Origin of the sequence: Aliiglaciecola litoralis, assembly GCF_039523355.1 — a bacterium.
Lineage (GTDB): Bacteria > Pseudomonadota > Gammaproteobacteria > Enterobacterales > Alteromonadaceae > Aliiglaciecola > Aliiglaciecola litoralis.
The window spans coordinates 115,344-173,014 of record NZ_BAAAFD010000003.1 but is presented as its reverse complement, the minus strand read 5'-3'; the positions used below and the strand labels follow the sequence as shown (position 1 = coordinate 173,014).

The following is a 57,671-nucleotide window of genomic DNA, read 5'->3' as shown; positions in this document are numbered from 1 at the left end:
AATCAAAGAGATATGCACACCTTTTTGTGTTCATTCGAAATTTAATCTGTCGCCGTTTTGCGTCTTCGAGTCTTTTTATAACCCTATTGTTGGGCCCAACACTAGGTTTGCGTTCATCAAAATGTCAAATGAGTACGTTAAAATCATCTGTATATTATTTGAACATAGATTTAACTTTATGAATTTGTTCGTGTTTTTTTGAACGCAATTTTTTTCGTAATTTCATTACGCAAAATAAAAGGCTGAATGCTATACTTACGCTCCCTTGACAAGGGTCTAACTAATATTTTTAAAGGAATTGAAAATGTTAATACTCTCACTTATTTTTATCAGCCTTGTGGTTCTTTTAATTTTTAGTTTAATAAAAGATACTGGTGAACATACGGTTTATGCGCGAAAAAATGCGTTTCGTGACAATACTGTCAGGCTTTCAGATGCCAAACGCAGTGACATTGATTCATCAGAACCAATAAGCGCAAATTGATAGCGCTTGTGTGACAGGCAATGCCTGTCACACGAGACGTAACATTTCTCATCACCGCTCTGACTATTTCATTTAATCTTGGTCATCAGCATCAGGATTGGTAATATACCGTCAAATTAAATTCTGCCTTTTGGAATGTATGCGAATCCCTCGAATTTATCACCCTGATCTGCTGATTGTAGACCAAACCGTCGATTTAACTGCCGATGCTGCCAATCATTTAGCCAGTGTTTTACGCCTATCAGATGGACACCCAATTGTGTTATTCAACGGTGATGGCAACGAATACACTGCGGAGTTGACGGAAGTTAAAAAGCGTTCAGTTACAGCAATGGTTGATGCAAAACTCGAATTAAGCGTCGAATCGCCCTTACCCATCCACCTCGGTCAAGGCGTTTCTAGAGGCGACCGGATGGATTTTGCCATTCAAAAAGCGGTAGAGTTAGGGGTGACCGAAATTACGCCTTTGCTAACGGATCGATGCGGCGTCAAATTGTCCAAAGAACGTTGGGAAAAGAAACATCATCAGTGGTTTAAACTCATCGTTGCGGCCTGTGAACAATGTGGTCGAAATCGATTGCCCAAGCTCAACCCTTGCCTGCCTATCAACGAATGGGTAGCTCAGTCAACCAAACAAATGCGCCTGACCTTACACCCTCAAGCGGCCAAGAGCATAAAACATTTATCCCTTCCAATGTCGGGCGTACGCTTATTAATAGGGCCTGAAGGCGGTTTTACCGATGCGGAAGTCTATGCTACTGAGGAAGCAGGTTTTCAAACTGTACAGATGGGACCTCGGGTTTTACGAACAGAAACTGCGGCAATGGCGGCGATTGCAGTACTTCAAGCGATACACGGTGATCTTTAGGTAAAAATATTGCCGTTTACTATTTGGGAGATTCTGCTAGATTAGAGACGATAATAATTAGATCAAATTCTCAACTATAATAAGAAGAATATGAGCCTCCTGAACGTTGTAGACATTAACGACTCCCGTCGTTATACGCACCTCAAACGCCATAATGCGATTGAGCATGGTAGAGCGAATGCGCTGGATTTACTGATAAAAGGTAAACCTCTTCACGAAGTATTAAACCAACTGGTTTTTAGTTTGGAAGAATCCACTGATGGGTTGCGATGTTTAATCAGTTTGCTAGACGATTCGGGCACCGTCCTTTCTCCATTTGTTGGTCCCAGTTTACCGCCAGAATTTTTGAAATCACAGGAAAACAATGTTGTTAAACCTGCGGTAGGCACGTCGGCAAAATCGGTTCAGAAAAAAGAACTCATAGTCTGCGAAGATATATTGCAAGATCCCAGCTGGGAAAATCATTATGAGATTATTAAAAGTTGCGGGATTCGATCATGTTGGTCACAACCTATTATTGCTCCAAACGGCGACGTATTCGGTACCTTTAGTATGTTTTTTTCAGTGCCAAGCGTACCTGATCAAGATGATATCGAATCCTTGACTTACGAAGCACAAATTATTTCCATTATTTTAGAGCGCGCAAACAATATAGATCAGCTTAAAAAAGCAAACTCACAGCTAGAGAAACGCGTCAAAGAACGAACTAGAGCACTCACAGAGACCAATATCTTATTGAAAAAAGCATTGGAGCAGCGCAACGAAGTGCAACTTCAATTGGTTGAGTTAGAGAATATGGCTGCGCTAGGCACCATGATGTCTAGTCTTACCCATGAAATTAATACCCCAATTGGCGTGGCAATTACGGCTATCTCACACCTCAGAGCGCTTCAAGAAAAAACCGCTGACTTATTTAGAGAAGGCAAGCTCAAGCGATCGCAATTAACTCAATTCTATGTGGAATCAGAAGAAAGTGCAGAAATTATTGAGCGTAATTTGGTTCGCTCCACGCAACTGATTAAAACGTTCAAACAGCTGTCTCTCGATCAACATAGCCAAGTTGCCCGCAAGATAAATGTATGTAGCTATTTAGGTGAAATATTATTGAGCCTCAAACCTAGGTTAAAACGCACTCAGCATAAATTTTGCCTAGACGTGGATCCTGATTTGGAAGTCTTCAGTAACCCCGGAGCAATCAGTCAATTGATGATCAACCTGATCATGAATTCGGCTCAACATGGTTTCGAGAAGCAAGAAATTGGACACATTCTATTCAAAGTCCGTTTGTTACGAGAAGTCGCTGATCAACCAATGTTACAAATAGTCTACAAAGACAATGGTTGCGGTATGTCTGAGCATACTATCGAAAATTTATACAAGCCTTTCTTTACCAATGCCAGACAAAATGGTGGCAGTGGTTTAGGCATGCACATTTGTTACAACATCGTTGTAAAGGTGTTGGGCGGTCATATTGATTGCCGATCGCGAATCGGCAAGGGAGTGGAATTTACCATCACTATCCCTGTCGGTATGGATAAAAACAACCATAGCTAACCTGAACTCTTGTTATCTAATGCATCGTCATTACAGCTCCGCATTAAGTAACCTGAACTGTTAGATAATAAGTGCCCCTCATTAACGCCCTTTTTACGCTTATCTGCGTTAATTTTTTAGCAATAGACCAGCTTTTCCGTACGAAAACTCGCCTTGATAATCGCAAAAACTGCATCATTGATGACTGTTTTTGAAGTTGTATTTTTACTTATCATCTTTAACACTCTGAAATCGTTATGAAATATTTCATTGCTCAACACACCTTATCCAGAGTTCAGGTTTGGTAGTGAGAGTTAAATAATCCCCATATCAATAGCTTTCAACACGGCTCGAGTGCGATCTCGTACACCTAATTTAGCCAAAATAGTAGACACTTGGTTTTTAACTGTACCTTCTGATTTAAACATCGCTTGGGCGATTTCACGGTTACTGCACCCTGATGCCATCAAACGTAAAATTTCCGCTTCTTTTATGGTCAAGGGTTCTGGTTGATGCTCACTTTCAAATTCGTTTGAATGGCTTTGTATTTTTTGCAGCACTCGCTCTGTGACGCAAGGTTGGATTAACGTCTGTCCGGAATAAACGGTTTTAATAGCATCCACTAGAGTTTCTAATGACACATCTTTAAGCAAATACCCTTTGGCTCCGACTTTTAGTGCCTCTAGTACCATTTGATGATCATCAAAAGTCGTCAGCATAATGACCGGTGGGCACGCATCATTCGCAGATGCATTTAATTCACGTACCGCCTCGATCCCATTTTTCACCGGCATTCTGATATCCATGAGAACGACATCGGGTTGATGTTTGCGGATCTCTTGAAGCGCTATCTCTCCATCCATAGCTTCTGCAACTATGCTAAGTTCAGGAGACAACATAAGTAAACTTTTTATGCCCTCTCTGACCAGTGTTTGGTCATCTACTACCATTACTTTAATCATGCGCTCCTCTCTGGGATGCTAATTTTGGTCACAAAACCGGTGGTGGATATCGCAGTTTCCATCACTCCGTCAAACTCTTTGATACGTTCAAGCATGCCAGTTAATCCGTTTCCTTTTTTCAGTTCGGTTGGTTGACTATGTTGCCCATCATCGCGCATTTCTAAACTAAGCCAACGATCATGTTGGGTGAGTTGAATATCAAAGTTTTTCGCTTTGCTGTGCTTAAGCGTATTGGTGATGGCTTCTTGGATACAACGCAAAATAGTCTCTGCCAGATCCACATCCGTGATATTCATATCGTCTTGAACTTGCATTGTCACATGCAAATTGGGAACGTTGTCGCGCAAGGCACTTAGGGCTTGGACAAGATCAATTGTCGACTTTTCACGGATTTCTGACACCGCTTCACGTACATCACTAAGAAGTAACTTGGCGAGATCATGACATTGTTGCACCCGTTGTTGAGCTTCCCCCTGGGTGATGCGAGATGCGACTTGTAAGTTAATCGTTAAGGCAGTGAGATGGTGCCCCAGTAAATCGTGAATATTACGGGCGATCCGTACCCGTTCAGCTTGTTTCGATGCTTCGGAAAGTAAGCTTTGGGTTGCGATCAGTTTGCGATTCAACTCATTAGTTGCCTCTCGCGCTCTTTGCTCCTTAATCGTGGCGTTAACCATAACCAGCGAAAACAAATTAAAGGTCCAAAATAACAACGCAGATAATAAGACATTGGACATCTGCCAGTGAAAAGCGAAAATAATCCACAAAGGCGCAGACCAAAAAGGCGAGGTCAAGATTGCCGCTCTCATGCTAACGAAATAGGGAAGTTGCGCACTCCAGATAGTGATTAGAATGGCAATAAAACTATAAGGTAGCAGCCAAGCCGCTGCTAATACAACGCAGTACTGTAATGCCATTAATGCTAAGCGTTTTTGCACATTAACACGTAAATCATTGGCACTCACTGCCACCACAAAACTGATAATAAAAATCACAAAACACGCAGCTGCGAGCACTATGTCGGCTGATGGGAAGCGTTGCGCGGTGATCATCAATGAAAGAGCTGAAACACTGACCACTAACCAAGCCAAAATTGCTGTGGCAACTTCAATACTGAGTATCTGTTTTAGCTTATCCATCTTTGCCTCTTTTCATTCTTATCATTAGCGCATGGAGCTATGGCCAAGTGGACATCAGTATGCGTTAGTCATCAGCGTCAATGCCATAGGCCAAAAGTCACGATTTAAATGATGACTTTTGGCACTCTTGAAGCAAGCAGGATTTGACTATGCTATGACCATATTGACTAGGAGAGAGTATATGTTAACACTACACACCGGTTTATTTACAAGTCACATATTCCTAGGCAGTTTAGCGTTGATCTTGTTTTGGATCCCAATATTCAGCCGAAAAGGGGGCTTAGATCATATTAAATTTGGTAGATACTATGGATTTACCATGTATGCGGTGGCACTTTCCGGTGCTTTAATGGCACTTATGGTGATCTATGATCCCATCGCGCTCAAAGGTCATTTGCTTAACGAAAATTCTGACCAGCAAAATTTTATCGTTCAAATTCGCATTTTTTGGGGCTTTTTACTGTTTTTAAGCTTGCTCACTTATACCAGTGTTCGCCAAGGTTTCGCAGCTCTAGTCTATAAACAAAATACCCAACCTTTGCGCCGAATTTCACATTTAGCACCATTGTTACTACTACTCATTGGCGGGCTGGTAATGTTTGGGTTTGGCATCATGCAGGGCAAAACGCTGCATACGGTATTTGGCATTTTGGGCGTTGTTATTAGCAGCGGCATGCTGCGATACTGCTTTAACAAAGCGCCTAAACCCAAGCAATGGTTACTAGAGCACTTTGGTGGCATGATTGGTTCAGGAATTGGCGCTTATACCGCGTTTATCGCTTTTGGTGGCCGTAGATTGTTTGCCGATTTGGGCAGCATGCAACTTGTATTTTGGATTGCGCCAGGGGTAATCGGTAGCATCGCGATTTATTATTTATCAAGAAAATACCAAACCAAATAAACAAACATCAAACTATCGGTGGCACTCTTTTTGTAATCAATAAGCTGAGTTTGTAGTACCAAGCAGATTTGATTTTTCACGCTAGCTTAGTTGCAAACCAGACAGATAACGATAACCTAGCAATTAACATAGTGATAACATGCTAGGATCGAGCTTTATTACTATGCAGTCGTAATCCAAAGACAATAATAAAAAGAAGGAGCAGGCCTTGAGTCAAGAAAACGAAAATATGTTATTCATCGTGTTGGTGAGCTGTGTGGCGACTATTGGCGGATTTTTATTTGGCTTCGACAGTGGCGTAATAAACGGTACTGTGGATGGATTAAAGATTGCATTTAATTCTGATAATTTTGGCACCGGTTTTAACGTTGCCAGTATGTTATTGGGTTGCGCTGCCGGGGCGTTGTTTGCAGGGCGTTTGGCTGATAAGTTTGGCCGAAGAACTATACTCATTGCTGCTTCTATTCTTTTTATCGTCAGCGCATGGGGCTCTGGGATTGCATCATCTTCCATGCAATTTATCGTTTTTCGCATATTAGGCGGGCTTGCGGTTGGTGCTGCATCGGTCATGGCTCCAGCGTATATTAGTGAAATAGCGCCCGCCCGCATTCGTGGCCGTCTAACGACCATCCAACAAATAGCAATTATAGGAGGCTTATTTAGCGCCTTTGTGAGTAATTACTTACTTGCAAATTATGCTGGTATGTCTACAGCAATATTGTGGATGGATTATGAAGCATGGCGGTGGATGTTCTGGATTGAACTGATCCCCGCCGTATTATTTTTTGTGTTATTGCTGTTTATTCCTGAAAGCCCGCGTTATCTCGTGATCACTAAACACTTGGATAGCGCAAAAGCAGTTTTGGTTAAACTATACGGCCAAGCTGTTGGGGAAACAAAGCTCAAAGAAATTGAAGCCTCATTGGCAGCAGATCATCAACCTACATTTTCCGATTTAATCAGTAAAACAACCGGTAAAGTGCGTAAAATTGTCTGGGTTGGAATTGGGTTAGCGACTTTCCAACAATTAGTGGGTATTAATGTGGTGTTCTATTACGGCGCCGTGTTATGGCAAGCTGTAGGCTTCTCAGAATCAGATGCGCTGTTAATAAACATTATCAGCGGCGCCGTCAGTATCGCGGCTTGCATCATTACCATGGCACTTATCGATAGAGTCGGTCGCAAGCCCTTCTTGATGCTAGGCTCTATTGGTATGACAGTAACCTTGGGGTTAATGGTTTATGCCTTTGCAAGCGCAGATTTTGACGCAAACGGTAACCTTGATCTGGGCAGTTTAGGCACCTTAGCACTGGTTTCAGCCAATGCTTACGTGTTCTTCTTTAATATGTCTTGGGGGCCGGTAATGTGGGTTATGTTGGGCGAAATGTTTCCCAATCAGATCCGGGGCTCAGGCTTGGCAGTGGCGGGGTTGTCTCAATGGTTGGCGAATTTTGCCATTACCATGACCTTCCCTATCATGCTTGCGAGTATTGGTTTAGCCGGTGCTTACGGGTTTTATGCTGCTTGTGCCCTAATTTCAATATTCTTTGTGCTGTATTTCGTCCACGAAACCAAAGGAACTGAATTAGAGGACATGATAGGTTAATCGTTCCAAGCAATCAAAAAGCAAACGAAAGCGCTAACTGACAACGTTAGCGCTTTTTTTCACTTCTAACGTGGACACCCACCTTAATTTAATGTGGACACCCACTCTAAAAAATAAAATATTTGAATACTTAAAAGATTTACAAACCGCATTAACAAAAACTCTGATCATTGATTATTCATGTTCAATAACGGTGGGTGTCCATGCTAAATAACGGTGGGTGTCCATGCTAAACAACAGTGGGTGTCCATGCTAAATAACGGTGGGTGTCCATGCTAAATAACGGTGGGTGTCCATGCTAAATAACGGTGGGTGTCCATGCAAAGGAATAGTGGGTGTCCATGCAAAGGAATATGCGGTTGGGCTAGCGTACGGGTAGTACGGTCGTGTATTTGATTTGCTCCATTGCGAAGCTTGATGTGACGTCGGACAGATCAATGCCCGTTACAAGTCGCTTGTAGAATTTATCGAATGCCTTTAGGTCGGCCACTACGACTTTTAGCATGTAGTCGTATTCGCCGCTCATACGATAAAACTCAACGACTTCTTCTAACAATCCTGCATGTTTTGCGAAGTGATTCAGCCATTTATCATCATGTTTGCCTGCTTTTACTTGTACAAATACGGTCATTCCCAACCCAACTAATTCTGGATCAACTAACGCCACTCTTTGTTTAATCACGCCCTTTTTTTCTAGCTGTTGAATACGACGCCAACATGGCGTAGTGCTCAAGCCAACTTGCTCTGCTATATGATTAACGGAAAGGGTCAGATCATGCTGTAACAGTCGTAAAATCGCCTTATCTATAGCATCAATTGCCACAAAACCACCATTCAATAGTATTTTTTTCTAAAATAGCACGAATATTAATTCTATTTTAGAAATTTTTTACTGTCTAAAGAGGCACAATTAAGGGTATTGAGAACAAACCTTGCAGAGCCCTATGTTAACTCGAAATGAAATTTTAGCTGTCACCGCCAAAGCCGATGAAAATATATATAGCAGCATCATTCACACTATTGGTAATACGCCTATGGTGCGGCTATCAAATGTGATGAAAGAACAAGCACTTGATGCTGAGATTATTGCCAAAGTGGAATACTTTAACCCCGCAGGCTCTGTTAAGGATAGACCCGCATTGGCAATGATAGATGCGCTGATGGCGTCGGATGTGTTTAATTCACAAACTGAAATAATAGAACCTACATCCGGTAACAATGGCGTTGCCTGTGCTTGGATATGCGCGATTCGCAAGATCCCCTTAACAGTAGTGATTCCTGAGCACATGTCTATTGAGCGGCGTAAGCTAATGCATTTGTATGGCGCTAAGGTGGTCACCACTGCAAAAGAGCTAGGCACCAAAGGGGCAATAGATCATGCAGCAGAGTTGGTTCGTCAACGTCCAAATGCCGTGTCGCTTAATCAGTTTTCTAATCAAGCTAACGTGGACACCCACTACAACACCACGGCACAGGAGATATGGCGCGATTGTGGCGGTAAAATCGATGCCTTTGTGGCCGGGATAGGTACTGGTGGCACTATTACTGGCATTGGTAAAGCGCTTAAGGAATTAGCGCCTCAGATAAAAATCATCGGTGTTGAACCAAGTGCCTGCCCGGTGTTAAGTGAGGGCAAGTCAGGGCTGCATAAGATTCAAGGACTGAGTTCTGGGCACATTCCCGATATTTTAGATGTGTCTTTATTAGATTATGTCTGTGCAATCGATGATCAAGTCGCAATTGAACATGCGCGCATGTTGGCCAAAACTGAAGGCTTACCTGTGGGCATTTCGTCCGGCGCAGCCATAGCAGCTTGCATTCAAATGTCTCAACAAGACGACATGCGCGGAAAACGCATTGTGACCATACTCGCAGACACTGCAGAACGATATTTCAGTACTGAACTCTTTGCTCACTGCTAATTGCACAGCCCTGAGTTACAAAGAACAATTAGCCTGACCTAAGTCTGATACAACTTTGACTTCACGCAGTTGCATCACTAAACCCGCTGTAGATTGAATTGAGAACGGGGTTTGAACTGAACTCATATTGGCTCCGGATGAAGCAAAGCACTTCAGCTTAACTAATGCGGTTTGCCAACCCTGCCCTGCGACAGACTTCAAGGATTCACTGATGTCCATGCTAACGGAACAACCTTCACCGCATCCAAGTATTAAACTCGCTTGCGGATCCGTGGCTGATATAACGCGATAATCTATTTGAAATGTCATGTTACCGCGAGTTTGTTTGCTTAGATCAACCGGATTTCCCTCAATGGATACCGCGGCATCTCCACGCCAAGTAAAAATAATCGTATCTTCCTGAGCTTTGTCATCTGCAGCAACGGCGAGTAAATTGCCTGCCGAACTTGTTTCAAGGTTACTCGTCACTGGGGTAAGCCCACTTGGATCCACCAGAACCATACTCCATGGAAAGACAGGATCTCCGGCATAGATATAACGGGTGGTATATTCATGAGAATCACTATCGCTCTTTTCATTCAAAGGCCCCAGAGCAGTATTGTCATTAACTGACAAACCGTAACCCAAAGGGAAAAGCGGCGCATAATCTAATTCTCCAGCATTCAATTCAGCATCACTTGGCAAATCAGGCCACGAAAATGAAAGGCGTCCGGTAAAGTCATAGCGTAAATTGCCACGAACATCGGTAAACAATAGATCGGCAATACCGCCACCTTCAGTACCAGGCAGCCAAGCAGCAATAAACGCATCCGATTGATTCATCTCAGGATGTACCCACATGGGCCGACCAGATAAGAAAATCGATACCGTAGGGATTCCCTGCGACTTGAGTTTTTGCAGTACTTTGAGTCCATTATCATGCATCAAGTCGATATGTGGACGATCTCCTTGGAACTCCGCATAAGGTTGCTCACCGAACACCACAATCGCCACATCTGGTTTGACTTCAAAGCTCCCCTGCTCACTTAGTTCAACCGTTCCTCCAGCTTGACTGACAACTTCTGCAATACCTTCATAGATAGATTGACCATTGGGAAAGTCGGCGCGAGCATTACCCGTACCTTGCCAAGAAAGTGTCCAGCCTCCAGTCTGTTGACCTATATTATGGGCTCCCTCCCCCGCTACCAACACATTCATACTTGGCTTCAACGGCAATAATTGATTATTATTTTTTAATAATACCAGAGACTTTCTCACGGCTTCTCTAGCCAGTGCTCGATGCTCCTTTGAGGCCAACAATTGCCACTGCCCAGCAAAAGGTCGATTGGATGGTAATCCAGCGTCAAACAGTCCAGCGCGCATTTTTACCCGTAATATACGTGCAACCGCTTGATTGAGTCGGCGTTCACTGATCTCGCCGCTTTTCACTTGTTTGAGCGTGTTGTTATAAAGTTCTTTCCAACTATCCGGCGCCATGAACATATCAAGACCGGCATTAAATGCTTGTGGACATGATACATTTGAACAATCAGTCACTTGTCCATGGCCGTTCCAGTCGCCCACCACAAAACCGTCGAATCCTAACCTATCAACGAGAACATCGGTGAGCATAACTTTAGAACCGTGCATTTTAGCGCCTTGCCAGCTGCTATATGAAGCCATAACAGTTTGCACACCGGACTGAATTGCCGGTATATAACCAGCCGCATGCACGTCTCTTAGTTCAGCTTCAGACACAACAACTTCGCCTTGATCAATGCCGTCAGTGGTGCCGCCATCGCCAACAAAATGCTTAGCCGTAGTAAGGACATGTGATTGACCTAAAAAGTCTGACGAATTTAACTGGCCTTGGATCCCAGAAATCAATTTACCTGCCAGACTAGCTACCCGCTGTGGACTTTCTGAAAAGCTTTCGTAAGTGCGCCCCCATCGGTCATTTCTTGCTACCGCCAGCGTTGGTGAAAAGGTCCAATCCTGACCAGTAACTAAAATTTCCTTGGCCGTCACCTGACCTATTTTGAACATCATTTCAGGATCGTTGGCTGCACCTAATCCAATGTTATGCGGAAAAACGGTGGCACCCACGACATTGCTATTGCCATGGATCGCATCTGTTCCCCACAAGATAGGTATACCGACACCTCCGTCAGATACGTCCGTTGATGCTTGCCATAACTGATCCGCTAATGTTAACCAATGAATTGCGTCAGTACGGTTGTTATTTTTTGGTGCAGAGTTGCCACCGTTTAGTACTGCTCCTAAGTTGTATTGCGCGACGTCTTTGGGTGTAACAGAAGCGATATCGGCCTGAATAACCTGTCCAACTTTCTCTTCTAAGGTCATACGCGAAAGTAAATCGGTGATCTGTTGTTCAATGACAGGATTGCGCTTAATCGGAGGATCATAAAGCGGCCAGTTTTGCGGATTGATAGTAGGCTTAAATTGTTGTGCATCGCTACGGATCACTTCGCTGTTATTGCTGCACGCAGACAAAAACAAACAACACAGGGTAACTGGCAGCAAATAACGCATCGTTCTTTTTTATCCTTATTTAGTGGAGTTATCGAGTAGCTAGAAGTGCTTGGGACCTTACATCAGTATTCATGCTGATGCTCCAACTTAGCCATCATATTGCCATGCTAGTAGTAAAATTAATCAAGGTTCTGGTTATCAGCTTAAACACAAACGTAATGAAATCATAGAGTAAGATTGATGGTATGTTCAAACCTTGGGTAAATTAAACAATTTCAAAACGCACCAGCGGTAAATGCCTGCCTTGAATGGAACCAGATTCTTTACTGCCGATTAATCGGCCCCCTTGCTTGAGGTAAAATGGCAATGCATTGGGATCACTTTGTATCAGCAAAACGGCCATTCCCTGACAACGAAGCGCTTCACACGCATGTGCAAATAGCACCTGTCCCAAGCCCTTGCCAATATACTTTGGAGCGACAAAAAGCCCCTCTAATTCGGCTGTTTTACCCGGCAAAAAGCGTCGTTTATCAGGCTCAGCAGGCGGATGTTCAAGTTGATAACTGGGGAACTCTGACAATTCAGGTAATAATGACAGGGCATAGAACGCGACTAGATGTTGCCCGTTTAACCACAGACATTGATAGTTAAAATCCGAGTCGCGCAGGCGAGCCTCACTGACTTCGAGCTCTGCCTTTGTAGCTAACATAAATTCGTTGCTATACCCCCAATATGCCTTAGAACTTATGGCAATGCGACTTAACCTTACTGAATCATTAGGTTGTGCTGGTCGAATTGAGTAGTGCATATCAGCTCCATAAAGAATCATAATAAATCACTTGAAATTTTTAGTCGCAACACAAGATCTTAGGTATGATGAAGAAAATGTCATATAAGGAATAGATTTGACCATTAAACTTGGCATCGTGATGGATCCTATCCAATCGATAAACATTAAGAAAGATACTAGCTTCGCAATGTTGCTTCAGGCTCAGCGTCGGGACTATCAGCTCGTTTATATGGAGATGTCCGATTTATATATAGACAATGGACAACCCATGGCGCGAATGCGCTCACTTGAAGTATTTAACGATCCCGACAAATGGTTTGTTCTGGGCGAATCTAGCCACGTTAATTTGGCCGAACTCGATGTGATTTTAATGCGCAAAGATCCCCCTTTTGATAGCGAATATCTTTACGCGACTCACATCTTTTCACTTGCCGAACAGGCCGGTACGCTCGTAGTTAATCGCGCCCAAAGTCTGAGAGATTTCAACGAAAAATTATTTACCTCCTGGTTTCCAGACTTGATCCCTGAAACATTAGTAACCAGTGATAGCAAGCTTATTCGGCATTTTCATCAAACACATCAAGATATCATCTGCAAACCGCTAGATGGTATGGGCGGTACCTCAATATTTCGAGTTGGCCCTGACGGTAACAATCTTGGCGTTATCATCGAAACATTGACTGAATTAGGGTCACGCTATGCGATGTTTCAGCGTTATATGCCACAAATTAAAGACGGCGATAAGCGTATATTGATCGTTGATGGTCAGGTTGTGCCCTACTGTTTGGCGCGCTTACCCAGTAAAGGCGAAACTCGCGGCAACTTAGCCGCTGGCGGCACTGGCAGACCGCAACCATTGTCAGAATCTGATAAAGCTATCGCAGAAACTATAGCGCCGTTATTGGTCGAAAAAGGATTAATATTTGTGGGCTTAGATGTGATTGGCGATAAAATCACAGAAATAAATGTAACCAGCCCAACCTGTGTACAAGAAATTGAGGCAGCTTATGACATCGATATTACCGGCATGTTGTTCAATGCCATCGAAACCAGATTAGGTGGACAGCATGGATAGTTTTGAAAATCACTTGTTAGTAGCAATGCCAAGCTTAGATGATCCTTACTTTGCACGTTCACTTACTTATATCTGTGAACACAATGATAAAGGCGCCATGGGCTTGGTAATAAATCAACCTGTGGGCATGACGCTCAAAGAACTAATCTCACAAGCTGATAAAGACGCCATTGTGTTGGAAGAGAAAGCCGACACTATCGTTCTTGCAGGTGGCCCTGTTAATCAAGATCGAGGCTTTATCTTACATACTAGTCAGCCAGGTTGGAGCTCCAGTTTACAACTCACGTCTGAGATCATGATCACCACATCAAAAGATATTTTATCGGTATTGGGCAATGAACATGGACCTGATAAATCGTTGGTTACGTTAGGATATGCAGGTTGGACTGCGGGACAGCTGGAGCAAGAGGTACAGGATAATTCATGGCTCATTGTTGAAGCTGATAAAGAATTATTGTTTGATGTTCCAATTCATAAAAAATGGGAAGAAGCAGTGCGAAAGCTGGGAATTGACCCATGGCAATTAGGCCCTGACGCAGGTCATGCCTGATGACATCATCACACACCTTGTTAGGCTTCGACTTTGGCACTAAGAGTATTGGAGTGGCAATTGGTCAGCAAATCACCGGAACTGCTTCGCCACTGGATGCTCTACCCGCTAAAGATGGGATCCCTGATTGGGACAAAATCGCGACCATCTATGACCAATGGCGTCCGCAAATTGTGGTGGTGGGCTTACCTCTGAATATGGACGGCACTAAACAACAGGTAACCTTTGCAGCGCAAAAATTTGCTAATCGATTGCATGCTAAATTTAAGATCCCCGTACACACTTTTGACGAGCGACTAACCACAGTTGATGCCAAAGCGACACTTTTTGAAATGGGCGGCTACAAAAAGCTCAGCAAAGGAAAAATTGACAGTGCCTCGGCTTGTCTGATCCTTGAAAGTTACATGAGTCAATCTTACTAATCTGAACTTTGCAGAGTTCAGGTTAGTTCGCCGTTATTGTGACTACCACATTGCCAACAAAGCCCAAAGTTAGCCTCGTTAGTTTCGCCACATTTAACGCATTTCCATGGACTCGCAATAATCGCTCGCCGCTGATCAAATTCAGCAATTAATTTTTTTGCTTTGGGCCGCCATTCGGAATCGGTAAGCCACACCTCAGGCATAATATCCATTGGCGATAACTCACCGGTGGCACCAATGGCAAATTCATTTTTTATAAAGTTGGGGATCTGGTGATCGTCCAGCAATTGCTTGACCTGATAAATCATGAATCTGTCATTGTGCCAATAGATCTTTTCCACCGTTAGTCCATATCAATGGATACATTGGAAAGCGAGCCCAAACTGGTACCCTCTTCGGTGTCTAGTTTAATCATCAATCGTAAATCATTCGGCGAATCGGCATGATGCACAGCCTGTTCAAGAGTAATTCGCTGTTCTTTGTAAAGATCGTAAAGCGCCATATCAAAACTTTGCATGCCCATTTCACGACCTTTTTTCATCGCTTCCTTAAGCGAGCCAATCTCGTTGCGTTGAATAAGATCAGCGACCAAAGGTGAATTTAGTAATATCTCTATGGCCGCTACACGGCCTTTTCCATCAGGCGTGGGCACTAATTGTTGGGCGACAATTGCGCGCAGATTCAAACTTAAATCAAAACGCAGTTTTTCATGTTGCTCTTGTGGCGCTAAGTGCATGATCCGTTCAATCGCCTGATTGGCATTATTGGCGTGCAACGTGGCCACACATAAGTGCCCAGTATCAGCAAATGACATGGCATATTCCATGGTTTCCATTGAGCGTATTTCACCGATCAATATGACATCTGGCGCCTGACGTAACGAGCTTTTTAACGCATCATCAAAGGAGTGAGTGTCTATTCCGACTTCACGCTGAGTGACAACGCATCCGGCATGTTCATGAACGAATTCAATCGGATCTTCAATGGTTAAAATGTGACCACGAGAATTCTGATTTCGATGTCCCATCAAAGCTGCCAATGAAGTCGATTTACCTGTGCCGGTTGCCCCCACAAACAACAACAAACCGCGTTTAGACATAATCACATCTTTGAGGATCTCAGGTAAGCCTAGTTCATCCGCTTTCGGAATTTGCGTCACAATACGACGCACTACCATGCCGGCCATATCTCTTTGCCAAAATGCGCTACAACGAAAACGGCCTATGCCATCGCGTGCAATAGCAAAGTTACATTCTTTGCTATTTTCAAACTCGATTCGCTGCTTATCGCTCATCACGTTTTGAACTAGCGCAAGGGCCGCTTCTTCGGTAAGACGATCTTCGCTGATTGGTGTCATCTGGCCATTAATTTTAGCGCTGATGGGAAAGCCAACAGTGATAAATAAATCAGAGGCACCTTGTTCGGCCATTTTACGTAGATAAGGACTGAGATCCATAAAGTACTCCTAGAAGCCGATTTTGGGTTGTTTATCAATAGATTTACCGGCTGCGTCCTGCGCAGTGATGACGCCTTGAGCAACTAATTTTTGTAAACACTGATCCATCGTCTGCATTCCATGACCTTGTCCAGTTTGGATAACTGAGTACATCTGCGGCACTTTATCTTCGCGGATCAAGTTACGTATTGCGGGAATCCCAAGCATGATTTCATGTGCAGCGACACGACCGCCGCCCACTTTTTTCAACAAAGTCTGAGATATAACCGCACGCAACGACTCGGATAACATCGAGCGCACCATGGATTTTTCCTCAGCAGGGAATACATCTATAATCCTGTCGATGGTTTTAGGTGCTGAGTTAGTGTGCAAGGTGGCAAATACTAAGTGCCCGGTTTCTGCCGCAGAGATCGCCAGACGAATAGTCTCTAAATCACGAAGCTCACCGACCAGAATAACATCAGGATCTTCACGTAAAGCAGAGCGCAAAGCGTTATTGAAGCTATGCGTATCACGATGCACTTCACGCTGATTGATTACGCAGAGTTTGTTTTGGTGAACAAATTCAATCGGATCTTCGATGGTCAAAATGTGTTCGCGCTTATGGGTATTAATATGGTCAATCATGGCCGCAAGGGTGGTACTTTTCCCTGAACCTGTGGCGCCTGTAACCAGTACAATACCGGTTGGTTGATTAATAATATCTTTAAAGATCGCCGGTGCACCGAGATCATCTAAGGTTAGCACTTCACTTGGGATCGTGCGCAACACGGCCGCCGCGCCGCGATTTTGCACAAAGGCATTAACCCTAAAGCGAGAGAGATCTTTAACCTCAAAGGAAAAATCCACTTCCAAGTTTTCTTCATATTCTTTGCGTTGACCGTCATTCATTATTTCATAAACCAAAGCATGCACTTGTTTATGGTCCAACTCAGGCACATTAAGCCGGCGCATTTCGCCGTCAACCCGTATAATTGGCGGCAAGCCTGCCGACAAATGCAAATCGGATGCATTATTCTTCACACTAAAAGCTAAAAGTTCGGTAATATCCACAACTAAATTCTCCGTCTAAATACTGGCTTTATGGAAACAATAGCAGAACGTCTCAAAAGCGCACATGAAAGCTTGGCTAAGGCCACTGATAAAGTTCATCGTGCGACAAATTCAGTACAATTGCTAGCAGTAAGTAAAACTAAACCGGTATCAGATATCGTTCAAGCGTATGAAGCTGGACACCGATTATTTGGTGAAAACTATGTGCAGGAAGGCGTTGAAAAAATTCAAGCACTGAACGAACTTAGCGATATCGAGTGGCATTTTATTGGCCCATTACAATCGAACAAAGCCAAATTGGTCGCTGAACATTTTGATTGGGTGCAAAGTATTGATCGCGCCAAGATCGCAAATCGATTAAACACTTTACGCTCACCACACAAAAAATTGAATGTATTGATCCAAGTTAACATTAATAACGAATCCACAAAGGCGGGGGTGTTGCCAGAGGAAGTACTGGAAATGGCTGCTCAGGTTGCATCTCTTGCGAATTTGCAATTACGCGGATTAATGACCATTCCTAAGGCCGAACAAACTGATGAGCAGTTAAAAGACAGCTTTTTGCGGATGCAGGACCTGTTCTTTCAGTTAAAACACCTTTACCCTAATATAGATACACTTTCGATGGGTATGACTGGCGACATGCAATTAGCCATTGAAAATGGTAGTACCATGGTAAGACTGGGCACCGCTATTTTTGGTGCTCGAACATAACAGGAGAAACATTATTAGTATGCAACAACGACGAATCGCTTTTATTGGCGCGGGCAATATGACGGCAGCAATCATTTCTGGATTAGTTAACAGTGGCTACCCAAGCAACCTGATCACCGCCAGTAACCCTTCTCCACAAAAATTGGATAAATTGGCTGAACGACATGGCATCAACACCACACAAGACAACCACCATGCGGTAGCCGAGTCTGATGTGATTGTATTAGCGGTAAAACCGCAATTGATGGAGCAAGTATGTCAAGACTTAGCGAAACAGTCGTTAGCAGGTAAAGTGTTTGTATCTATTGCCGCAGGGATTAACAGCGAACGCTTATTGGACATGCTTGGCGGTCATTATCCACTGATTAGAACCATGCCCAACACACCAAGCTTATTGAGTAAAGGAATGACCGGCTTGTTTGCTCAAGACAGTGTCGACGAAAGCGACAAAACCTTTGTGTTTGATATGATGAGCAGTGTCGGAGAAGCCATTTGGGTTAAAAAAGAATCTGACATTGACATTGTTATTGCCACCGCAGGCAGCAGCCCAGCGTATTTTTTCCTCTTCCTAGAAGCTATGCAAAATCATGCAATGGCGTTGGGTATGGATAAAAACACCAGCCGCAAACTGGTGCAACAGGCGATGTTAGGGGCTGCGGAAATGGTTTGTCACAATGAAGACCTTGAATTAAGTGAGTTGCGGGCCCAAGTTACTTCTAAAGGCGGCACAACGGCCAAAGCAATTGAGAGCTTTCAATCTGACCAACTAACAGATTTGGTTGCTAAAGCAATGGATGCAGCGATCAAACGAGCTCAACAAATGACGCAACAGTTTTAAGGTTAGTATTTTCTATGACAGCTATCGATTTTCTAATTACCACGCTATTTACGCTTTACTTAATGGTTATTTTACTGCGCATGTGGCTGCAATTAGCCCAAGCGGATTTCTATAACCCGTTAAGTCAATTTGTAGTCAAAGTCACTCATCCAGTCGTAGGGCCGCTGCGCCGTATCGTGCCCTCTATCGGCAGATTTGATACTGCCACTTTCCTGTTTGCTTTCGCGATCGCGGTATTGCATATATGGATTAAGCTGATGCTGCTTGGAGTTGGACAGATTCACATAGTTGGATTGTTGCTCAATGCCTTTTTCTTCTTGATTGGAGAGGCAGTACAGCTGGTTATCTATGTGTTGGTCATTCGCGCCATATTGAGTTGGGTGAGTCAGGGGAACAATCCGATGGAGCATTTGTTCCACCAGCTAACTGAGCCTCTTATCGCTCCCATCAGGCGCATATTGCCACCGATTGGTGGTTTGGACTTATCCCCAATGGTTTTAATCATCCTTTTGATTTTTATCATGAAACTCATTGGTTTGAGTTAAGCATAAGATGAGGTCAGCTAAATTGATATTAAATAAAGTGAAGTGGTTGTGGCTGCTATTGTTGGTATTGTCCTTTCAATCGCACGCTGAACAGAAGAAGACGCTGGGCAATTGGGACGTGCATTATATCGCTTTTAACACCACGTTTTTAACCCCTGAAATAGCGCGGGCAAACAACATTCAGCGCAGCTCTAACAATACCTTGGTAAATATCTCAGTACTTGATAGGACGTCCAAGCAAGCGCAAGAAGTGGTGATAACTGGTACTGCAAGAAACTTGTTGGGTAACACCATCGAACTTGATTTTAAACAGGTTAATGAAGGTGATGCGATTTATTATCTTGCCGTTATGCCGTTTGATGACGAAGAACATTATCGCTTCAAAATTGACTTGTCTCAGCAGCAAATATCACAAACACTCACTTTTGAACAAAAATTGTATAAAGAACAATAGTTTAAGTTTATTTTTCAAGCAATACCAAGACTATCTTTAGACCAACGGTTTATGGCAAAAAAATCAATTTTGTTCTACCGTATTAGTCTATTCAAAAAAATTACCGTGGGACATAGAAGTGCAAAGCAAACCCGGTTCATGCGATGATCATAAACGAAAGACCTTGAAAAAACTGGCGCTGGCCGGCGTCTCCACGCTGGCTGTCACCAAAGCGCCTTATGTATTTGCTCGTAAAAAAATGACGCTAAAAGTGCTGGGTACTCACGTTACTCTGCAAGAGGAATTGCGCCAAAGAGCCATGCAAGATTTAGGTATTGAATTAATATTCGAGGCCAAAGGCAGCGCGGCTGTGGTGCAAAAAGCATCAATACAACCTGCATCCTTTGATCTTTTTGAGCAATGGTCAAACAGTATTAACGTACTGTGGCGCGCAGGGTCAATTCAGGCGATTGATAAAAAACGTATACGGTACTGGGATGAAATAAATTCACTGACAAAAACCGGCAAGGTTACAGAGTCAGCTAAGATTGGCGCTGGCGACGCCCCTTACAAAATTTTGCATGTTCAAGACGATAACTCATTAGGTACTCAACACACTGACAAAATCAGTTTCCTACCCTACGTGCATAATGTTGATTCATTTGGTTATAACACTAACTTTATTAAAAAAGGAGAGCCTTTTGAAACCGAAAGCTGGGGATGGTTATTAGATCCAAAGCACAAAGGAAAAGTAGCGATTGTGAATGCACCAACCATAGGTTTATTTGACTTAGCATTGGCCGCACAAGCTCAAGGTGTAGTAACTTTCAATGATATTGGCGCAATGAGTAAGGCTGAGTTGGATGTTTTATTTAATTACCTCATCGACTTAAAGCAACAAGATCACTTCAGTGGTTTTTGGACTTCGGTACCTGAATCGGTAAATTTCATGAAAACTAACCGCGTTCATATTCAAAGTATGTTCTCTCCAGCGGTATCCGCACTTAATGGACAAAATGTCCCTGTTACTTTTGCAGCGCCTAAAGAGGGTTATCGCGGCTGGCATGGTGTTATGTGTTTATCGTCCGCCATAACAGAGTCAAAAAAAGACGCCGCATATGATTATATGAATTGGTGGCTATCAGGTTGGCCGGGCGCCTTCATCGCCAGACAGGGATATTACATTTCCAACCCGCAACGTTCAGCCAAATACCTCAGCGAAGCGGAATGGAAATATTGGTATCAAGGCCTGCCGGCCAGAGAAGATCTTAGAGGCACTGACGGCAATGTGTCGGTCAAAAAAGGGAGTACTCGCACTGGCGGAAGTTATACTAATCGATTTAGTAATGTAGCAGTATGGAATACGGTGATGCCAAACTACGATTACAGTTTACAAAAGTGGTATGAGTTTATAAGCTCTTAGCATTAACTCACATAACATAAAAAATTAACTGCAAAATCAATCACTTTGCAAAATAGCTTAGGCGGCAAAAACGAATTGTTTAGATCACTTAAATTTCAGATATTCTTTGCGCTTTTCATTTTCATCCTGTTGTTGGTGGTGCAAACTTATTTGTCTCGACAAAACCAAGCTCGCTTTTTAGACGGCATTTCGCTTTCCCAACAAACGGTCAACAAAGTTAACCTGGTTGGGAAATTGGAAAAAGATGTATTAGATTTGCAGCGGTATGTGTTGATTTTCAAACAAACTGCCAGCAATTCGATCCTCAAACGATTTGAAGATCTTTATGTTCAAATTAACAATAATCTGAATAAGTTAGAATCCTTAGTGCAAGATGAAGATAACGTGGAGTCTTATCTAGATTTAATCTCTCGCATGCATTCGCACTTGCATGACTACAAAAATAATTTTGAAACTGTTGTTGCTGGACGCTCTCGGCGCGACGCTATCATTAGACAAGATATCAATCAGATGTTTTCACGCTTAGAACAGGCGTTTTCTTCCCAGCAGACAATTCAATCACTAACCTCTGAACAACGAAAATCTCTTATTGATTTAGGCTTTAACTTTTCCCAAGCTCGGATAAGTTTATTAAATTATTTGCTTGAGCCTGAACCCTTGCTAATTGCAGAGTTCCAGCAGCGCCTAGACGGCACACGTCAACATTTGCAAGGGCTACAAGGTATCCCTGCGTTTAAGGATTCAATAGAAAGAGAATTGAACTTACTTTCAAATGGTTTTGTTCAGTTAACTCAAGTTACCCGCGGTTACTTATTTTTAGCCAATGTGGTGATGGCAGGATCAGCCAATGAATTTTTGTATTTAGCACAAGAGCTAAACCAACTTGTCGATGACCGGCAACAGGCTGTTGACAAACAAATCGTAGAAGAGTCGACAAAAGATCAAGTGCGTTTAGATTTTTTTGCCGGTATTACACTGTTGTTATTCCTCGGCGTGGCAATATTTTTCATTTATCGCGTTGCTTTGCCGATCAATACCATGACCGACTTGTTCAAAATGTTAGCGAATCAGGATGACATAGAGCGTATCCCCCTAACCCATCGCAAAGATGAAATTGGTCAATTAGCAAAAGCCGCTGAAGTTTTCCATGATAAAAACCTACAAACTAACCACTTATTACTCGAAGCTAAAAAGCATAATGCGCAGCAAACCAGACTCAATCAAGAGTTAGCGACTTCCACGCTACGTGCAAAACAAGCAGCAAATTCCAAGAGCATATTCCTGGCAAATATGAGCCATGAAATCAGGACGCCAATGAATGGTATCAGTGGACTTGTAGAGTTAGTGTTAAAGACCGAGCTTACAAAAGAGCAGCGTGAGTATTTACAAAAAGTATCTTACTCAACTCAGATATTGATGACTTTAATCAATGATATTTTAGATTTTTCCAAAATTGAAGCTGGCAAGTTAGATCTAGAAAACATTCGATTCTCGCCGGAGTCAATGTTTGAAAATTTATTGGGCAACATTTCGATTAAAGCCAAAGAGAAAAATCTAAATATTCAATTTATTGCCAACCCCAAACTGCCCGCAACTATTATCGGAGATCCGCTGCGTATCAGCCAAGTGCTACTCAATTTATGCACAAATGCAGTAAAATTTACCCGCAATGGCACTGTGCGTATCGAAGTTGACTTTAAACCTATTAGTCCCTCAAAAATTGCATTAAAGATAGCGGTCATAGATACGGGCATAGGCATGGAGCCTGAACAGCTCGATAAAGTATTTGCCCCCTTCACTCAGGCCGATGGCTCAACCAGTCGCGAATTCGGAGGAACGGGTCTTGGGTTATCCATTGTTAAACAATTAGTCGAATTAATGAATGGCACTATCAGTGTGGATTCGACCCGATTCGAAGGTACCCGCTTTGATGTAAAATTAGAATTAGATATTGAACGGATGTCAGAGTCTTTGTTAACCTTTGATTACCCCGTTGAGCTATTTTTGCTTTCAACCTCAAAGAACCATTTAGTCCCCCAAAGCTATGCAATGGCGCTACATGAAAAATATCGCTATCTGAATAGCGACAGCTTAGAACTGTGCCGAAAACCTGCAAAGGAACAAGCTATACTGTTGATTGAAGTGGACGATATTAAGGCCCACAAAGCACTACAAGCGGATATTCAAAGAGCTATTGAGTGGAAGGTAAACATAGGATTAGTTACTAATACTCAACCTAATACCTTGCCTTCGTTGCTAGCACAAAAATGGCAAGTACCGGTGCTTTCCCATCCATTTTCAGGCGTCCAATTTAGACGATTCATTGAAGACGTTTTAGATATTGAGCACGAATCAGATGAAGAGCTAATTGAGAAAGAGAAGCAAAACAATATAATGTTAAAAGGGCATGTATTGCTTGTTGAAGATAATCACATCAATCAGATAGTTGCCGGTCAAATGCTCAAAAATATGAATATTACCTATGATATCGCTGAAGATGGAATTCAGGCGGTAACTAAAATTAAAAATTCACCGCATTATGACTTGGTGTTGATGGATATTCAAATGCCGAAAATGGACGGTTATGAGGCGACTAAAATGATCCGAGATCAAGGATTTAATGATGTCGTTATTTGTGGGTTATCAGCCAACGCCATGCAATCGGATTATACCAAAGCATTTGACGTTGGCATGAATGATTATATCACTAAGCCCATTAAGCATATCGAATTGTTGAACATGCTGGCTAAATACCTACCCGAAAAGACGCCCGCTTAAAACGATTATCTGGTGTCCCTTCAAAACCTTGTTTAATCAAACATGGGACATCAGCAAAAAACCGAACCAAACTGAGCGAAGCCCATAAAAGCCTTTTAGTTACTTTATGTCTGACTCATTCTGTGGCACCTCAATGGCTTTTTGCACTGCGGCAAACACCTCTGGTGATGGATAACCATCGGCAGTCAAATCAACTGATTTTTGAAATGCCAAACATGGGACATCAGCAAAAAACCGAACCAAACTGAGCGAAGCCCATAAAAGCCTTTTAGTTACTTTATGTCTGACTCATTCTGTGGCACCTCAATGGCTTTTTGCACTGCGGCAAACACCTCTGGTGATGGATAACCATCGGCAGTCAAATCAACTGATTTTTGAAATGCCCGGATACCTTTGCGAGTGGCAGGCCCAGCTATCCCATCAGCCTCTCCCACATCAAATCCCAACGCGTTGAGGTTTGTCTGTAAGTCTTTCATTTGACTTATAGGGTAACTCTTAAGATCAGGCAAGGGCGTATGCCATGGGGCTTTACCAATGAGCAAATCAGCTAAATATCCCACGGCTAGCGCGTAAGATTCAGAGTTGTTCCAGCGCATGATCACATCGAAATTCTTGTACACTAAGAATGCAGGCCCCTTAGCACCTGTAGGTAAAATTAGAGAGGCATCGACTTCACTCTCCGGTAGTGGGGAATGATTTGTTCTGGTGAGTCCTAACTGCGACCATTGGCTTAGGCTTTTACGTTGATCTTTGCCGGCTAAAGCGTAGTCCAGAGAGTCGGGTAACAATACTTCGCGGCCCCAGATAAACCCGCTTTGCCAGCCCAGCTGATTTAGAAAATTTGCCGCTGAGCTTAACGCATCCGCTTCACTGTCCCACAAGTCAACTTTGCTATCGCCATCTCCATCCACCGCGTAATTAAGATAAGCAGAGGGCATAAACTGCGTATGTCCCATTGCACCGGCCCACGAGCCAAGCATTTTGCTTTTATCAAGTTGCTCGCGTTGCATTAGTTGTAAAGCCACCAACAACTCTTGCGTGAAAAATTGACTTCTTCGCGGATCGCAGGCCAAGGTTGCTAAGGAATCAATTATTGGCATTTTGCCTTTGTAATTACCGAAGTTGGTTTCTAAGCCCCAAAAAGCAACGAGATAGTGGGCAGGCACACCGTATTGTTGGGTTAACCTTGCGAGCAAGTCTTGGTGTTTGGCGAGCATCTCTCGCCCTTTATCGATTCGCCAGGGCGTCACCCGTTTATTTAGGTATGCAGGAAAGGTCTGAACAAACTCTGGCTGATTACGATCATATTCAAGCACTTTGTCTATTTTTGTTACATCGCCTAGGGCATGCTCAATTACCTGGCTACTGATCCCTGCGGCATTAGCTTGTTGCTCAATCTGTGCAACACATTGAGCAAAATTGGCCTCTAATTGGCCCTCTTGAGACATAGCATTATGGCTCATAGCTAACAAAGTTAAGGTTGCCACTATAGGGGCTTTAAGACCGCTATGTTTGATACACATAAAAATTGTCTTTCCTTGAAGTAAACAGGTTACTACCTGTGAAAGTTTTATCGCAGGCAAGCACTAAGCTTTAGCGATATCTAATTGTACGTAAACCGATTTGCCAGTAACTGAGACAACAAAAATCACCAAAGGTTACTCGTTAGCCCCCCTGTTGCTTGGTTAGGCCAGTTGCTCTTCTCTGGTGAATACCCACTGCTTACTATCACTGAGAGATTCCGCAAATTGGTAACCACCTAAATCAAAGTCCTTGAGTTGCTCTGCAGAGGTGAGTTTGTGTTGAATAATATAGCGCGCCATTAGCCCTCTGGCCTTTTTAGCAAAAAAGCTAATCACTTTATATTGACCGTTTTTCTTATCTTTGAATACCGGAGTGATGATTTGAGCATTAAGCTTTTTCGGTTTAACTGCCTTAAAATACTCATTGGACGCCAAATTGACTAATACATCCGTTTGTTGTGCAGCAAGCTGTTTATTCAGCCCTTTGGTAATTTGATCCCCCCAAAAAGCGTAAAGATCTTTGCCTTTGCTGTTCTCTAGCTTGGTGCCCATTTCTAAGCGATAAGGTTGCATAAGGTCTAAGGGACGCAAAAGTCCATAAAGCCCTGACAAAATGCGCATATGCTGCTGAGCAAATTGCATCTCGTCTTCGGATAAGCTTTGTGCTTCTAACCCAGTATAAACGTCTCCGTTGAATGCCAAGACAGCTTGCTTCGCGTTGTCAGTGTCAAACGGAATCGACCAACTCGAAAAACGCGCAGCATTTAATCCCGCGAGTTTATCGCTAATATTCATTAGACTCGAAAGCTCAGCAGGCGACTTTTTGCGACATAGCTTGATCAATTTCTGCGATTCATCTAAGTAATCAGGTTCAGAATACCGTGTGGTATTCGCGGGTTGTTCATAATCTAAATTCTTCGCTGGCGAGACAACAAACAGCATTCACTATCCTCGAGTAATAACTAATTTAACTTTGCAGGCATTGTACAGTATTGATTGGTAAATCGCATTGCATGCAGCGTTACTAAACGTGAGTTTAAACACGCTATTATGTTTTCACTCAAACAAAGATCGTATTAAACACATTCTTACTTGAGTGTTTAATCAGCAACCTGAGCTCGATGTCAGAGCTGGTTTTTGGCTAGCTACTCACAGGCAAAATTGGCTTCACTGGATGTGCAGTGGTAAATAGACTATTTTTTACTAAACGAGAACCTAATTGAGTAGAAACCCAGCCCCAACAGTTATACCCTATAGGTCACTTTCTAGCGTGACTTCGAGTTGACTAGATCACTTTGACGATAGTCTCGCCAAACATTTTATATCTGAGGTATTCATGACAAATCAATTAGCTGCGTTAAGAGAAATCACTACTGTAGTTGCAGATACAGGTGACATCGAAGCAATAAAGAAATATCAACCTGTTGACGCCACAACTAATCCATCATTGTTGCTTAAGGCATCAGAATTACCTCAATACAAATCGTTAATCGATAGCTCAGTTGCATGGGCGAAGCAACAGTCCAGTGATCCGGTTCAACAAATTGAAGATGCAGGTGACATGCTGGCGGTGAGTATCGGTAAAGAAATAGTTGATATTGTGCCGGGTCGAATCTCAACAGAAGTTGACGCTCGACTGTCATTTGACACCCAAGGCAGTATCGAAAAAGCCAAAAAACTAATTGGCTTATACGAACAAGCAGGCGTGAGTAAAGAACGTGTACTCATTAAACTTGCGTCAACGTGGGAAGGGATCTGCGCTGCTGAACAGCTTGAAAAACAGGGTATAAACTGCAACCTCACATTACTCTTCAGCTTTGCTCAAGCCAGAGCCTGCGCCGAAGCCGGTGTTTATCTTATATCGCCTTTTGTGGGACGTATTTTAGATTGGTATAAAGCCAGTACGGGTAAAGACAGTTATCCTGCCAACGAAGATCCAGGTGTGGTATCTGTCAGCAATATCTATCAATACTACAAAGAACACGGTTATAAAACGGTCGTTATGGGCGCAAGCTTCCGCAATACCGGTGAAATTATTGAACTAGCCGGTTGTGACCGTTTAACCATTAGCCCAAATTTATTAGAAGAGCTATCGCAAACCAGCGGTGGACTTGAGACCAAATTAGTCGACAAGGGTGCAAGCAAAACACCTGGAGCCAGAATGACCGAAAGTGAATTTCGCTGGGAGCACAACCAAGATCCTATGGCCACCGAGAAATTAGCCGAAGGGATCAGAAATTTTGCTAAAGATCAGAACAAGTTAGAAAGCATGCTGAAAAGCCTTTTATAACCTGTTTAAATTGAAACGTGAGGAAACCATGACAACAGTAAATCAAACCGAACAGTGGAATGTCTTGTCTAAGTTGGCGCAAAGTATACAAGGCCAGCATATGCGAGATTGGTTCAATGCGGATCCTCAACGAGCAGCGAAATACACGACATCTGCCTGTGGGATCACCTTAGATTACTCAAAAAACTTGATCAATCCCGACATATTGCAGGGGTTACTTAATCTGGCTCATCGTCAACAAGTTCCGCAAAAACGTGATGCGATGTTTGCAGGTGAAATAATAAACCACACCGAACAAAGGGCGGTGTTGCATACCGCCCTGCGTAATTTTTCAGGTGAACCCGTAATGGTTGACGGTGTTGACGTGATGCCCGATGTGTTAGCGACACAAGACAAAATTAAAGATTTTGTGCAACAGATCCATTCTGGCCAACACAAGGGATATACCGGTAAGGCAATAAAACACATTGTCAGTATTGGTATTGGTGGTTCATTCCTTGGCCCCAAAATTATGTCTGAAGCATTAAAACCCTATTGGAAAGATGGGATATCTGTGCATTATGTCGCTAATGTTGATGCTTGCCATATTCAAGATGTGCTCGCCAAATTAGACCATACCGACACACTGTTCGTGATGTCTTCCAAATCGTTTACCACCCAAGAGACCTTACAAAATACGCTAACGGCTAAACAGTGGTTTTTGGATCAAGGAGGTTCACAAAACGATATTGCTAAACATTTTGTAGCGGTATCTTCAAATGTCAAAGCCGCGGTTGAGTTTGGCATGGATGAAAATAACATATTCCCTATGTGGGACTGGGTCGGTGGTCGCTATTCGCTGTGGTCTGCAATTGGTCTTCCTATTGCTCTAACCGTTGGCTATGAGCACTATCGTGCATTGTTAGAGGGTGCCTTTGCCATGGATACCCATTTTAAAACTGCACCCGCCACTGAAAATCTGCCAATGTTGCTGGGTTTATTGGGGGTTTGGTATACCAACTTTCATGGTGCACAAAGTCACGTGTTGTTGCCCTATTACCACTACCTTAGAGGTTTTCCTGCTTACGTTCAGCAACTTGATATGGAAAGTAATGGAAAAGGCGTGGCCAACCAAGCGGACGATATCGACTATGCGACTGGCCCTGTTATTTGGGGCAGTGAAGGCACCAACGGACAGCACTCTTTCCATCAACTCATTCATCAGGGCAAAGTGCTTATTCCTGCTGACTTTATGTTGCCGTTAAACGTACCACAACAAAACGATATCCATCACGCCATGCTAGCCTCAAATTGTTTTGGTCAAACCCAAGCATTAATGCAAGGAAAAACATACCAAGAGTGCTACGCAGACCTAGCGTCAGCCGACTTGGACGAAAGTGCGCGCAAAGGCTTAGCAAAACACAAAACGATGCCCGGTAACAAACCCAGCAACACCTTGTTATTCGAGCAACTTGATCCTCATACTTTAGGTGCACTTGTAGCTATGTATGAGCACAAAGTTTTTGTGCAAGGCGCAATTTGGGGCGTAAATTCATTTGACCAGTGGGGAGTGGAATTAGGTAAAGTGTTAGGTAATCAGGTGTTAGATAAGTTAGTCAATACTGATGCCACACTCGAATTTGACGCCTCCACCAATCAACTAATCGAAAAATTCAGACAAGCCAATCGCTAGGTTTAGCTATCTAGCATCGAAGTCCCTCAAAAGTTATCCAACAACAAAATGCCAGTGAAACTCCTCACTGGCATATTTTGTTCTGATTAAACGAATATTCTTTAACGAGGACACCCACTCTTACCCCACTATCGTAAAGACCCTTTAACGTGGACACCCACTGTTACGCCGCTATCGTAAAGACCAACTCTCCACCGTATTTCTGAGGCTGTAATTTGGACACCCACCACAAGTATCACCTCCGTAACGTGGACACCCACTGTTACGCCGCTATCGTAAAGACCAACTCTCCACCGTATTTCTGAGGCTGTAATTTGGACACCCACCACAAGTATCACCTCCGTAACGTGGACACCCACTTTTACGCCACTATCGTAAAGACCAACTCTCCACCGTATTTCTGAGGCTGTAATTTGGACACCCACCACAAGTATCACCTCTGTAACGTGGACACCCACTGTTACATCGTATTTCTGAGGCGGGTATTTCATCATGACTTTTGCAATGATTTGAGAAATAGAATTGGTGTGGACAGCCATTTCTACTCTAAATAACCGGCCATCCAATTAGCGTGACAGTCACCACACCGTTGCATAATCGACCACCAATTTAGCGTAGACAGCCATGAAATAAATTAGCCTTGCATTGAACATGACCAAAGCTGTAAAGCTTGTTAACAAACTCGTTAACATATTCGACCACCGAAACCATGAAAAGCCACTGGAGTAGTGACCTATCGCGACCTGCTCAATGTCACGAAAATGTCATCATTTGTTAACATAAAGTAAAAGTAAGTGTTTTATTTTGCGCGTACTTATGGTAAATACATAGTCGGTAATGAAAATAGTCAGGAAAAAACTAAATCGTTGCCCAGCCTTATTTGCGCCAAACAAAAATGGAGACGTATAGTGGATACTAAAGAATTATTGTCGATGATCGATACCGAATCCCGCCCTTCTAAAACTAAAAGCAAAAAGCGTAAGTGGAGAGAAATTGAAGCGATACATGATCGTTACCGTTTAAGAAAAGAATTAGAAGATATGGATATGTCTTTGGAATCAGAGCTAGCTAATCTTTAAAATAAATAAGCCCCGATGTCGGGGCTTTTTATTTTCTGATAAAGCTTAAAGTTGCCAATTAATTGGAGAGGTACCTTTTTCTGCTAATATTCGATTTGTTGTAGAAAAATGTCCACATCCAAAAAAGCCGCGATGAGCAGATAAAGGTGAAGGGTGAGGAGCGCTCAACACAGTGTGTTTTGAGCGATCGATGATATTACCTTTTTTCTGTGCATGACTGCCCCACAACAGAAAAACCAGACCATGTGATTGCGCATTTAACACGCTAATCACTTTGTCAGTAAATCGCTCCCAACCAATTTTAGAGTGAGAGTGCGCCTTGCCTTCTTCCACGGTTAATACCGTATTGAGCATGAGCACCCCTTGCTGAGCCCATTGGCCTAAGTTTCCACGCGAAGGTATCTTAAACTCATCAATATCGGCGGCTAACTCTTTAAATATGTTGCGCAGCGAAGGGGGAATCTTCACGCCGTCATTAACGGAGAAACACAATCCATTGGCCTGAGCTGGGCCATGATAAGGATCCTGACCTAGAATGACGACTCGAACTTGGTCAAATTCGGTTAACGAAAACGCATTGAAGACATCGTCTTGCTTTGGGTAGACCGTTTTACCTGCCGCTATTTCGGATGCGACGTAGTCTAAGATCTTCTTAAAGTAAGGTTTGCGCTTTTCGTCGCTCAGCACGTCATTCCACGTAGCCACTGTCAACTCTTTAAGATTGAAAACATATGCTGTTTAAGCTGCGCATAATCACTTGATAATTGCGCTGACAAAATTTCTTTTCCGGCACAATCGGCTAGTGGTTGAGGCAAACTTATAGGTTGTCCTAAAATCGTCTCTACGCTCTCTCTAAATTTAGCAGGATGCGCTGTACCTAAAAAGATACCGGTTTCATGATCTTCTAAAACGCGCGTCAACGCCCGATACGCAATAGCTGCGTGAGGTTCACTGATATAGCCGAGTTGCGCCAGTTGTTTCATTGCTAGTTGCGTATATTGCTCATCAACCGCATCGCCTACTAACATTGATTTATCAATTTCGCCTCGTTCAATTAACGCTTCGATGCGAGGCCAGTTATTCGGTTGACTAACATCCATGGCATTGGACAAAGTAGCCACTGTCGGATTAGGAGACCATTCTCCAGTTTTAAGATAACGCGGCACAGTGTCGTTAGCATTGGTGCACGCTATAAATTTTTTGATCGGTAAGCCCATTACTTTGGCTATCATACCAGCAGTTAGGTTACCGAAGTTTCCGCTGGGAACAGAGATAACCAAGTCGCTACGCTGTGCATCTGTTAATTGTGAAACTGCTTCAAAGTAATAGCAGACTTGGGCGAGCAAGCGGCTAATATTAATCGAGTTAGCAGAGTTTAGGTGTAATCCTTCACGTACATCGGCATCATCAAATGCGGTCTTAACTAATTGTTGGCAGGCATCAAAGTCACCATCAATAGAGACAGTGTGGATATTGTCACCCAAAGTCGTAAACAGTTTCTCCTGCAGCAAACTGATTTTGCCCTTAGGATATAAAATCACCACATTGATATTATCTAAACCATGAAACGCATGAGCGACCGCAGCACCGGTGTCACCCGAGGTCGCAGTCAGAATGGTAATCGGCTCTCCCTGAGCTATAACCGATAAGACCTGCGCCATAAATCGGCCACCAAAGTCTTTAAATGCTAATGTCGGACCATGAAATAGTTCTAAGCAATAAACGTTGTCGGTAACTTTAGCGAGCGGAGCGTCAAACACAAACGCCTTTTCAACAATGCCTTGAATCTGCTCTCGAGGCATCTCATCACCAATAAGCCGTGATAATATTTCCACCGAGCGTTCTACAAAAGGCTTTGCCAAAATTTCGTCGATATTATCAAACACAGAGAACTGCTTGGGGAAATATAACCCTTGATGTTTACCTAAGCCTTTTTTTACTGCCTCTGCGAAACTGACTGAGTCGGTTTCATCTTTTAAGTTGAACAATTCCACTTGTTTACTACCTTTCTTGATTAATCTAGTTTCACGCGATAATCGTAGAGGCATCAGCCCCTTGCGCATCTATACGACATATGTGGCTGAAGCCGTCGTCGTTTTGAATATAGTGTTGTTGTAACCAATCTTTTATTTTTTCTGCATGCTGCGCGTCATTAGTAATTGCAAATACAGTAGGGCCTGAACCCGAGATACCGAATGCAAGCCCACCATTTTGCATAACAAATTCACGGCTGGCGTCAAAGTTAGGTAACAAGCTCTTGCGATAAGGTTCAGCCACCACATCTTGCATCATGGCCGCGGCCAAATTTTCATCTTGTCTATGGCAAGCATCAACAAATACCGCTAACTGTTGACCAAACTTTATCGTATCGGCAATAGATACTTGCTTTGGAAGAATGTCTCTGGCTACCGAAGTCGACACACTGATACCTGAGTAACACACAACCCAATACCAATTTTCGAACAACGGCAACTTAAGTGCAATATGGTCGCCGTGATGATTCATTAAAGTCAAGCCACCGACAAAGCAAGGAGCTACGTTATCATAATGAACACTGCCACTGATTTGTCCTTCGAGTTCGCCCATCATCAATAACATTTGATGTTGACTAAAAGGCGAGTCAAAAAACACATTTAAACTATGTAATGCAGCCACAATCGAACTGGCACTGGAGCCAAGCCCACTGCCGATAGGCAAGTTTTTGTGTAATACCATTGCCACGTCGGACACTGGAATTCCCTTTTCTTTGAGCTTAGCGCTGAACATATGGAAACAGTGAGCCGCAATATTAGTAGTGGGATCTGCCGGTAGTTTATGCGCGAACCGCCCAACAACATTTAGTGAAAATTGCTCAGCTGAGCTCACTTCGACTTTGTCTCCTAAGCAGTGCCCATCAATTGGCTTAAGCGCCGCACCGAGTAAATCGAATCCAAGACTGACATTGCCAATAGAGGCTGGAGCATAAGCTGTAACTTTTTTCGCCATTAATTAAATATCCTGTTTCCAAGGCATGGTGCGTAAAACATCGGCAAATACTCCAGCTGCAGTCACCGTAGCGCCTGCACCATAACCTCGAATAACATAAGGTATGGGTTGGTAGTAGTGGCTATGAATTGCTAATGCATTTTCGCCATCTTTAATGCTATATAACGGATGATCGCTAGCAACGGCCTTCAATGCAACCCTGCAGTGTCCTTTTTCTATGGTTCCAACATAACGCAAAACCTTGTTTTCTGCTCGCGCTTTATCGATTAACTGACGGTAGTGGTCGTCAATCTTTGGTAAATTGGTCAGGAAGTCTTCAATAGTGCCGGAGTCATCAAAAGACGAAGGTAAAACAGACTCAATTTCAATATCGGATAATTCCAATTCAAGATCGGCTTCACGCGCCATAATCAATAATTTTCGGGCCACGTCCATCCCGGATAAATCATCACGAGGATCTGGTTCGGTAAAACCGGATTCTTTAGCCACTGCCGTCGCTTCAGATAAGCTCAACCCTTCGTCCAACTTGCCAAAGACGTAAGATAACGAACCCGATAAAATACCTTCGAAGCGTTTTAGTTCGTCGCCCGCAAAAATCAATTTCTGCAGATTATCAATAACCGGCAAACCTGCTCCTACCGTTGTTTCATATAAAAATTGTCGGTTCGTTTGTTGTGCTGTGGCGCGTAGCTTTTTGTAGTAAGCGATATCGCAGGTATTGGCTTTTTTGTTCGGTGTGACAACGTGAAAGCCAGCAGACATAAGGTCAACATACTGACTGGCAATATGTTCATTGCTTGTGCAATCGACGATGACCGGATTGACCAAACTGTTTTGTTGAACAAACTCTTGCAATCGATCTAATGAAAAGGTCGAGTCGGCGCCTGCCAATGACTCTGCCCAACCGTTTTGGAGGTCGATTCCTTGAGGATTCAACAACAACTTCTTACTGTTAGCGATTCCAAAGACTTTCAGGCTAATGCCGCGATCTGCCAATAGCGGTTGCTGACGGGCCATTTGCTGTAATAATTCCTTTCCTACATTCCCACAACCTACCAGGAAAACGTCAATGGAGTGGGAATTGGAGAAAAAATTCTGGTGAACTACCTTCACCGCTTCTTTGGCGCGGTGTCTTTCAATAACCGTAGAAATAGAGCGTTCAGAGGACCCTTGAGCAATAGCCACATTATTTACTCTAGCTTGCGCTAAGGACGTAAAGAATTTGGCTGCAAGACCTTTGGAATGTCGCATCCCATCACCAACTAAGGTGACGATCGCTAATTCGTGACGCACTTCAATTGGATCAAGTAAATTGTTTGCTAGTTCTAATGCGAAGGCGTCTTCAAGCAAGTTTTGCGCTTTATCAGCGTCCTTACTGTGAATACAGAAGCTAATACTGTACTCCGAAGAAGATTGAGTGATCAGGCTGATGGAAATATTCGCATTTGACATGACTTCAAATACTCGACTTGCCATACCAACCATGCCTTTCATGCCCGGTCCAGCCACGTTAAACATTGTCATATCATCTAGATGCGAAATACCTTTTACACTGGTCCAAATTTCACTGGATTCTTTGCCAATTAAGGTGCCAGGCGCTGAGGGATTTAACGTGTTACGAATTAGACAGGGAATATGGTGTTGGGCAATTGGGCCGATCGTTTTAGGATGCAACACTTTAGCACCAAAGTAAGACAACTCCATGGCTTCTTGATAAGTGAGTTTATCTAATAGAACGGCACCTTCCACCTGATTAGGATCGGCATTGTATACACCATCAACGTCGGTCCATATTTCACAGCAATCGGCATCAAGACAGGCGGCTAGTATAGCTGCGGAATAATCCGAACCATTGCGCCCGAGTGTGACTTTTTCGCCCTCAGCGTTAGCGGCAACAAAACCCGGCATGATCAAAGTTTCTTGTTTGTCATAAATAAAATCAGCAAAGCGCGCTTTGCTCACGGCCACATCGGCGATGCTATCGAGATAGTCGCCTTCAGCAACAATATAGCTTACCGGGTCGATTATGTGATTTTTCTGCCCCAAAGAAGCCAGGATTTCACTGAATAAATTAACGCTGACGTATTCACCCAGACTGAGAATTTTAGCAACAATTTGTTCCGGAGCGCATTGCAGTAACTTTATGCCTTCAAGATGCTGTTTCAGCTCTATCAGCACAGTGTCTATAAAGCTGGCCAGTCGAGCGCGACGAAATGCTGGCAAGGTTGCCGCTAAGTCGTCGGCAATGCCATTTAACGTCATCCCTAATTTTGCGTACAGCTCGCCAAAATCTTTGCCTGCACTGGCTTGTTCGCATAGAAGAGACAGAGCGTTAGTTACTCCTTTTGGCGCGGATAACACCACCGCGGCGCCACCTTCTTGATGACTGGCTAAACTGATGTCTTTTACCGTCAGGTAACGTTTTGAATCAGCCAAGGATGATCCACCGAATTTCAACACCTTCATTTGTTGCTCCTGTATACGTCTTGTTGCTCTTTTGTCAGCTTAGTCATGATAAAACTCACCCCCAAATAACGAAAAAGCCCGCTAGATTCGCGGGCTTTTTTTAAATTTCTTTAATGCACTAGCCGGCGACCTTCCCAAAAGGGCTGGTAATCATCATCATGCCGGTGGTGCTCATTATTATTGTTTTTAATTTCATGTGATCAATCTGCCGTATAGACGTCTATATGTCAATACACAAAGTTTGCTTTATTTGCTATCGCAGTAATTTATTCGCTCTATCTTAGAACTAGAATACAACTGTGCTTAATAAAGGCCAAATCGTTGCAACACAGACATCAGCTTAGGTGGATCAACAGGCTTTTCAATAAAATCCAAGGCACCGAGCTTTTCAACACGTAGTTTCATCTCGGGTTGGATATCGCCAGATATCACGATAACAAAGACTTCGATGCAGTGTTTTTTAATTTCTTGCAGAACTTCTATGCCGTCCATAATAGGCATTGTCAAATCAAGCAATAGCAGTGCAAACGGCTTTTCGCGTAATTTATCGACCGCTTCTTGACCATTGCAAGCAAGTTGGATCTCACTCGCAAAATTTTCAGGCAAACTACGTTGCACCATTTTTCGCGCAATCGCAGAATCATCACAGATCAATACAGGGAAACTCACAACCTCTCCTTGTTTTTATTATTATTCTTATTAACTAAGGGTTTTTATGTTTCAATAGTGTTGTTGTTACTCCAGTACTTGTACAGAACACATGCCAACTATTCAAGAAAAAATCGCTTATCAGATACTTTTTGGTTTCGAAAAGAACTATCGATGGTTCTGCCGCATTACTTCTGGAGCCAAACAAAGATTTGAGCAGGCACAATGGAAAGCCACCCAATTTGCGATCAAAGAGCGTATTTCTATCTATGAACAAAGCTTGTCGGATACTGTGGCGGAATTGTATAACTTGCTCAATCCACATAAACAATCCACCGCGTTTTGGCACGAAGTAAAACAGCAGTATGCTGAACAGCTCAACCAGCATCCGCAGTACGAGCTAGCTGAAACTTTTTACAATTCGGTGATAGGCAGAATATACAAACACCAAAAAATTGATGAAGACATCATGTTTGTATTGCCTAGCCGATGCTACATAGCAGGCCGAGATAAACATAAGATCGTCAATAGCTTTGACACCAGCGGCACAGTTGGCTCCATGATGGCGTCTATATTGTCGATTTATCGCTTTAGCATTCCGTATAAAAATAAACAGTCAGACTTGGAACATCTCGATGCCGCGCTGCGACAAAGACTGAACCGTCGTCAATTAGCAAGCGTACACACAGTGGAGATCCTAAAACCGGTTTTTTATCGAGGTAAGGCGGCTTATCTCATCGGCAGGATCTGCATGCCAGACGAAACCCTGCCCTTTGTTATTGCGCTATTGGTAAAAGATGACACTCATTTACAGGTTGATGCACTGCTAACTGACAACAAAGATTTAAGTGTCATCTTTGGTTTCGCACGCGCCTACTTTATGGCGGACACCTTATATCCCGCTGAAGTGGTCGCGTTCTTACAAGAATTAATGCCAAACAAGAAAAACTTCGAATTGTATATGGCCATTGGGCATTACAAGCACGGTAAGACGGTGTTTTATCGGAATTTTCTTAAACATCTTGGTGAAACAGATGACAAATTTACCGTTGCTCCAGGTATTCGGGGATTAGTCATGGCGGTATTTCATCTCCCCTCCTACGGTGTGGTATTCAAGATCATCAAAGATGAGTTCCCAGAAAGTAAAAGTGTTACTCGTGAGCAAGTAAAAGAGTGTTATCGATTAGTTAAAATGACTGACCGCGTAGGGCGCATGGCCGATACGCATGAGTATGTTAACTTTCGACTTCCAAAAGAACGAGTCGAAGATGATTTGCTAAAGGAGTTGCTAGACGTTGCCAGCAAAAATATAGAGGTTACTGACAATGAAGTGATCATCAAACATCTTTATATTGAACGCAAAATGACGCCGCTCAATTTGTTTTTGCAAACCGAAACTGATCCGACAAAAATTTACAATGCCATTGATGATTTAGGGTTGTGTATCAAGCAAATTGCCGCCGCCAACATATTTCCAGGCGATATGCTGCACAAGAATTTTGGTCTAACTCGCCATGGCCGTGTTATTTTTTACGATTACGACGAGATATGTTGGATGAACCAACGCACGTTTCGAACCTTACCTAAGTCGGATGATCCTTTTGCGATGGACACTTTGTCCGTGTCTCCTGAAGACGTGTTTCCTGAGCAATTTGAACACTTCATTGTGGGTAAACGAGAACTAAAAGATCTACTGAAAAAGCTGCACCCAGAGTTAATGACCGCGGAATTTTGGATTGAAGCACAGAAAAAAGGTGCCACTGGCGAAGTGCAACATTTCTCGCCCTATGCAGAAAGTAAACGATTCCATCAGTCAGATGAGTCCTAGCAATGATGCCCAAACCAGTGTCCACTGAACCGTCTTGGCTGGAGTCGCAACTTGGGATCTGCACGCCTTCGCCCGAACAAAAGTTGGAAATATATTGTCAAAACCAGCATCAGGTATCGGTTTGGGTAAAGCGAGATGATTTACTCCACCCCACGATTTCCGGTAATAAATGGCGTAAGTTGCAACACGCACTGCGACACATAGATAGAACAAAAGTGCATCAAGTGATCAGTTTCGGCGGTGGTCATTCCAATCATTTGCATGCTTTATCGTATTGCTGCCAGCAGCTTAAGTTGCCTTTATTAGCAATGGTTCGCGGCAACTACTCTAATAGCCTAACCCCCACCCTGAACGATATGATCAACTGGGGTACACAAATTGAATATGTGGATAAGCTCACTTATCAGCAAAAAGACCAGTCTGCGTTTTTGCAAAAGCTCCGTATGCGGTTCCCTGAGAGTGTCATTATTCCAGAAGGTGGATCCCAGCAGCAAGCGCTCACCGGCATCAGCACTATGGTTTGTGAGTTACAAAATAGCTACGACGTCATTATCGCTCCGGTAGCCAGTGGGGCGACTCTAGCAGGACTTATCAATGAGCAACCAAAGCATGGCAGTGATGTTATTGGCATTGCCGTGTTGAAAGGCCAAGCTTACTTGGAAAAGTTGGTTGAACGCTTTGTGCCGCAACAGTCAATAAGTTCAAACTCAAATTTCAAGCGAAAAACGCCAAACTGGCATATCGAACATGACTTTCATCATGGCGGCTACGCAAAATCCCCCCCCGATTTAGTCAATTTTTGCCAGCAATTTATGCAACAAACTCAGATCCCGATAGAGCCTGTATACTCAGGGAAATTATTCTTTGCCATCATGCAAATGATTGAAACCAACCGCTTCAAACCACATCAAAAGATACTTGCCATCCATACAGGCGGCCTGCAAGGTGCACGAACTAATGTGGACACCCACTCTAATGCTTGAGGCAAGTAACGTGGACACCCACCGTAATGAGTGAACTTTCAATAAATTGGAGTGAATAAATAGCGTGGACACCCACCTTTTGAACAGAGTCTCAATTAACTGGGCCAGTGACTTAACAACGAGCTGGGGTTTATCGCTAGCACGTACAAAAGCTAATATGGACACCCATCCTAAATCGCATAAAGCCACAGCGACGCATAACAAGGCCCCCCTTATGAATGCAAATAACGTGGACACCCACGCTAATGCTTGAGGCAAATAACGTGGACACCCAACGTAATGAGTGAACTTTCAATAAATTGGAGTGAATGGCTAACGGGCTTTGCTGGCGCCTCACCGATTGAGTGGATAGCGACCATGTCAGGCTTTTTGTGTGTCTATTTGGTTATTAAACGGAGTATCTGGTGTTTTTTCTTCGGGCTTATTCAAGTCACGTTGTACGCCTGGATATTCTTTGGGGTAAAGCTCTATTCAGATATGTTACTGCACATTATCTATATTGGCTTTCAGATTTATGGCTACTGGATTTGGTCTAAGAACTTAGACGATCAACACCATGTAATCGTGCACGCCGGGACCCTGAGGTATTACATCCATATGATGTTGCTGGTAGCCGTTACAAGCCTCGTCTGGGGTTGGACAATGGCTAACTCAACCGATGCCAGTTTGCCCTATTATGATGCGTTTACCACTTGCGCCAGTTTAGTTGCGCAGTGGTTGTTATCGCATAAAAAATTGTTTAATTGGAGTTTTTGGATTGTCGTCGATATAGTGGCTATTTGGGTATATTGGCAAAAAGGCTTACATCCTACTTCTGCGTTGTATTTTTGTTTCCTGATCATGGCCTGCATTGGCCAGTGGCAGTGGTTTAAGAGCTATCAAAATTCATTTGCGAGATCGAGTCATGGCTAAGTGTGGTTTTACACTAGGAAAATTCGCACCCTTTCACAAAGGTCATGAATGGATGATGTGCAAAGCACTGGAAGTCGTAGATGAGTTAGTGGTCGTGATCTACCGCTGTGATGAATTGCCACACATTAGTCTGTCCACTCGCGCTAATTGGATCCGAAAACGCTTCCCACAAGTAACAGTATTAGAAGCGCATAATGGCCCAAAAGATCAAGGCTACAGTCAGCATGTGATCGAAATTCAAAATCAGTTCCTTACGCAATTCTTGAAAGATTATAAGTTTAACTATTTTTTTAGTAGCGAAGCCTATGGCGATCATGTTGCAAAAGCGCTGGACAGTGAAGACTTTCGTATCGATATGCAACGCGCCAAAATACCAATAAGCGCAACACAAATTAGAGCTGATTTATTTCATCATCGGCGGTTTTTATCTGAAGAGGTATACAAAGACTTGATCCGCAAAATTGTTTTTTTAGGTGCACCATCGACTGGCAAGTCAACTCTTTGCAAGGCATTGGCTGATAAATATAACACGCTTTGGGTGGAAGAATACGGCCGCGAATACTGGCAAGCTCATCAGGTTAACCGCCGCTTAACGCCTGAACAACTGTTACATATTGGTCAATCGCAAGTAGCACTAGAAGAGGAGCGACTTGCTGAGGCCAATCAGTTTTTGTTCTGCGATACCAATGCCTTTACCACTTGGCACTTCGCATTGCACTATCACGACAGCGCACTGCCAGAATTGCAGCGTCTAGCGCAACAAAGCTGGCTCCGGTACGATTTGGTCGTGTTATGCGAGGAAGATATTCCCTACGACGATACATGGGAGCGCTCTGGAGATGCGAACCGACACGAATTCCAAACCTTTTTGAAAGCTTATATGCATGAACACAACAAGCCTTACTTGCTCGTCAGTGGCACGTTAGAACAACGCATGGCGAAAGTTGAAGAAAAATTGGCACAAATGTCGCTGCAGGCATGCAAGGATTAATTGGCAAAACGGTTCAAAAAGACTATTTTTAGATTCCACTTTTGCGAATTCGCCTTTCAATGTTAGCATGCGCGCAATTGTTCTAAAGAACGCAGATTAGATAACTAGGAACCTATTATGTCACGAGTATTAATTATTGGTGCTGGCGGTGTTGCAGCAGTCACGATCAAAAAATGTGCACGTTTACCTGAGCATTTTGATGAAATATATTTAGCCAGCCGTACCGTGTCTAAATGTGAAGCATTGCAAGCCGAAGTGGGCGCGGATCGAGTCAAAGCGGTGTTTGCTGTAGATGCCGATAATGCATCTGAAGTTGAAGCCTTGATCAATCAGGTTAAACCCGACCTATTGATAAATCTTGCGCTGCCATACCAAGACCTACCGATAATGGATGCGTGTTTGGCAACTGGCACAGACTATCTTGATACCGCGAACTACGAACCTAAAGACGTCGCCAAGTTCGAATACTCCTGGCAATGGGCTTATCAAGACAGATTCAAAGAAAAAGGCATAATGGCGCTATTAGGCAGTGGGTTCGATCCTGGTGTTACCAACGTTTACACCGCCTATGCCGCGAAACATTATTTCGATGAAATCCATTATCTTGATATTGTCGACTGTAATGGCGGTGATCACGGCCAAGCCTTCGCGACTAATTTCAACCCAGAAATCAATATTCGTGAAATCACCCAACGTGGTCGATTCTGGGAAAACGGTGAATGGAAAGAAACTGAACCATTGAGTGTGCGTGAAGACTTAGACTATCAAAACATTGGTGTTCGTGCCTCCTACTTGATGTTCCATGAAGAGTTGGAATCTATTGTTAAGCACTTCCCTACCCTTAAGCGCGCACGTTTTTGGATGACCTTCGGTGATGCTTATTTGAATCACTTGAGTGTGTTAGAAGGCATTGGTATGACGAGCATCGAGCCAATTGATTTCCAAGGTCAGAAAATTGTTCCTTTGGAGTTCTTAAAAGCCGTCTTACCAAACCCGGGTTCTTTGGCGGAAGGTTATACCGGCATGACGTGCATCGGCACCTATATCACCGGTATTAAAGATGGCAAAGAAAAAACCATCTTTATCTACAACAATTGTGATCATGCTGCCTGTTTCGAAGAAGTTGGCGCACAAGCGGTGTCTTATACCACAGGCGTTCCAGCGATGATTGGTGCGGCGCTTATGCTAAACGGCACCTGGAAGCAAGACGGTGTGTGGAACATGGAGCAATTTGATCCTGACCCATTCATGGAAATGCTCAATGAGCACGGCTTGCCTTGGCATGTGATGGAATGTGAAAAAAGCCCATTTAGTAAATAATGTCATAATCCAAAAGCAGCGATATTAAGTTGGAGTAAGTGAGTGAGTAAACAGCAACCTGATCCTATGTATAGCCCGGATATACCATCACCGTGTTTTGTCTGTGAGGAGTCCAAGCTAGAGCAGAATTTGCAATTGATGCAGCGCGTGCAACAGCAGGCTGGCGTCGATATTATTCTGGCATTAAAAGGGTTTTCTATGTGGTCAACCTTTGATCTGGTGGGACAATATTTGCAAGGTTGTACTGCCAGCTCTGTTTGGGAAGCTAAGCTTGCTCGCTATGAAATGGACAAAGAAGTGCATGCTTATTCGCCCGCTTATAAACAAGCGGACATGGATGAGTTGGTGCAATTAGTCAATCACATCTCGTTCAACAGCTTAACGCAGTGGCAGCGCTACAAAGACCAAGTGTTGTCACACAATATCTCTGCTGGCTTGCGGATTAACCCAGAGCACCGTGAAGCTGAAACTGAGCTGTACGATCCTAGTGCGCCGGGGTCACGCTTAGGTGTATTGGCCAAAGACTTGGAAAATGCAGATCTGACTGACATCGAAGGTTTTCATGTTCACAACCTGTGTGAATGTGATTCCTTTGCCACAGAGCGTACACTGCTAGCGGTTGAAAAACGCTTCGCCAAATGGCTACCAAACCTGAAATGGCTTAATTTAGGTGGTGGACATTTGATGACGTCCAAAGGCTATGATGTGGAACATTTAATCACCACACTCAAAGCCTTTAAATCACGCCATCCAAACCTGCATATCATTATGGAGCCAGGTTCGGCAGTCGCTTGGCAAGTGGGCACTTTAGTTTCTGAGGTGGTGGATATCGTCCAAAACGACGGCAAGATCGCTATCTTGGATATCTCAGCAACCGGTCATATGCCTGACGTTCTTGAGATGCCCTATCGTCCTGCGGTGCGCCATGCCGGATTGCCTAATGAGACTGCCCATACCTATAAGCTAGGCGGAAATTCCTGTTTGGCTGGCGATGTCATTGATACTTACAGTTTCCAACAGCCTCTCAAGGTCGGCGACAGGATTGTGTTTGAAGATATGATCCACTACACCATGGTAAAAACGACATTTTTTAATGGTGTGGAGCATCCGTCAATCGGTATTATCCGTAAAAATGGCGAATTTGATTTGATCAAGCAATTCCACTTTGAAGATTTCAAAAGCAAACTTTCTTAATATTTAACTTAAACTGACAGATACTTAGGCTTTGAGCTGGTGCATACCCACCAGCACAAAAGCTAACCCCAGTATATGCAGCAACGAGATAGGTTCACCCAATAATTGGTTGGACAGCACAATGGTAAATAGCGGGCCTATGGTGCCGACAATACCGGCTTTGCTGGCCCCCAATTGCTTAACACCTGCGCTGATCATAAACGAGGGGATCAGCGTCATAAATATTGCCATGATCGCAATGCCCGCATAGTGTTGATTCGAATACTGAGACAGGTCGGCCACGCCTAAACTAAACGAGTGGATCAATAAGCTAATGCAAGCTGCTATCATGCCAATAGAGACAAATCGCTGGCTGCCTATTTGTCGTGAAAAGCGTTGATTTGCCACCATGTACCAAGCGGTAAATATGCTGGCGATAAATACTAGGAAGCTACCCCAGATGATTTGCTCGCCACCAAAGCCCAAATCGGCATAAAAGAACACTACAATGCCCAGATAAGACAAGATCAGCGCGACCCAAATTCGCGAGTTAGGCTTTTCATCTAAAAACCACCAACTAAATAAGATGGCAATGGCCGGATAGCAAAACAGGATAATACGCTCCAAACCCGCAGTGATATATTGCAAGCCTAATAAATCGAGATAGCTGGCCACATGGTAACAGGCAATACCTGCTGCAATGCAAAACAGCAACTCTTTGGCACTTAAACTGCCTAAGCCCGTTCGGCGCATGGACCAAAGCAAAATCGCCACGTAAAAGGGCAACACAAACAGCATGCGCAGTGTTTGTAACTCTAATGAGCCAATGCCAAGCTCATACAGAAACTTGACCATGATCGCTTTGCTGGAAAACAAAATGGTGCCAAATAGCACCCACACCATGCCGCGATTGACGGTAAAATTAACATTCATTCGCGTTTAATCAACCGCAGAAAAAGCGTTGGAATAATGCAATTTACGTTGATTATCGACAATGATGGCATCATACCCGCGCGTGCGATTGATCAGATCAATACCTTTTTGTACGCCTAGCACAAATACTGCGGTAGACAGACCATCGTTCAAGGTACTGCGTGGGCCAACAATAGTCACACTTTGTACTTCATAAGATGACTGTCCACTGAAAGGCGACAAAATGTGATGATAGCGCTGGCCATCCGCTTCAAAGTATCGCTCGTAGTCACCCGATGTCGACATGGCCACGTTGGTTAGCGGTAAAATCACCGCTTGTTTTTCTTTATCTCGAGGGTCGCGCACCCCGACTTTCCAGGGGCGTCCACGACGGTCACCGATCAGGCCGGTGTCACCGCCAGCGGTAACCAACGCATGTTGAATGCCCATAGTTCGCAATATTGCCAATGCATTATCCACCGCATGGCCTTTAGCTATGCCACCTAAATCAATTTTCACTTTGGGGTGAGCGAAATGCACGGTTTGCTGAACCGGATCCAACCGAATATGACGATAATTAATCGCATCTTTAAGTCCATCAATGGTTTGTTGATCAGGTTTGGTGCCTTGACGGTAGTCATACAGATAACCAACACTGGCGAAGGTGATATCAAAAGCCCCGTCCGTTTCTGCTGATAAACCCAACGATAAGCTCAAGAGTTCGAACATCTCAGCGGATATTTTGACTGGTTGTTTAGCCGCCTGACGATTAATTTGAGATAACTCACTGGATTCGATGTACGGGCTCATCAATTGGTTAATCCGCTGCATCTCGTCCATAACTGCGTTGACAGCTTGTTTTCCCACATCGTCATTGTCAGCCCACACTTCAGTATGGATATTGGTGCCCATGATCCCCTGACTGTCGGTGTACCATTTGGCTTGACAAAGGCTACTCACGGTCATCACAACCAATAAGGTAAAAGCGCGCAATTTATTCACTGAGCGTTAACCCATATTGATAAAGCGCATTCTTCTTAAGACCATAATGTTGCGCAGTCAATGCTGCGGCCTTTTTAAGTGGTAATTCTGACATTAAGCTTTTTAGCAGTGCCAGACTCTCTTCAGGCAAATCCGCCATGTCCACCACAACACCTTCAATCATTAACACAAACTCACCGCGCTGATGATTATCATCGGCAAGTAACCATGCCAAGACTTCACCCGCGGTATTGTGATAAAAAGTTTCAAAGGTCTTGGTTATTTCTTTTGCCAAAGACACTTTACGCTCTGCACCAAGCACACTTACAATCGCCTCCAGCGTGCTCACCACTCGTCTGGGTGATTCATAGAACACAGTGGTGGCCTTTTCGGCAGTTAATTTTTCCAGCGCAGCTTGTTTGGCCACCTGCTTAACCGGCAAAAAACCGTTAAATCGAAATTGGTCGGTGGGCAGCCCAGATGCACACAATGCGGCTATGGCGGCGCAGGCTCCTGGCAAAGGGATCACTTGGATACCCGCCTCTCGACATTGATTAACTAAACTGTAGCCAGGATCACTGATGAGCGGCGTGCCGGCATCCGAGATCAGTGCTACGGTAAGTCCAGAATGAATTTGCTCAATCAATTGTTTCGCTCGTTGGCCTTCATTATGATCATGCAACGACGTCATTCTGGTCGCTATTTCCCAGTGCTGTAATAATTTTTGACTGTGGCGCGTGTCTTCAGCTGCGATAATATCGACCTCACGTAATACCTTTACCGCGCGGTGAGTTATGTCGTCTAAATTACCAATAGGTGTCGCGACAATATATAATGTGCCAGTTTCTGCCACTTCAGGTCAGCCTTTGATTGTTTTACTCAGGCAGGCATTTTAAACTACCTATCAACAAATGGGTTGGAATTTTTTGAGAACACAGATGCAAAATGTTAAGTGCTTGATGTTAGGTGTAGGTCTTGTGTATCTGGTGGGATGTGGATCGACCAGCAAGGCTCCTGCACAACCTACCTCCAATCAAACACCAATTGCCCAATCTGAAGAGCCGGCATTAGAAAATCCTGATTATTATTTACAGCAAGCACAACGTAGCTATGCTCAAACAAATGATCGCACTGTCCGTAACCAATGGATTGTGCGCGCCGCAGAAGCATTTAAACAACAAAATGACTGTGAGCAAAGCCGCAAAGTAGTATTGATAAGTTTGCCCGAACTAGACGAGCCAGCATTACGCAACCAAGCGCATATTCTATTGGCAGAATGTGAGTTGCAAAATGAGCCTGTCGATTGGGTCGAAATAGCGCAACAGCTAAACCATGTTGATCCCAGTATTAGCCATTTTAATCGTGCAATGCGATTGTTCAGTGCTCATGAGACTAGCCAACAGCGTTGGTTGGCTGCTGCCACAAGTTTAGTCGCGGCTTACGACGGGGATCCTAAAGATAGCGAAACAATTTGGTACTTACTGCAAAGATTAAATGAAAAGGAGCTTCAAACTGCCAGTCTTCGTGTTCCTGAGCTCGCGCCTTGGTTACAGTTAAGTTTATTGGTTCGAGAATATGGCTTACAAACCCAAACATTTGCTAATGCGGTGGTGCAGTGGCAAGCGCAATATCCGCAGCATCCATTAAGTCTCTCGTTGCCATTAGAAGTGCAAGCTGGTGTGAAGGCTAAACCCTTGAAGGCACAAAAGATCGCCATACTGTTGCCACTTAGTGGACGATTGGAACAACAAGGTTTAGCGATAAAAGAAGGCGCACTTTCTGCTTATCTAGAGCAGCATCAACATAGCCCCAAAAATGAATCCCTAGATTCTCCAGTGCTCCATTTTTTTGATAGCCAAGCCAACGATATGGCGACGTTAATATCAAAAGTATCGGAATATGACGTTGTTATCGGCCCATTGATGAAAGATAAATTGGCAGAGTTTGTAGACCAAGCCCCCATGCATCTAAATATCGTTGGCCTCAATCGACTAGAGCTTGCCAAAACACCAGTGGCCTTGGAGCCAGTAATGGATGAAATAGCCACAGGGCCTTCAGCTGATTCAACTGAATTAGATCCGATGAAGGTTAATGAGGATGCATCTGCCGAACCTGGGCTACGCATTTTCTTTGCGCTGTCTCCAGAAGATGAAGCCATACAATTAGCCCAAAAAGTATTTCGTACCGGCGCTAAATCTCCCATAGTAATGTCACAAAGTAGCGGTGCTGCAAAACGTATGGCTGACACCTTCATTCAAACTTGGCAAAATTTGAACAAAGACAAGCAAAGACTACCGGGACTTGCCACCTATACCGATAGCAAGTCTATGCGTAACAGTTTAACGGCATTGTTGGACGTTAAACAAAGTCGCGAGCGCATTGACCAAATTGAAGGTCTAAGCAGTGAACAGATCCATTCAGTGCCTCGTAATCGTCGCGATATTGATGCCATTATATTGTTTGCCACACCTGAAGAAACTGAACTGCTTAATCCTATCGTTGAAGCGAGTTTGAGCCCTTTTGATGATAAGGTGGTGCCGGTGTATGCGTCATCTCGCAGTTTCAGTGAAAATTTCAGTAATAATAGTCTGCGTGATCTACGCAATATAACCTTCACTGACATGCCTTGGATGTTGCCCGGACATAACCATCAAACCTTGAAGTCCGAAACCGTTAAAATCTGGCCCGAACGAGATGATACCTTGAAGCGACTTTTTGCATTAGGTTATGACGCGTTTTCTGTACTTCCCAACATAGCAGCACTTAGCAGCATGCCACAAATCAGTGTCAATGGATTAACCGGTCTGCTATCAGTAGATCAAATGGGCAATATTGTGCGAGTCATGCCGTTTGGAAAGATCACCGAAAATGAGGTGATATTACTTGCGTTGGATTAAACCAAGTAACTCAAATGATCGTGGTCAAGCAGCCGAAAATGCTGCCAAAGGCTATCTACAACAACAGGGCTTAGTGCATCATTGTAGCAATTTCCATTGTCGTTTCGGCGAGATCGATCTGGTTATGCGAGACCAACAAGAGTGGGTGTTTGTAGAAGTGAAGTATCGCAGTAATACTCGACATGGTTGCGCAGTGGAATTTTTTCATACCGCCAAGCGAAAAAAATTTACGCTAGCGGTGGAACATTTTATGCACCAACATCATCTAAATCCGGCTAGCGTGCCACATCGAATTGATCTGGTTGCGATAGACGATGATCACGTACAATGGTTTAAGAGCGTGTAACAACCAGCGTAAATTAACGATAGTAATCACAGAGACCAACATGATAGAACAAATAAAAGCAAATTTTACCGAAAGTATTCAAACTAAAATTGCCGCAGGGGAAGTGCTTCCGGCATCTATTTTTAAAGCTTCTCAAATGATGGTTGAAGCATTAATACGAGGCAACAAAATCCTGTCTTGTGGTAACGGTGGTTCGGCTGGTGATGCGCAACATTTTTCTTCAGAGATGCTTAATCGTTACGAGCGTGACCGTCCTAGCTTGCCTGCTATGGCGCTTACCACAGACACCTCGACTATTACCTCTATTGCTAATGATTATAGCTATGATGAAATCTTTTCAAAGCAAGTCCGTGCATTAGGACAAGCTGGTGATATTTTGCTGGCAATATCCACCAGTGGAAATTCGCGTAATGTCATAAATGCAATGGAAGCGGCGTTAAGCAGAGATATGACTATTGTTGCTCTGACTGGCAAAGACGGTGGCGAAATGGCCGGTTTGCTTGGGCCCAATGACGTGGAAATCAGAGTTCCCTCTAGTCGTACCGCGCGTATCCAAGAAGTACACCTATTAGTTATCCATAATTTATGTGAGTGCATTGACGATAGTCTTTTTCCCGAAAAATCAGCGGAGTAATAAACCATGAAGTTTAGTGCCAAATGGATACTATCCTGGTTATTGCTGTGTGCGTTGTTACAAGGTTGTGCTGCTGTGGTAGTCGGTGCTGGTATGGGAGCCGCTTCCGCGGTTCATGATAGACGCACTTTAGGCACGCAGCTCGACGATAAAACGGCCGTAGCTCGCTTGTCATCGGCTTTTGGTAACAATCCACGTCTAGCGAGTACCAACATCGATATTTCGGTTTATAACGGGATAGCGCTTATTGCGGGACAAGCGCCGAGTGAAGAACTACGACAGGAAATAGCCAACACCGCTGCGACCGTTAAAAATCTTAAGAAAATTCACAATCAAGTACGTATCGGCCAACCGATTTCAGCCAGCGTAACGGCCAATGACATGGTGATAGAAACCAAAGTAAAAGCGGCATTACTGGGTGACAAACGAATCGATGGATTACAAATCGAAGTAGAAGTAGAAGATTCTGAAGTATTCTTAATGGGCTTAGTCAGTGACGCCGAGGCGGATATCGCCGTTGACATCTCACGCAACATTAATGGCGTTGCAAGAGTGATTAAAGCGTTCGAGCGCCGATAAAACGTCGTACGCTCAAATACTTTATTTGCACAGTGGTAATGAGAGTGTGGTTAAATCAAGTGCTTTGGAAACGAACTCATGTCTTTATTTAACCACTTCGCATCGAACAACAAGCTGTCCACTTCTTGTTGCGCGGCGCGTATTTGCGCTGCTGTCATTTTTTCATATAAGCGGAAATAGCCAGCATTAACGCTCGCTTTTTTTTCGTCTAAAGCACTATAAAGACCTTGCCATATTGCTGCTTTTTTCAGTTCATTTTTATCCAGATAATAGCCCACATAAAACTCATACACTGAGGGTTGAATATCTTTAATTACTTGTGCTTTTTTCAATGCCATTCGGGCGTATTCCAAAGCTTTAGACTGACTTTGCTTTGCGGTTTGTGTCATCAATGCGACGTATACGTCAACGTGCACTTCTTTAGCTGTTTCAAACCCGTTAACCATTGATTCCCAGTTATCTTGACTTTGAGAATATGTCCAAAGCCACAAGTTGACCTCAGGGCGTGACATTGTGCGTGTAGACGCAAGCAGTACTTTTTGTAGTTCGGGAATATTGCGAATAGTGGCGATTTGAGATTGTTTATCTTGCTTATTTCTCACTGCTTCAGAGACAAAGGCATCTTCTAGACAAGTTCGATAATTATCAAGTGACTTGAGCGCCACATAGGTATTAATTGAAGTTAATGCTTCTCTTTGTTTGGCTAGACTGCGAATTACTTCACCGCGTGGAACTGAACAAAGCGCGCCTGAGTGAGTTGCCTCACAAATATCAGCGTAGGTATCGCATATTTGCCACATAGATCCATCAGCAACTTGACCGTCGTCGCATCCGCCAAGCAAAATGCTAATCAAAATCAACAGATATCGCATAACTTAGTTCCCTCATCTAAATTGTGCAGATTAATCTAACAATAAAAAAGGCGCTATGCAGCGCCTTTATCTAATTATTTTACCACTTTGAGATTAGGTGGACCTTTTTTCTTCACTTTAGGAGCCGGCTCAGTAGGAGGTGGCGATTCTAAACTTTCAGTATCATCCATCTCTTCAGGCGTAAACACCGTACCTGCACCATTCTCTTTAGCATAAATAGCCAACACTGCCGAACAAGGCACAAACAACTGCCGTGCCACACCGCCAAAACGGGCTTCGAAACTCACATCGGCATTTGTCATCTGCAAGTTGTTGCACGCAGACGGTGATACGTTCAGCACAATTTGACCATCACGAACATGCTCTTGCGGAACAGACGTACCTGTTACCGTGGCGTCTACCACCAAGTACGGAGTGAGGTCGTTGTCGACAATCCACTCGTAAAAGGCGCGTAACATGTAAGGTTGATTAGAAGTCATCATTGCCAGTTAAATCCTATAATGGATCGTGTATCTCTCTTTCTTGATCAGTCAGTGACGCTTTAAATGAACTGCGCGCAAAAATACGACTCATATAAGCCTGAACTTCTTTGCTTCCAGCACCGTTTAACTGAATACCTAAAGCAGGCAAACGCCACAACAATGGAGCCAAGTAGCAGTCAACTAAACTAAATTCTTCACTCATGAAAAATGGCGTTTCGGCAAATAATGGGGCAAGACTCAATAGCGCTTCTCTTAACTCATTACGTGCAGCCTCAAGGTCACCTTTCTTCGCCATTATTCTGTCTGCGATTGAATACCAGTCTTGTTCAATGCGATGCATCATAAGACGGCTCTGGCCACGTGAGACTGGATATACAGGCATTAATGGAGGATGAGGAAAGCGCTCATCAAGATATTCCATGATGATATGCGATTTGTATAAAACTAACTCTCTGTCCACTAGTGTGGGCACAGTTCCGTACGGGTTTAGATCAAGTAAATCTTCAGGCAAGTTAGTTGGTTCAGTATAACTGATTTCAACGCCAACACCTTTTTCCGCAAGCACGATACGTACTTGGTGACTGTAAATATCACTTGTGTCTGAGAACAACGTCATGATTGAACGTTTATTCGCGGCTACAGCCATTAACTATCCTCCAGAATCAATAAAAATCGTTAAGCGTTTACGCCTCAAGGCTGTCATGTCGCTTAACCAAACTCTTACCCATTGGTAAGAGCTAACTAAAAAAAGGGGCAGACTCGCCCCTTTTCGGATTATACCCTAATTTTTGGCTAATTAGTGCACATCACGCCAATATTCTTTCTTCAGCAAGTAAACGAAAATAAACAGTACGACTAAGAAAGCCAACACCCATTTACCAATAGTTTCAAGCTTGAGACGTCCAGGCTCTCCAACGTACTCTAAGTAATTAACCAAATCACGAACGGCATCATCATATTCTTCGGCGTTTAACACACCTTTACCGTCAGATTTAAGACCAACGTAACGAGGCTTCATTTCGCCGTCGACCATTCTTTGTTCATAAGTCTCTTGCGGTAACCCTTGCAGCTCTTGAAGCACGTGAGGCATACCCACGTTAGGGAATACTTTGTTATTGACACCAAAAGTTTTGCTTTCATCGGCATAGAAAGTACGTAAGTAGGTATACAACCAATCTGCGCCTCTTACCCGTGCAACCAAAGTTAAATCCGGCGGTGGAGCACCGAACCACTTCGCAGCATCGTCTTGAGGCATTGCACTTTTAATGTGATCAGATACTTTCTCACCCGTAAACTGCAAATATTCCTGACCTATTTTGTTAGGGATATCTAAGTCTTTAAAGCTGCGTTCGTATCTTTGGTACTGCATGTTATGACAACCAAGACAATAGTTGTTAAACATCATGGCACCGCGTTGCAATGACGCTTTGTCAGTCAAATCATTGTTGGCGGCATCTAATGGCACCTTTGCACCACCGGCAGCTAACACCGCACCTGAGAATAAGAAACCAAAAACTAATATCAACTTCTTCATTTGGTGATCCTCTCTGGTAGGGGCTTGGTATTTTCGTTTTTACTGTAAATAAACAGCAACACAAAGAAACCAAAATACATAAAGGTGGCAATTTGTGACGCAATAATTTTCCAGTTTTCCTGTGGTGTACCCCCTAGGTAGCCAAGGAAAATAAACACAGCAGCGAAAACCAGTAAGTTCCAGCGATGGAAGCCACAGCGATAACGCCATGATCTCACCTTGCCACGGTCGATCCACGGCAACAAGAACAGCGCGACGATTGCGGCAAACATCATAATAACGCCACCGAGCTTATCAGGTATCGCTTTCAAAATTGCATAGAAAGGCGTGAAGTACCACACAGGGAAAATGTGCTCAGGTGTCTTCAGCGGGTTAGCTACTTCAAAGTTTGGCGCTTCCAAGAAGTATCCGCCCATAGCTGGCGCGAAGAACATTACGTAGCTAAAGAGTGCAAGGAATACTGCAAAAGCAACCAAGTCCTTCAACACTATGTGTGGGAAGAAAGGTACAACATCATCAATAATGTCGTATTTGCTGGTGTAATATTCATGAATTTCAAATTTGGTTTTTTGCTCTTCAGTCAAAGAGCCTTTCTTACGTTTAACTTCAATTCCGTCAGGGTTATTCGACCCAACTTCATGCAGCGCTACGATGTGTAAGAAAACCAGAATCACAATGACAAGTGGCAGGGCAATCACATGTAACGCAAAGAAGCGGTTTAATGTTGCACCAGAGATAACATAATCCCCTTGGATCCACTCAACTAAATCAGGACCAATGACAGGAATGGCACTGAACAAAGATACGATTACCTGCGCTCCCCAGTAGGACATTTGTCCCCAAGGCAACACGTAACCCATAAAGGCTTCAGCCATAAGTGCTAAATAGATAAACATACCAAACAGCCACAGCAATTCACGAGGCTTTTGATATGAACCGTACATCATGCCACGGAACATATGCAGGTAAACCACAATGAAAAATGCAGATGCGCCGGTAGAATGCATATAACGCAGGATGTCACCATAAGGAACGTCTCGCATAATATACTCTACAGATGCGAATGCACCTTCAGCAGTAGGCACAAAATTCATCGTTAACCAAATGCCAGTGACAATTTGATTAATTAAGACGATGGTGGCCAAGAAACCAAAAATATACCAAAAGTTCATGTTTTTTGGCGCAGGATATTGAATGGCGTGCATGTTCGCCACACGCATCATTGGAATGCGATATTCAATCCAATCGAGTAAATTCTTAAACATCTTAAGCGCTCTCCCCTTCCAGCGAGCCAATCACAACAGTGGCATCATCTTTAAAGAAATATGGAGGCACCTGTAAATTAGAAGGTGCAGGTACGCTTTCGAATACCCGTCCTGCCATATCAAACTTAGAGCCGTGACAAGGACAGAAGAATCCTTCAGCGACGCCCTCGGCATACTGGGCAAAAGCACCATCCGTTAGATGTTGTGGCGAACACCCTAGGTGCGTACAAATCCCGACTAGTATCAGGTACTCTTCTTTCAAAGATCGATACGGGTTTTGTGCAAACGGAGGTTGTTGCTCAACTTCGGAGTTAGGATCTTTGAGCTGATCTTCGTGCGCCGAGAGTGAAGCTAGTAATTCAGGTGTGCGTCTCACCACCCAAACCGGCTTACTTCGCCAAATAACACGAATCAATTGACCCGGTTCTACCTTGCTGATGTCAATTTCAACATCTGCGCCAGCAGCTTTTGCTTTTTCACTAGGATTCCATGATCCAATGAAAGGTATTGCAGCACCAGCGACTCCAACTGCGCCCACAACTGATGTGGCTACAGTCAGAAAGCGACGCCTCGGGTTGTCCTGAGGTTGATTGCCATTTACTGACGAATCATTCGTATCGACAGACACATTGCTCATCCACTTTTCTCCAAGTTCGGATTTTAGTGATACTTCTTGAACGTAAAAAGTTGGTTCCGATAGGTTTTTGCTATCAGCTAACCAGTACAAGAAATTACAGTTTTAATTATTAGTATTGTAAATACCAATTCCATTAATGATCTGGATTTTTTCCGAACAGTGGAATCTAAAAGCGCTTTTGGCTTTCCACTGCCAGATCAGATTGTTAATGGAATTGGTATAGCCTGAAATGATAAAAGAAAACCCCTAATAAAGACAAGGAATTACGAAAATAAAACACGTTTTAGGGGATTTAACAGGAAAGTTTCGATGGTGAAAGCTGAAAAAACGCAAGAATCCAGATTTTGCACATAAAAAAGCCCGGATAACCGGGCTTTTGAAATCGCTCTGAAACGCCAAAAATTAACGTTTTGAGTATTGAGGACGCTTACGTGCTTTATGAAGACCCACTTTCTTACGTTCAACTTTACGTGCATCACGAGTTACGAACCCGGCTTTACGTAGTGCTGGACGAAGTGTCTCGTCAAATTCCATCAAGGCACGTGTGATGCCGTGACGAATTGCACCAGCTTGACCACTGATACCACCACCAGCAACGGTGACGTATAGGTCAAACTTTTCTGTCATCTCAACAAGTTCTAGCGGCTGACGCACGATCATACGTGCAGTTTCGCGACCAAAGAACTCGTCCAAAGGACGTTTGTTTACAACAATGTTACCACTACCTGGGCGAAGGAATACGCGAGCGGTAGAGCTTTTGCGACGGCCAGTGCCGTAGTATTGAGTATCTGCCATTTTATCTCGCTCCTTAAATGTCTAGAACTTGAGGCTGTTGAGCAGCATGTGAATGCTCAGAACCTGCGTATACTTTCATTTTGCGGAACATAGCACGTCCAAGAGGACCTTTAGGCAACATACCTTTTACCGCTTTCTCAATGATCATTTCAGGCTTGTGAGCTTGAAGTTTCTCAAATGTCGTTTCTTTAATACCGCCAACGTAACCAGTATAAGAATAGTATTTCTTATCCTGAGCCTTACGGCCAGTTACAGTTACTTTCTCAGCATTGATAACAACGATGTAATCACCGGTATCAACGTGAGGTGTATATTCTGGCTTGTGCTTGCCGCGCAAACGCAGTGCGATTTCAGTGGCCAAACGACCAAGAGTTTTGTCCGCGGCGTCTACCACGTACCAGTCGCGTTTTACCGTCTCTGGCTTTGCAACAAATGTTTTCATGTTTAAATTACCCGATATATCGAAATTGTTACTCATTGTTTTCTGCATAAGACACGTACGTTGTATCGTTCATGTACCCTTCCAGAAAACCTCATAAATCAAACATTTGACCCCTTCGAGCCGATTGATTCTTCCACTTTCCCAAAGTGGGCGTAACTGGGCAGGGCGCGAATTATACAGAAGTTTGGTTAAAACGCGAGAGCAAAATGTAAATTTTAAGCCAATTAGCGCTTTTTAATCGCTTCTTGTCGCAAAGCCGTATTAAATTACAAATAACCGAAACGGTAACGAGATCCGCTAATTGTGTTCGACGAGTTTCACATTTGTTAGTAGATTACGGTATCCATTCAGACTACCCATTGATCCCAATGGCGCAGTTCGCATAATTAAGATTTGCTAGATGGGAGTGTTTTGATGAAGTACATCATGTTAATTATACCGGTAATATTGTTGCTGAATATAACGGTTGTGCAGGCCACCAGTGTGCGCTCTGAACAAATACTAAGGCAGCTCAACACTGACATGCAAGACGCTCCGGGTACAGCTCGGATCGTAGGGGGCTCTGATACAGATCCTGGTGATTATCCCTTTATGGCGGCATTAGTGAACGTGTCACAACAGCTTAGCACCAGCCTTACTGTAAATAGCCTATCTTACTCATCTTCACCTTTTACCTTCAGCCCAACCGGTCAAGTATCAGGCGAAATCGTTTCTTGCGGGTTGGCGGGGGATGTTTGCGAAGGTGTAGAAAACCGGATCTGCTTGATAGAACGCGGCGAATTCACCTTTGCAGTTAAAACCCTCAACTGCCAAGCAGGTGGCGGACTAGGAGCCATTATTTATAATAATGTAGCAGGGTCGGTGAATGGTACCTTAGGCAATGCCTTTGACGGCGATATCCCCGTTGTTGCCATTAGCCAACAAGATGGACAGGCACTGGTACAGCTACAAAATGCCAATGCCTCTATCGAAGTATCTGTTTTAAGTGGTTCAACCCAAAATGCCCGTTGCGGTGGGACTTTCCTTGGTGGTAAGTGGGTACTTACCGCTGCCCATTGTGTAGATTCTGAGTTTTCCAATCAGTTACGTGTGAACGTCGGTGAATACGATTTACGGGATGGTGCAGACCAGGCGATCCCCATCAGTCAGATTTATATTCACCCTAATTATGTCGATAACGAATTTGATAACGATGTGGCGGTGTTAGCGCTAACACGCGAAGTCGATGCGCCATCAATCGAACTGGCAGATGCGCAAACCACTGAACAGTTTGCGGCAACCAACAGCATCGCTAAATCCATTGGATGGGGTGGCAGAATTGGTTATGGCGTTCAATCCGGAGACGGCCCTACCGGTAATTTCCCCGATATTCTGCAAGAAGTGGAGTTACCGCTACTAACCAATAGCCAATGTCGCCAAATTTTTGCCGAATCAAGAGGTATATCCAGCTCGCAAACCGGA

57 protein-coding genes (1 of these 57 only partly in view) are annotated in these 57,671 nt (G+C 43.6%); 29 read left to right on the top strand and 28 right to left on the bottom strand.

The window, feature by feature from the left end; genetic code table 11:
* Window positions 1-304 precede the first annotated feature (304 nt).
* From ABD036_RS07775 to ABD036_RS07765, 3 genes are all read left to right on the top strand, one after another.
* Window positions 305-484 carry a hypothetical protein gene (locus tag ABD036_RS07775; RefSeq protein ID WP_343858349.1) on the top strand — a complete coding sequence of 60 codons (180 nt, stop codon included), beginning with the start codon at window positions 305-307 and terminating at the stop codon, window positions 482-484.
* A 139-nt stretch (window positions 485-623) separates the two neighbouring features.
* On the top strand, window positions 624-1,352 hold the full coding sequence (locus tag ABD036_RS07770) for a 16S rRNA (uracil(1498)-N(3))-methyltransferase (RefSeq protein WP_343858347.1): 729 nt from the start codon (window positions 624-626) through the stop codon (window positions 1,350-1,352).
* A gap of 90 nt (window positions 1,353-1,442) precedes the next feature.
* The gene (locus tag ABD036_RS07765) at window positions 1,443-2,906 is read left to right on the top strand and encodes a GAF domain-containing sensor histidine kinase (protein ID WP_343858344.1); all 1,464 of its coding nucleotides are present in this window, start codon (window positions 1,443-1,445) and stop codon (window positions 2,904-2,906) included.
* A 293-nt stretch (window positions 2,907-3,199) separates the two neighbouring features.
* On the opposite strand, the gene ABD036_RS07760 is transcribed toward ABD036_RS07765, so the two are convergent.
* Together ABD036_RS07760 and ABD036_RS07755 are read right to left on the bottom strand one after the other, a co-directional pair.
* On the bottom strand, window positions 3,200-3,847 hold the full coding sequence (locus tag ABD036_RS07760; protein WP_343858342.1) for a response regulator transcription factor: 648 nt from the start codon (window positions 3,845-3,847) through the stop codon (window positions 3,200-3,202).
* Complete coding sequence (locus ABD036_RS07755; RefSeq protein ID WP_343858340.1) at window positions 3,844-4,986, bottom strand: sensor histidine kinase; 1,143 nt, start codon at window positions 4,984-4,986, stop codon at window positions 3,844-3,846. The genes ABD036_RS07760 and ABD036_RS07755 overlap by 4 nt, the downstream gene beginning before the upstream one ends.
* Before the next feature lie 181 nt (window positions 4,987-5,167).
* Here ABD036_RS07755 and ABD036_RS07750 point away from each other — a divergent pair, with 181 nt between their 5' ends.
* Together ABD036_RS07750 and ABD036_RS07745 are read left to right on the top strand one after the other, a co-directional pair.
* Window positions 5,168-5,887: a hypothetical protein gene (locus ABD036_RS07750; protein ID WP_343858338.1), complete on the top strand. Its 720-nt coding sequence runs from the start codon at window positions 5,168-5,170 to the stop codon at window positions 5,885-5,887.
* Window positions 5,888-6,095: 208 nt separating this feature from the next.
* Complete coding sequence (locus ABD036_RS07745; RefSeq protein ID WP_343858335.1) at window positions 6,096-7,493, top strand: sugar porter family MFS transporter; 1,398 nt, start codon at window positions 6,096-6,098, stop codon at window positions 7,491-7,493.
* A gap of 364 nt (window positions 7,494-7,857) precedes the next feature.
* Here the strand turns inward: ABD036_RS07745 and ABD036_RS07740 are convergent, their stop codons facing one another.
* Window positions 7,858-8,310, bottom strand: a complete 453-nt coding sequence (locus ABD036_RS07740; RefSeq protein WP_343858693.1) for an Lrp/AsnC family transcriptional regulator — start codon at window positions 8,308-8,310, stop codon at window positions 7,858-7,860.
* A gap of 127 nt (window positions 8,311-8,437) precedes the next feature.
* Between ABD036_RS07740 and cysK the strand changes: the two genes are divergently transcribed.
* Window positions 8,438-9,415: a cysteine synthase A gene (gene cysK / locus ABD036_RS07735; protein ID WP_343858333.1), complete on the top strand. Its 978-nt coding sequence runs from the start codon at window positions 8,438-8,440 to the stop codon at window positions 9,413-9,415.
* Between the two features lie 15 nt (window positions 9,416-9,430).
* Here the strand turns inward: cysK and ABD036_RS07730 are convergent, their stop codons facing one another.
* Together ABD036_RS07730 and ABD036_RS07725 are read right to left on the bottom strand one after the other, a co-directional pair.
* Window positions 9,431-11,947, bottom strand: coding sequence for a glycoside hydrolase family 3 protein (locus tag ABD036_RS07730; RefSeq protein WP_343858332.1), 2,517 nt, complete (start codon window positions 11,945-11,947; stop codon window positions 9,431-9,433).
* 205 nt (window positions 11,948-12,152) lie between these two features.
* Window positions 12,153-12,695 carry a GNAT family N-acetyltransferase gene (locus ABD036_RS07725; protein WP_343858329.1) on the bottom strand — a complete coding sequence of 181 codons (543 nt, stop codon included), beginning with the start codon at window positions 12,693-12,695 and terminating at the stop codon, window positions 12,153-12,155.
* A 97-nt stretch (window positions 12,696-12,792) separates the two neighbouring features.
* Between ABD036_RS07725 and gshB the strand changes: the two genes are divergently transcribed.
* Genes gshB through ruvX form a run of 3 tightly spaced genes read left to right on the top strand, consistent with a single transcriptional unit; the run spans window position 12,793 to window position 14,724 of the window.
* Window positions 12,793-13,752, top strand: a complete 960-nt coding sequence (gene gshB, locus ABD036_RS07720) for a glutathione synthase (RefSeq protein ID WP_343858327.1) — start codon at window positions 12,793-12,795, stop codon at window positions 13,750-13,752.
* Window positions 13,745-14,302 (top strand): YqgE/AlgH family protein, encoded by a 558-nt coding sequence (locus ABD036_RS07715; RefSeq protein WP_343858325.1) that lies wholly within the window; start codon window positions 13,745-13,747, stop codon window positions 14,300-14,302. Before gshB ends, ABD036_RS07715 begins: the two co-directional genes overlap by 8 nt.
* On the top strand, window positions 14,302-14,724 hold the full coding sequence (ruvX, locus tag ABD036_RS07710; RefSeq protein WP_343858323.1) for a Holliday junction resolvase RuvX: 423 nt from the start codon (window positions 14,302-14,304) through the stop codon (window positions 14,722-14,724). The genes ABD036_RS07715 and ruvX overlap by 1 nt, the downstream gene beginning before the upstream one ends.
* A gap of 17 nt (window positions 14,725-14,741) precedes the next feature.
* On the opposite strand, the gene ABD036_RS07705 is transcribed toward ruvX, so the two are convergent.
* The 3 genes from ABD036_RS07705 to ABD036_RS07695 are packed head-to-tail and all read right to left on the bottom strand — an operon-like array spanning window position 14,742 to window position 17,233.
* Window positions 14,742-15,065 (bottom strand): putative signal transducing protein, encoded by a 324-nt coding sequence (locus ABD036_RS07705; protein WP_343858321.1) that lies wholly within the window; start codon window positions 15,063-15,065, stop codon window positions 14,742-14,744.
* 2 nt (window positions 15,066-15,067) lie between these two features.
* Complete coding sequence (locus ABD036_RS07700; protein WP_343858318.1) at window positions 15,068-16,180, bottom strand: PilT/PilU family type 4a pilus ATPase; 1,113 nt, start codon at window positions 16,178-16,180, stop codon at window positions 15,068-15,070.
* Between the two features lie 9 nt (window positions 16,181-16,189).
* Window positions 16,190-17,233 carry a type IV pilus twitching motility protein PilT gene (locus tag ABD036_RS07695; RefSeq protein WP_343858316.1) on the bottom strand — a complete coding sequence of 348 codons (1,044 nt, stop codon included), beginning with the start codon at window positions 17,231-17,233 and terminating at the stop codon, window positions 16,190-16,192.
* A gap of 30 nt (window positions 17,234-17,263) precedes the next feature.
* Here ABD036_RS07695 and ABD036_RS07690 point away from each other — a divergent pair, with 30 nt between their 5' ends.
* The 6 genes from ABD036_RS07690 to ABD036_RS07665 all read left to right on the top strand — a co-directional run bounded on the left by ABD036_RS07690 (window position 17,264) and on the right by ABD036_RS07665 (window position 23,964).
* Complete coding sequence (locus ABD036_RS07690) at window positions 17,264-17,947, top strand: YggS family pyridoxal phosphate-dependent enzyme (RefSeq protein WP_343858314.1); 684 nt, start codon at window positions 17,264-17,266, stop codon at window positions 17,945-17,947.
* Window positions 17,948-17,966: 19 nt separating this feature from the next.
* Window positions 17,967-18,785, top strand: coding sequence for a pyrroline-5-carboxylate reductase (gene proC / locus ABD036_RS07685; RefSeq protein WP_343858312.1), 819 nt, complete (start codon window positions 17,967-17,969; stop codon window positions 18,783-18,785).
* A 14-nt stretch (window positions 18,786-18,799) separates the two neighbouring features.
* Window positions 18,800-19,330 carry a YggT family protein gene (locus ABD036_RS07680; RefSeq protein ID WP_343858310.1) on the top strand — a complete coding sequence of 177 codons (531 nt, stop codon included), beginning with the start codon at window positions 18,800-18,802 and terminating at the stop codon, window positions 19,328-19,330.
* A gap of 7 nt (window positions 19,331-19,337) precedes the next feature.
* Complete coding sequence (locus tag ABD036_RS07675; protein WP_343858308.1) at window positions 19,338-19,784, top strand: DUF4426 domain-containing protein; 447 nt, start codon at window positions 19,338-19,340, stop codon at window positions 19,782-19,784.
* Window positions 19,785-19,902: 118 nt separating this feature from the next.
* A complete protein-coding gene (locus ABD036_RS07670) occupies window positions 19,903-21,186 on the top strand; it encodes an ABC transporter substrate-binding protein (RefSeq protein ID WP_425542560.1) in 1,284 nt (427 codons plus the stop codon).
* A 45-nt stretch (window positions 21,187-21,231) separates the two neighbouring features.
* On the top strand, window positions 21,232-23,964 hold the full coding sequence (locus ABD036_RS07665; protein WP_343858306.1) for an ATP-binding protein: 2,733 nt from the start codon (window positions 21,232-21,234) through the stop codon (window positions 23,962-23,964).
* 99 nt (window positions 23,965-24,063) lie between these two features.
* Here the strand turns inward: ABD036_RS07665 and ABD036_RS19175 are convergent, their stop codons facing one another.
* The 3 genes from ABD036_RS19175 to yaaA all read right to left on the bottom strand — a co-directional run bounded on the left by ABD036_RS19175 (window position 24,064) and on the right by yaaA (window position 26,429).
* The gene (locus ABD036_RS19175) at window positions 24,064-24,177 is read right to left on the bottom strand and encodes a peptidoglycan-binding domain-containing protein (protein ID WP_425542559.1); all 114 of its coding nucleotides are present in this window, start codon (window positions 24,175-24,177) and stop codon (window positions 24,064-24,066) included.
* A gap of 59 nt (window positions 24,178-24,236) precedes the next feature.
* The gene (locus ABD036_RS07660; RefSeq protein ID WP_343858304.1) at window positions 24,237-25,487 is read right to left on the bottom strand and encodes a lytic murein transglycosylase; all 1,251 of its coding nucleotides are present in this window, start codon (window positions 25,485-25,487) and stop codon (window positions 24,237-24,239) included.
* Between the two features lie 162 nt (window positions 25,488-25,649).
* Entirely contained in the window at window positions 25,650-26,429 is a 780-nt protein-coding gene (yaaA, locus tag ABD036_RS07655; RefSeq protein WP_343858302.1) for a peroxide stress protein YaaA, read from the bottom strand.
* Window positions 26,430-26,823: 394 nt separating this feature from the next.
* Here yaaA and tal point away from each other — a divergent pair, with 394 nt between their 5' ends.
* The gene (tal, locus tag ABD036_RS07650) at window positions 26,824-27,777 is read left to right on the top strand and encodes a transaldolase (RefSeq protein WP_343858300.1); all 954 of its coding nucleotides are present in this window, start codon (window positions 26,824-26,826) and stop codon (window positions 27,775-27,777) included.
* Between the two features lie 28 nt (window positions 27,778-27,805).
* A complete protein-coding gene (gene pgi, locus ABD036_RS07645; RefSeq protein ID WP_343858298.1) occupies window positions 27,806-29,449 on the top strand; it encodes a glucose-6-phosphate isomerase in 1,644 nt (547 codons plus the stop codon).
* Window positions 29,450-29,577: 128 nt separating this feature from the next.
* Here the strand turns inward: pgi and ABD036_RS07640 are convergent, their stop codons facing one another.
* Window positions 29,578-29,988: a hypothetical protein gene (locus ABD036_RS07640; protein WP_343858296.1), complete on the bottom strand. Its 411-nt coding sequence runs from the start codon at window positions 29,986-29,988 to the stop codon at window positions 29,578-29,580.
* Window positions 29,989-30,357: 369 nt separating this feature from the next.
* Between ABD036_RS07640 and ABD036_RS07635 the strand changes: the two genes are divergently transcribed.
* Window positions 30,358-30,528, top strand: coding sequence for a DUF3545 family protein (locus tag ABD036_RS07635; RefSeq protein ID WP_343858688.1), 171 nt, complete (start codon window positions 30,358-30,360; stop codon window positions 30,526-30,528).
* Window positions 30,529-30,573: 45 nt separating this feature from the next.
* Here ABD036_RS07635 and ung read toward each other — a convergent pair whose 3' ends face one another.
* From ung to ABD036_RS07610, 5 genes are all read right to left on the bottom strand, one after another.
* Window positions 30,574-31,233: a uracil-DNA glycosylase gene (gene ung / locus ABD036_RS07630; protein ID WP_343858294.1), complete on the bottom strand. Its 660-nt coding sequence runs from the start codon at window positions 31,231-31,233 to the stop codon at window positions 30,574-30,576.
* Between the two features lie 2 nt (window positions 31,234-31,235).
* Window positions 31,236-32,522 (bottom strand): threonine synthase, encoded by a 1,287-nt coding sequence (gene thrC, locus ABD036_RS07625; RefSeq protein ID WP_343858292.1) that lies wholly within the window; start codon window positions 32,520-32,522, stop codon window positions 31,236-31,238.
* Between the two features lie 31 nt (window positions 32,523-32,553).
* Window positions 32,554-33,513: a homoserine kinase gene (gene thrB / locus ABD036_RS07620; RefSeq protein ID WP_343858290.1), complete on the bottom strand. Its 960-nt coding sequence runs from the start codon at window positions 33,511-33,513 to the stop codon at window positions 32,554-32,556.
* Window positions 33,514-33,516: 3 nt separating this feature from the next.
* Window positions 33,517-35,979: a bifunctional aspartate kinase/homoserine dehydrogenase I gene (gene thrA, locus ABD036_RS07615; RefSeq protein ID WP_343858289.1), complete on the bottom strand. Its 2,463-nt coding sequence runs from the start codon at window positions 35,977-35,979 to the stop codon at window positions 33,517-33,519.
* A 303-nt stretch (window positions 35,980-36,282) separates the two neighbouring features.
* The gene (locus ABD036_RS07610; protein WP_343858287.1) at window positions 36,283-36,648 is read right to left on the bottom strand and encodes a response regulator; all 366 of its coding nucleotides are present in this window, start codon (window positions 36,646-36,648) and stop codon (window positions 36,283-36,285) included.
* A 91-nt stretch (window positions 36,649-36,739) separates the two neighbouring features.
* On the opposite strand from ABD036_RS07610, the gene aceK reads away from it, so the two are divergent.
* The 6 genes from aceK (at window position 36,740) to nspC (ending at window position 43,855) form a co-directional block, all read left to right on the top strand.
* Complete coding sequence (gene aceK / locus ABD036_RS07605; RefSeq protein WP_343858286.1) at window positions 36,740-38,455, top strand: bifunctional isocitrate dehydrogenase kinase/phosphatase; 1,716 nt, start codon at window positions 36,740-36,742, stop codon at window positions 38,453-38,455.
* 2 nt (window positions 38,456-38,457) lie between these two features.
* Window positions 38,458-39,438, top strand: coding sequence for a 1-aminocyclopropane-1-carboxylate deaminase/D-cysteine desulfhydrase (locus ABD036_RS07600; RefSeq protein ID WP_343858285.1), 981 nt, complete (start codon window positions 38,458-38,460; stop codon window positions 39,436-39,438).
* A 294-nt stretch (window positions 39,439-39,732) separates the two neighbouring features.
* The gene (gene pnuC, locus ABD036_RS07595) at window positions 39,733-40,350 is read left to right on the top strand and encodes a nicotinamide riboside transporter PnuC (RefSeq protein WP_343858686.1); all 618 of its coding nucleotides are present in this window, start codon (window positions 39,733-39,735) and stop codon (window positions 40,348-40,350) included.
* Window positions 40,343-41,341: an AAA family ATPase gene (locus tag ABD036_RS07590; RefSeq protein ID WP_343858282.1), complete on the top strand. Its 999-nt coding sequence runs from the start codon at window positions 40,343-40,345 to the stop codon at window positions 41,339-41,341. The genes pnuC and ABD036_RS07590 overlap by 8 nt, the downstream gene beginning before the upstream one ends.
* Before the next feature lie 117 nt (window positions 41,342-41,458).
* A complete protein-coding gene (locus tag ABD036_RS07585; RefSeq protein ID WP_343858279.1) occupies window positions 41,459-42,661 on the top strand; it encodes a saccharopine dehydrogenase family protein in 1,203 nt (400 codons plus the stop codon).
* Window positions 42,662-42,727: 66 nt separating this feature from the next.
* Window positions 42,728-43,855, top strand: a complete 1,128-nt coding sequence (gene nspC, locus ABD036_RS07580) for a carboxynorspermidine decarboxylase (protein WP_343858684.1) — start codon at window positions 42,728-42,730, stop codon at window positions 43,853-43,855.
* Window positions 43,856-43,879: 24 nt separating this feature from the next.
* Here nspC and ABD036_RS07575 read toward each other — a convergent pair whose 3' ends face one another.
* Genes ABD036_RS07575 through rsmI form a run of 3 tightly spaced genes read right to left on the bottom strand, consistent with a single transcriptional unit; the run spans window position 43,880 to window position 46,580 of the window.
* Entirely contained in the window at window positions 43,880-44,767 is an 888-nt protein-coding gene (locus tag ABD036_RS07575; RefSeq protein WP_343858277.1) for a DMT family transporter, read from the bottom strand.
* 6 nt (window positions 44,768-44,773) lie between these two features.
* The gene (locus ABD036_RS07570) at window positions 44,774-45,748 is read right to left on the bottom strand and encodes an FAD:protein FMN transferase (RefSeq protein WP_343858275.1); all 975 of its coding nucleotides are present in this window, start codon (window positions 45,746-45,748) and stop codon (window positions 44,774-44,776) included.
* Window positions 45,741-46,580, bottom strand: coding sequence for a 16S rRNA (cytidine(1402)-2'-O)-methyltransferase (gene rsmI, locus ABD036_RS07565; protein ID WP_343858273.1), 840 nt, complete (start codon window positions 46,578-46,580; stop codon window positions 45,741-45,743). Before rsmI ends, ABD036_RS07570 begins: the two co-directional genes overlap by 8 nt.
* A gap of 85 nt (window positions 46,581-46,665) precedes the next feature.
* On the opposite strand from rsmI, the gene ABD036_RS07560 reads away from it, so the two are divergent.
* The 4 genes from ABD036_RS07560 to ABD036_RS07545 are packed head-to-tail and all read left to right on the top strand — an operon-like array spanning window position 46,666 to window position 50,183.
* Window positions 46,666-48,624: a penicillin-binding protein activator gene (locus ABD036_RS07560; RefSeq protein ID WP_343858270.1), complete on the top strand. Its 1,959-nt coding sequence runs from the start codon at window positions 46,666-46,668 to the stop codon at window positions 48,622-48,624.
* Window positions 48,611-48,970: a YraN family protein gene (locus ABD036_RS07555; protein WP_343858268.1), complete on the top strand. Its 360-nt coding sequence runs from the start codon at window positions 48,611-48,613 to the stop codon at window positions 48,968-48,970. Before ABD036_RS07560 ends, ABD036_RS07555 begins: the two co-directional genes overlap by 14 nt.
* Before the next feature lie 40 nt (window positions 48,971-49,010).
* Entirely contained in the window at window positions 49,011-49,604 is a 594-nt protein-coding gene (locus tag ABD036_RS07550) for a phosphoheptose isomerase (protein WP_343858266.1), read from the top strand.
* Between the two features lie 6 nt (window positions 49,605-49,610).
* A complete protein-coding gene (locus ABD036_RS07545) occupies window positions 49,611-50,183 on the top strand; it encodes a BON domain-containing protein (RefSeq protein ID WP_343858263.1) in 573 nt (190 codons plus the stop codon).
* Between the two features lie 50 nt (window positions 50,184-50,233).
* On the opposite strand, the gene ABD036_RS07540 is transcribed toward ABD036_RS07545, so the two are convergent.
* The 8 genes from ABD036_RS07540 to rplM form a co-directional block, all read right to left on the bottom strand.
* Complete coding sequence (locus ABD036_RS07540; protein WP_343858261.1) at window positions 50,234-51,055, bottom strand: DUF2989 domain-containing protein; 822 nt, start codon at window positions 51,053-51,055, stop codon at window positions 50,234-50,236.
* Window positions 51,056-51,129: 74 nt separating this feature from the next.
* Entirely contained in the window at window positions 51,130-51,534 is a 405-nt protein-coding gene (locus tag ABD036_RS07535) for a ClpXP protease specificity-enhancing factor (RefSeq protein ID WP_343858683.1), read from the bottom strand.
* Window positions 51,535-51,550: 16 nt separating this feature from the next.
* Window positions 51,551-52,183, bottom strand: coding sequence for a stringent starvation protein SspA (sspA, locus tag ABD036_RS07530; protein WP_343858259.1), 633 nt, complete (start codon window positions 52,181-52,183; stop codon window positions 51,551-51,553).
* A 150-nt stretch (window positions 52,184-52,333) separates the two neighbouring features.
* Complete coding sequence (locus tag ABD036_RS07525; RefSeq protein ID WP_343858257.1) at window positions 52,334-53,071, bottom strand: cytochrome c1; 738 nt, start codon at window positions 53,069-53,071, stop codon at window positions 52,334-52,336.
* Window positions 53,068-54,336, bottom strand: coding sequence for a cytochrome b (locus ABD036_RS07520; RefSeq protein ID WP_343858255.1), 1,269 nt, complete (start codon window positions 54,334-54,336; stop codon window positions 53,068-53,070). The genes ABD036_RS07525 and ABD036_RS07520 overlap by 4 nt, the downstream gene beginning before the upstream one ends.
* Before the next feature lies 1 nt (window position 54,337).
* Window positions 54,338-54,973: a ubiquinol-cytochrome c reductase iron-sulfur subunit gene (gene petA / locus ABD036_RS07515; protein ID WP_343858253.1), complete on the bottom strand. Its 636-nt coding sequence runs from the start codon at window positions 54,971-54,973 to the stop codon at window positions 54,338-54,340.
* 402 nt (window positions 54,974-55,375) lie between these two features.
* A complete protein-coding gene (gene rpsI, locus ABD036_RS07510) occupies window positions 55,376-55,768 on the bottom strand; it encodes a 30S ribosomal protein S9 (RefSeq protein ID WP_343858251.1) in 393 nt (130 codons plus the stop codon).
* A gap of 13 nt (window positions 55,769-55,781) precedes the next feature.
* Complete coding sequence (rplM, locus tag ABD036_RS07505; RefSeq protein ID WP_343858249.1) at window positions 55,782-56,210, bottom strand: 50S ribosomal protein L13; 429 nt, start codon at window positions 56,208-56,210, stop codon at window positions 55,782-55,784.
* 414 nt (window positions 56,211-56,624) lie between these two features.
* Here rplM and ABD036_RS07500 point away from each other — a divergent pair, with 414 nt between their 5' ends.
* Window positions 56,625-57,671, top strand: the start of a protein-coding gene (locus ABD036_RS07500; RefSeq protein WP_343858247.1) for a trypsin-like serine protease. It continues 1,062 nt past the right edge of the window; only the first 1,047 of its 2,109 coding nucleotides appear in the window; it begins with the start codon at window positions 56,625-56,627; its stop codon lies off the right edge, out of view.

Excerpts from the sequence above, each read along its gene's own strand:
- ABD036_RS07775 (WP_343858349.1), top strand. The coding sequence starts at position 305 with ATGTTAATACTCTCACTTATTTTTATCAGCCTTGTGGTTCTTTTAATT.
- ABD036_RS07770 (WP_343858347.1), top strand. The coding sequence starts at position 624 with ATGCGAATCCCTCGAATTTATCACCCTGATCTGCTGATTGTAGACCAA.
- ABD036_RS07765 (WP_343858344.1), top strand. The coding sequence starts at position 1,443 with ATGAGCCTCCTGAACGTTGTAGACATTAACGACTCCCGTCGTTATACG.
- ABD036_RS07760 (WP_343858342.1), bottom strand. The coding sequence starts at position 3,847 with ATGATTAAAGTAATGGTAGTAGATGACCAAACACTGGTCAGAGAGGGC.
- ABD036_RS07755 (WP_343858340.1), bottom strand. The coding sequence starts at position 4,986 with ATGGATAAGCTAAAACAGATACTCAGTATTGAAGTTGCCACAGCAATT.
- ABD036_RS07750 (WP_343858338.1), top strand. The coding sequence starts at position 5,168 with ATGTTAACACTACACACCGGTTTATTTACAAGTCACATATTCCTAGGC.
- cysK (WP_343858333.1), top strand. The coding sequence starts at position 8,438 with ATGTTAACTCGAAATGAAATTTTAGCTGTCACCGCCAAAGCCGATGAA.
- ABD036_RS07730 (WP_343858332.1), bottom strand. The coding sequence starts at position 11,947 with ATGCGTTATTTGCTGCCAGTTACCCTGTGTTGTTTGTTTTTGTCTGCG.
- ABD036_RS07725 (WP_343858329.1), bottom strand. The coding sequence starts at position 12,695 with ATGCACTACTCAATTCGACCAGCACAACCTAATGATTCAGTAAGGTTA.
- ABD036_RS07715 (WP_343858325.1), top strand. The coding sequence starts at position 13,745 with ATGGATAGTTTTGAAAATCACTTGTTAGTAGCAATGCCAAGCTTAGAT.
- ruvX (WP_343858323.1), top strand. The coding sequence starts at position 14,302 with ATGACATCATCACACACCTTGTTAGGCTTCGACTTTGGCACTAAGAGT.
- ABD036_RS07700 (WP_343858318.1), bottom strand. The coding sequence starts at position 16,180 with ATGGATCTCAGTCCTTATCTACGTAAAATGGCCGAACAAGGTGCCTCT.
- ABD036_RS07690 (WP_343858314.1), top strand. The coding sequence starts at position 17,264 with ATGGAAACAATAGCAGAACGTCTCAAAAGCGCACATGAAAGCTTGGCT.
- proC (WP_343858312.1), top strand. The coding sequence starts at position 17,967 with ATGCAACAACGACGAATCGCTTTTATTGGCGCGGGCAATATGACGGCA.
- ABD036_RS07680 (WP_343858310.1), top strand. The coding sequence starts at position 18,800 with ATGACAGCTATCGATTTTCTAATTACCACGCTATTTACGCTTTACTTA.
- ABD036_RS07675 (WP_343858308.1), top strand. The coding sequence starts at position 19,338 with ATGAGGTCAGCTAAATTGATATTAAATAAAGTGAAGTGGTTGTGGCTG.
- ABD036_RS07660 (WP_343858304.1), bottom strand. The coding sequence starts at position 25,487 with ATGTGTATCAAACATAGCGGTCTTAAAGCCCCTATAGTGGCAACCTTA.
- yaaA (WP_343858302.1), bottom strand. The coding sequence starts at position 26,429 with ATGCTGTTTGTTGTCTCGCCAGCGAAGAATTTAGATTATGAACAACCC.
- tal (WP_343858300.1), top strand. The coding sequence starts at position 26,824 with ATGACAAATCAATTAGCTGCGTTAAGAGAAATCACTACTGTAGTTGCA.
- pgi (WP_343858298.1), top strand. The coding sequence starts at position 27,806 with ATGACAACAGTAAATCAAACCGAACAGTGGAATGTCTTGTCTAAGTTG.
- ABD036_RS07640 (WP_343858296.1), bottom strand. The coding sequence starts at position 29,988 with ATGGCTGTCCACACCAATTCTATTTCTCAAATCATTGCAAAAGTCATG.
- thrB (WP_343858290.1), bottom strand. The coding sequence starts at position 33,513 with ATGGCGAAAAAAGTTACAGCTTATGCTCCAGCCTCTATTGGCAATGTC.
- thrA (WP_343858289.1), bottom strand. The coding sequence starts at position 35,979 with ATGAAGGTGTTGAAATTCGGTGGATCATCCTTGGCTGATTCAAAACGT.
- aceK (WP_343858286.1), top strand. The coding sequence starts at position 36,740 with ATGCCAACTATTCAAGAAAAAATCGCTTATCAGATACTTTTTGGTTTC.
- ABD036_RS07600 (WP_343858285.1), top strand. The coding sequence starts at position 38,458 with ATGATGCCCAAACCAGTGTCCACTGAACCGTCTTGGCTGGAGTCGCAA.
- ABD036_RS07590 (WP_343858282.1), top strand. The coding sequence starts at position 40,343 with ATGGCTAAGTGTGGTTTTACACTAGGAAAATTCGCACCCTTTCACAAA.
- ABD036_RS07585 (WP_343858279.1), top strand. The coding sequence starts at position 41,459 with ATGTCACGAGTATTAATTATTGGTGCTGGCGGTGTTGCAGCAGTCACG.
- nspC (WP_343858684.1), top strand. The coding sequence starts at position 42,728 with ATGTATAGCCCGGATATACCATCACCGTGTTTTGTCTGTGAGGAGTCC.
- ABD036_RS07575 (WP_343858277.1), bottom strand. The coding sequence starts at position 44,767 with ATGAATGTTAATTTTACCGTCAATCGCGGCATGGTGTGGGTGCTATTT.
- ABD036_RS07560 (WP_343858270.1), top strand. The coding sequence starts at position 46,666 with ATGCAAAATGTTAAGTGCTTGATGTTAGGTGTAGGTCTTGTGTATCTG.
- ABD036_RS07550 (WP_343858266.1), top strand. The coding sequence starts at position 49,011 with ATGATAGAACAAATAAAAGCAAATTTTACCGAAAGTATTCAAACTAAA.
- ABD036_RS07545 (WP_343858263.1), top strand. The coding sequence starts at position 49,611 with ATGAAGTTTAGTGCCAAATGGATACTATCCTGGTTATTGCTGTGTGCG.
- ABD036_RS07540 (WP_343858261.1), bottom strand. The coding sequence starts at position 51,055 with ATGCGATATCTGTTGATTTTGATTAGCATTTTGCTTGGCGGATGCGAC.
- ABD036_RS07535 (WP_343858683.1), bottom strand. The coding sequence starts at position 51,534 with ATGACTTCTAATCAACCTTACATGTTACGCGCCTTTTACGAGTGGATT.
- sspA (WP_343858259.1), bottom strand. The coding sequence starts at position 52,183 with ATGGCTGTAGCCGCGAATAAACGTTCAATCATGACGTTGTTCTCAGAC.
- ABD036_RS07525 (WP_343858257.1), bottom strand. The coding sequence starts at position 53,071 with ATGAAGAAGTTGATATTAGTTTTTGGTTTCTTATTCTCAGGTGCGGTG.
- ABD036_RS07520 (WP_343858255.1), bottom strand. The coding sequence starts at position 54,336 with ATGTTTAAGAATTTACTCGATTGGATTGAATATCGCATTCCAATGATG.
- petA (WP_343858253.1), bottom strand. The coding sequence starts at position 54,973 with ATGAGCAATGTGTCTGTCGATACGAATGATTCGTCAGTAAATGGCAAT.
- rpsI (WP_343858251.1), bottom strand. The coding sequence starts at position 55,768 with ATGGCAGATACTCAATACTACGGCACTGGCCGTCGCAAAAGCTCTACC.
- rplM (WP_343858249.1), bottom strand. The coding sequence starts at position 56,210 with ATGAAAACATTTGTTGCAAAGCCAGAGACGGTAAAACGCGACTGGTAC.